The sequence below is a fragment of the Cupriavidus sp. 05L310 genome (assembly GCF_056398185.1).
The window spans coordinates 1-54,175 of record NZ_JBFTOX010000038.1; the positions used below are offsets into that span (position 1 = coordinate 1).

The 54,175-nt window shown below is 67.3% G+C and carries 60 protein-coding genes (1 of these 60 cut by a window edge); 40 read left to right on the plus strand and 20 right to left on the minus strand.

Annotated features, from left to right (window positions below; all coding sequences use genetic code 11):
• The 23 genes from AC1DS6_RS25640 to AC1DS6_RS25750 form a co-directional block, all read left to right on the plus strand.
• A partial coding sequence (locus AC1DS6_RS25640; protein ID WP_477103459.1) for an acyl-CoA dehydrogenase family protein occupies positions 1-177 on the plus strand: 177 nt, incomplete at its 5' end.
• A 132-nt stretch (positions 178-309) separates the two neighbouring features.
• Positions 310-2,148, plus strand: a complete 1,839-nt coding sequence (aceK, locus tag AC1DS6_RS25645) for a bifunctional isocitrate dehydrogenase kinase/phosphatase (RefSeq protein WP_441636625.1) — start codon at positions 310-312, stop codon at positions 2,146-2,148.
• Complete coding sequence (can, locus tag AC1DS6_RS25650; protein ID WP_441636627.1) at positions 2,145-2,816, plus strand: carbonate dehydratase; 672 nt, start codon at positions 2,145-2,147, stop codon at positions 2,814-2,816. The genes aceK and can overlap by 4 nt, the downstream gene beginning before the upstream one ends.
• Positions 2,817-2,921: 105 nt before the next feature.
• On the plus strand, positions 2,922-4,118 hold the full coding sequence (locus AC1DS6_RS25655) for an acetyl-CoA C-acetyltransferase (RefSeq protein WP_477103451.1): 1,197 nt from the start codon (positions 2,922-2,924) through the stop codon (positions 4,116-4,118).
• 84 nt (positions 4,119-4,202) lie between these two features.
• Complete coding sequence (locus tag AC1DS6_RS25660; protein ID WP_045236239.1) at positions 4,203-4,883, plus strand: SDR family oxidoreductase; 681 nt, start codon at positions 4,203-4,205, stop codon at positions 4,881-4,883.
• 60 nt (positions 4,884-4,943) lie between these two features.
• Entirely contained in the window at positions 4,944-6,074 is a 1,131-nt protein-coding gene (locus AC1DS6_RS25665; protein WP_441636631.1) for an acyl-CoA dehydrogenase family protein, read from the plus strand.
• An 87-nt stretch (positions 6,075-6,161) separates the two neighbouring features.
• Positions 6,162-6,845 carry a 2-hydroxychromene-2-carboxylate isomerase gene (locus tag AC1DS6_RS25670; protein WP_441636633.1) on the plus strand — a complete coding sequence of 228 codons (684 nt, stop codon included), beginning with the start codon at positions 6,162-6,164 and terminating at the stop codon, positions 6,843-6,845.
• Positions 6,842-7,531 carry an HAD family hydrolase gene (locus AC1DS6_RS25675; protein ID WP_441636635.1) on the plus strand — a complete coding sequence of 230 codons (690 nt, stop codon included), beginning with the start codon at positions 6,842-6,844 and terminating at the stop codon, positions 7,529-7,531. The genes AC1DS6_RS25670 and AC1DS6_RS25675 overlap by 4 nt, the downstream gene beginning before the upstream one ends.
• Positions 7,528-7,947 (plus strand): YchJ family metal-binding protein, encoded by a 420-nt coding sequence (locus AC1DS6_RS25680; RefSeq protein ID WP_441636637.1) that lies wholly within the window; start codon positions 7,528-7,530, stop codon positions 7,945-7,947. The genes AC1DS6_RS25675 and AC1DS6_RS25680 overlap by 4 nt, the downstream gene beginning before the upstream one ends.
• Positions 7,944-8,636 (plus strand): glutathione S-transferase family protein, encoded by a 693-nt coding sequence (locus AC1DS6_RS25685; RefSeq protein ID WP_441636639.1) that lies wholly within the window; start codon positions 7,944-7,946, stop codon positions 8,634-8,636. The genes AC1DS6_RS25680 and AC1DS6_RS25685 overlap by 4 nt, the downstream gene beginning before the upstream one ends.
• Before the next feature lie 44 nt (positions 8,637-8,680).
• Complete coding sequence (locus tag AC1DS6_RS25690; RefSeq protein ID WP_441636647.1) at positions 8,681-9,550, plus strand: dienelactone hydrolase family protein; 870 nt, start codon at positions 8,681-8,683, stop codon at positions 9,548-9,550.
• Positions 9,551-9,850: 300 nt separating this feature from the next.
• Positions 9,851-11,326 carry an adenosylmethionine--8-amino-7-oxononanoate transaminase gene (bioA, locus tag AC1DS6_RS25695; RefSeq protein ID WP_441636641.1) on the plus strand — a complete coding sequence of 492 codons (1,476 nt, stop codon included), beginning with the start codon at positions 9,851-9,853 and terminating at the stop codon, positions 11,324-11,326.
• Positions 11,316-12,533 carry an 8-amino-7-oxononanoate synthase gene (gene bioF / locus AC1DS6_RS25700; RefSeq protein ID WP_441636643.1) on the plus strand — a complete coding sequence of 406 codons (1,218 nt, stop codon included), beginning with the start codon at positions 11,316-11,318 and terminating at the stop codon, positions 12,531-12,533. The genes bioA and bioF overlap by 11 nt, the downstream gene beginning before the upstream one ends.
• Positions 12,530-13,267, plus strand: a complete 738-nt coding sequence (gene bioD, locus AC1DS6_RS25705; protein WP_477103452.1) for a dethiobiotin synthase — start codon at positions 12,530-12,532, stop codon at positions 13,265-13,267. The genes bioF and bioD overlap by 4 nt, the downstream gene beginning before the upstream one ends.
• A gap of 57 nt (positions 13,268-13,324) precedes the next feature.
• Positions 13,325-14,371, plus strand: a complete 1,047-nt coding sequence (gene bioB, locus AC1DS6_RS25710; protein WP_441635909.1) for a biotin synthase BioB — start codon at positions 13,325-13,327, stop codon at positions 14,369-14,371.
• 372 nt (positions 14,372-14,743) lie between these two features.
• The gene (locus tag AC1DS6_RS25715) at positions 14,744-15,685 is read left to right on the plus strand and encodes a 2-hydroxyacid dehydrogenase (RefSeq protein ID WP_441635911.1); all 942 of its coding nucleotides are present in this window, start codon (positions 14,744-14,746) and stop codon (positions 15,683-15,685) included.
• 85 nt (positions 15,686-15,770) lie between these two features.
• Entirely contained in the window at positions 15,771-16,706 is a 936-nt protein-coding gene (locus AC1DS6_RS25720; RefSeq protein WP_477103453.1) for a hydroxymethylglutaryl-CoA lyase, read from the plus strand.
• Positions 16,707-16,732: 26 nt separating this feature from the next.
• Positions 16,733-17,254, plus strand: coding sequence for a YbaK/EbsC family protein (locus AC1DS6_RS25725; RefSeq protein ID WP_035874416.1), 522 nt, complete (start codon positions 16,733-16,735; stop codon positions 17,252-17,254).
• 78 nt (positions 17,255-17,332) lie between these two features.
• Positions 17,333-17,581, plus strand: a complete 249-nt coding sequence (locus AC1DS6_RS25730) for a DUF1289 domain-containing protein (protein ID WP_441635915.1) — start codon at positions 17,333-17,335, stop codon at positions 17,579-17,581.
• A gap of 54 nt (positions 17,582-17,635) precedes the next feature.
• Positions 17,636-18,316: a 2-hydroxychromene-2-carboxylate isomerase gene (locus AC1DS6_RS25735; RefSeq protein ID WP_441635917.1), complete on the plus strand. Its 681-nt coding sequence runs from the start codon at positions 17,636-17,638 to the stop codon at positions 18,314-18,316.
• 27 nt (positions 18,317-18,343) lie between these two features.
• Positions 18,344-19,276, plus strand: coding sequence for an MBL fold metallo-hydrolase (locus AC1DS6_RS25740; protein WP_441635919.1), 933 nt, complete (start codon positions 18,344-18,346; stop codon positions 19,274-19,276).
• Positions 19,277-19,335: 59 nt separating this feature from the next.
• The gene (locus AC1DS6_RS25745) at positions 19,336-19,932 is read left to right on the plus strand and encodes a GatB/YqeY domain-containing protein (protein WP_441635921.1); all 597 of its coding nucleotides are present in this window, start codon (positions 19,336-19,338) and stop codon (positions 19,930-19,932) included.
• A gap of 97 nt (positions 19,933-20,029) precedes the next feature.
• Positions 20,030-20,602, plus strand: a complete 573-nt coding sequence (locus tag AC1DS6_RS25750; protein ID WP_441635923.1) for a GNAT family N-acetyltransferase — start codon at positions 20,030-20,032, stop codon at positions 20,600-20,602.
• Between the two features lie 67 nt (positions 20,603-20,669).
• Here the strand turns inward: AC1DS6_RS25750 and AC1DS6_RS25755 are convergent, their stop codons facing one another.
• Positions 20,670-22,253, minus strand: a complete 1,584-nt coding sequence (locus tag AC1DS6_RS25755; RefSeq protein WP_441635925.1) for an ABC transporter substrate-binding protein — start codon at positions 22,251-22,253, stop codon at positions 20,670-20,672.
• On the opposite strand from AC1DS6_RS25755, the gene AC1DS6_RS25760 reads away from it, so the two are divergent.
• Both AC1DS6_RS25760 and AC1DS6_RS25765 read left to right on the plus strand, forming a co-directional pair.
• Positions 22,243-22,485: a hypothetical protein gene (locus AC1DS6_RS25760; RefSeq protein WP_441635927.1), complete on the plus strand. Its 243-nt coding sequence runs from the start codon at positions 22,243-22,245 to the stop codon at positions 22,483-22,485. The genes AC1DS6_RS25755 and AC1DS6_RS25760 overlap by 11 nt on opposite strands.
• A gap of 55 nt (positions 22,486-22,540) precedes the next feature.
• The gene (locus tag AC1DS6_RS25765; protein ID WP_441635929.1) at positions 22,541-23,164 is read left to right on the plus strand and encodes a glutathione S-transferase family protein; all 624 of its coding nucleotides are present in this window, start codon (positions 22,541-22,543) and stop codon (positions 23,162-23,164) included.
• A 45-nt stretch (positions 23,165-23,209) separates the two neighbouring features.
• Here AC1DS6_RS25765 and AC1DS6_RS25770 read toward each other — a convergent pair whose 3' ends face one another.
• The 6 genes from AC1DS6_RS25770 to AC1DS6_RS25795 all read right to left on the minus strand — a co-directional run bounded on the left by AC1DS6_RS25770 (position 23,210) and on the right by AC1DS6_RS25795 (position 30,224).
• Positions 23,210-25,378, minus strand: coding sequence for a TonB-dependent receptor (locus AC1DS6_RS25770; protein ID WP_477103454.1), 2,169 nt, complete (start codon positions 25,376-25,378; stop codon positions 23,210-23,212).
• Between the two features lie 167 nt (positions 25,379-25,545).
• Positions 25,546-26,013, minus strand: coding sequence for a hypothetical protein (locus AC1DS6_RS25775; protein ID WP_441635933.1), 468 nt, complete (start codon positions 26,011-26,013; stop codon positions 25,546-25,548).
• Positions 26,003-27,316 carry a zinc metallochaperone GTPase ZigA gene (gene zigA / locus AC1DS6_RS25780; RefSeq protein ID WP_441635935.1) on the minus strand — a complete coding sequence of 438 codons (1,314 nt, stop codon included), beginning with the start codon at positions 27,314-27,316 and terminating at the stop codon, positions 26,003-26,005. The genes AC1DS6_RS25775 and zigA overlap by 11 nt, the downstream gene beginning before the upstream one ends.
• 252 nt (positions 27,317-27,568) lie before the next feature.
• Positions 27,569-27,988 carry an RNA polymerase-binding protein DksA gene (gene dksA, locus AC1DS6_RS25785; RefSeq protein WP_035874393.1) on the minus strand — a complete coding sequence of 140 codons (420 nt, stop codon included), beginning with the start codon at positions 27,986-27,988 and terminating at the stop codon, positions 27,569-27,571.
• A gap of 574 nt (positions 27,989-28,562) precedes the next feature.
• On the minus strand, positions 28,563-29,645 hold the full coding sequence (locus AC1DS6_RS25790; RefSeq protein ID WP_441635939.1) for a CobW family GTP-binding protein: 1,083 nt from the start codon (positions 29,643-29,645) through the stop codon (positions 28,563-28,565).
• Between the two features lie 102 nt (positions 29,646-29,747).
• The gene (locus AC1DS6_RS25795) at positions 29,748-30,224 is read right to left on the minus strand and encodes a Fur family transcriptional regulator (protein WP_276286661.1); all 477 of its coding nucleotides are present in this window, start codon (positions 30,222-30,224) and stop codon (positions 29,748-29,750) included.
• A 230-nt stretch (positions 30,225-30,454) separates the two neighbouring features.
• Between AC1DS6_RS25795 and AC1DS6_RS25800 the strand changes: the two genes are divergently transcribed.
• The 4 genes from AC1DS6_RS25800 (at position 30,455) to hslU (ending at position 34,832) form a co-directional block, all read left to right on the plus strand.
• On the plus strand, positions 30,455-31,354 hold the full coding sequence (locus tag AC1DS6_RS25800) for an alpha/beta fold hydrolase (protein ID WP_441635942.1): 900 nt from the start codon (positions 30,455-30,457) through the stop codon (positions 31,352-31,354).
• Between the two features lie 295 nt (positions 31,355-31,649).
• Positions 31,650-32,636, plus strand: a complete 987-nt coding sequence (locus AC1DS6_RS25805; RefSeq protein WP_276289090.1) for a tripartite tricarboxylate transporter substrate-binding protein — start codon at positions 31,650-31,652, stop codon at positions 32,634-32,636.
• 238 nt (positions 32,637-32,874) lie between these two features.
• Entirely contained in the window at positions 32,875-33,411 is a 537-nt protein-coding gene (gene hslV / locus AC1DS6_RS25810) for an ATP-dependent protease subunit HslV (RefSeq protein ID WP_006162714.1), read from the plus strand.
• Positions 33,412-33,500: 89 nt separating this feature from the next.
• Entirely contained in the window at positions 33,501-34,832 is a 1,332-nt protein-coding gene (gene hslU / locus AC1DS6_RS25815) for an ATP-dependent protease ATPase subunit HslU (RefSeq protein WP_441631445.1), read from the plus strand.
• A gap of 66 nt (positions 34,833-34,898) precedes the next feature.
• Here the strand turns inward: hslU and AC1DS6_RS25820 are convergent, their stop codons facing one another.
• Positions 34,899-35,450, minus strand: a complete 552-nt coding sequence (locus tag AC1DS6_RS25820; RefSeq protein WP_477103455.1) for a YcnI family copper-binding membrane protein — start codon at positions 35,448-35,450, stop codon at positions 34,899-34,901.
• Positions 35,451-35,705: 255 nt separating this feature from the next.
• Here AC1DS6_RS25820 and AC1DS6_RS25825 point away from each other — a divergent pair, with 255 nt between their 5' ends.
• From AC1DS6_RS25825 to AC1DS6_RS25835, 3 genes are all read left to right on the plus strand, one after another.
• Positions 35,706-36,287, plus strand: coding sequence for a hypothetical protein (locus AC1DS6_RS25825; RefSeq protein ID WP_441631449.1), 582 nt, complete (start codon positions 35,706-35,708; stop codon positions 36,285-36,287).
• A 75-nt stretch (positions 36,288-36,362) separates the two neighbouring features.
• Positions 36,363-36,566, plus strand: a complete 204-nt coding sequence (locus AC1DS6_RS25830) for a CsbD family protein (RefSeq protein ID WP_045236210.1) — start codon at positions 36,363-36,365, stop codon at positions 36,564-36,566.
• Positions 36,567-36,857: 291 nt separating this feature from the next.
• Positions 36,858-37,154 (plus strand): hypothetical protein, encoded by a 297-nt coding sequence (locus AC1DS6_RS25835; protein WP_441631451.1) that lies wholly within the window; start codon positions 36,858-36,860, stop codon positions 37,152-37,154.
• A gap of 19 nt (positions 37,155-37,173) precedes the next feature.
• Here AC1DS6_RS25835 and AC1DS6_RS25840 read toward each other — a convergent pair whose 3' ends face one another.
• Together AC1DS6_RS25840 and AC1DS6_RS25845 are read right to left on the minus strand one after the other, a co-directional pair.
• Entirely contained in the window at positions 37,174-37,773 is a 600-nt protein-coding gene (locus AC1DS6_RS25840; RefSeq protein WP_441631453.1) for a response regulator transcription factor, read from the minus strand.
• On the minus strand, positions 37,770-39,185 hold the full coding sequence (locus AC1DS6_RS25845; protein ID WP_441631455.1) for an ATP-binding protein: 1,416 nt from the start codon (positions 39,183-39,185) through the stop codon (positions 37,770-37,772). The genes AC1DS6_RS25840 and AC1DS6_RS25845 overlap by 4 nt, the downstream gene beginning before the upstream one ends.
• A gap of 179 nt (positions 39,186-39,364) precedes the next feature.
• Between AC1DS6_RS25845 and AC1DS6_RS25850 the strand changes: the two genes are divergently transcribed.
• Positions 39,365-39,844, plus strand: a complete 480-nt coding sequence (locus tag AC1DS6_RS25850; protein WP_045236206.1) for a copper chaperone PCu(A)C — start codon at positions 39,365-39,367, stop codon at positions 39,842-39,844.
• A gap of 34 nt (positions 39,845-39,878) precedes the next feature.
• On the opposite strand, the gene AC1DS6_RS25855 is transcribed toward AC1DS6_RS25850, so the two are convergent.
• A complete protein-coding gene (locus tag AC1DS6_RS25855) occupies positions 39,879-40,814 on the minus strand; it encodes a LysR family transcriptional regulator (protein ID WP_441631459.1) in 936 nt (311 codons plus the stop codon).
• A gap of 95 nt (positions 40,815-40,909) precedes the next feature.
• Between AC1DS6_RS25855 and AC1DS6_RS25860 the strand changes: the two genes are divergently transcribed.
• Positions 40,910-41,422, plus strand: a complete 513-nt coding sequence (locus AC1DS6_RS25860) for a DMT family transporter (RefSeq protein WP_441631461.1) — start codon at positions 40,910-40,912, stop codon at positions 41,420-41,422.
• Here AC1DS6_RS25860 and AC1DS6_RS25865 read toward each other — a convergent pair whose 3' ends face one another.
• Genes AC1DS6_RS25865 through AC1DS6_RS25875 form a run of 3 tightly spaced genes read right to left on the minus strand, consistent with a single transcriptional unit; the run spans position 41,423 to position 42,465 of the window.
• Positions 41,423-41,641: a cysteine-rich CWC family protein gene (locus AC1DS6_RS25865; protein ID WP_035874353.1), complete on the minus strand. Its 219-nt coding sequence runs from the start codon at positions 41,639-41,641 to the stop codon at positions 41,423-41,425.
• Entirely contained in the window at positions 41,638-41,865 is a 228-nt protein-coding gene (locus AC1DS6_RS25870) for a zf-HC2 domain-containing protein (RefSeq protein ID WP_441631463.1), read from the minus strand. Before AC1DS6_RS25870 ends, AC1DS6_RS25865 begins: the two co-directional genes overlap by 4 nt.
• A gap of 24 nt (positions 41,866-41,889) precedes the next feature.
• On the minus strand, positions 41,890-42,465 hold the full coding sequence (locus tag AC1DS6_RS25875) for a sigma-70 family RNA polymerase sigma factor (protein WP_035874347.1): 576 nt from the start codon (positions 42,463-42,465) through the stop codon (positions 41,890-41,892).
• 250 nt (positions 42,466-42,715) lie between these two features.
• Between AC1DS6_RS25875 and argB the strand changes: the two genes are divergently transcribed.
• Genes argB through slmA form a run of 3 tightly spaced genes read left to right on the plus strand, consistent with a single transcriptional unit; the run spans position 42,716 to position 45,342 of the window.
• Positions 42,716-43,645, plus strand: a complete 930-nt coding sequence (gene argB, locus AC1DS6_RS25880) for an acetylglutamate kinase (protein WP_017226062.1) — start codon at positions 42,716-42,718, stop codon at positions 43,643-43,645.
• Between the two features lie 60 nt (positions 43,646-43,705).
• Positions 43,706-44,686 (plus strand): pyrimidine 5'-nucleotidase, encoded by a 981-nt coding sequence (locus AC1DS6_RS25885; RefSeq protein ID WP_441631466.1) that lies wholly within the window; start codon positions 43,706-43,708, stop codon positions 44,684-44,686.
• The gene (gene slmA, locus AC1DS6_RS25890; protein ID WP_045236201.1) at positions 44,683-45,342 is read left to right on the plus strand and encodes a nucleoid occlusion factor SlmA; all 660 of its coding nucleotides are present in this window, start codon (positions 44,683-44,685) and stop codon (positions 45,340-45,342) included. Before AC1DS6_RS25885 ends, slmA begins: the two co-directional genes overlap by 4 nt.
• A 42-nt stretch (positions 45,343-45,384) precedes the next feature.
• Here the strand turns inward: slmA and AC1DS6_RS25895 are convergent, their stop codons facing one another.
• The 5 genes from AC1DS6_RS25895 to creB all read right to left on the minus strand — a co-directional run bounded on the left by AC1DS6_RS25895 (position 45,385) and on the right by creB (position 50,566).
• A complete protein-coding gene (locus tag AC1DS6_RS25895; protein WP_441631468.1) occupies positions 45,385-46,290 on the minus strand; it encodes a DUF817 domain-containing protein in 906 nt (301 codons plus the stop codon).
• A 7-nt stretch (positions 46,291-46,297) separates the two neighbouring features.
• A complete protein-coding gene (locus AC1DS6_RS25900) occupies positions 46,298-46,855 on the minus strand; it encodes a metal-dependent hydrolase (RefSeq protein ID WP_441631470.1) in 558 nt (185 codons plus the stop codon).
• A gap of 15 nt (positions 46,856-46,870) precedes the next feature.
• Positions 46,871-48,286 carry a cell envelope integrity protein CreD gene (creD, locus tag AC1DS6_RS25905; protein ID WP_441631472.1) on the minus strand — a complete coding sequence of 472 codons (1,416 nt, stop codon included), beginning with the start codon at positions 48,284-48,286 and terminating at the stop codon, positions 46,871-46,873.
• A 101-nt stretch (positions 48,287-48,387) separates the two neighbouring features.
• Entirely contained in the window at positions 48,388-49,830 is a 1,443-nt protein-coding gene (gene creC / locus AC1DS6_RS25910) for a two-component system sensor histidine kinase CreC (protein WP_441631474.1), read from the minus strand.
• A gap of 37 nt (positions 49,831-49,867) precedes the next feature.
• Positions 49,868-50,566 (minus strand): two-component system response regulator CreB, encoded by a 699-nt coding sequence (gene creB / locus AC1DS6_RS25915; RefSeq protein ID WP_441631476.1) that lies wholly within the window; start codon positions 50,564-50,566, stop codon positions 49,868-49,870.
• A gap of 354 nt (positions 50,567-50,920) precedes the next feature.
• On the opposite strand from creB, the gene metX reads away from it, so the two are divergent.
• Entirely contained in the window at positions 50,921-52,093 is a 1,173-nt protein-coding gene (gene metX, locus AC1DS6_RS25920) for a homoserine O-succinyltransferase MetX (protein WP_441631478.1), read from the plus strand.
• Positions 52,090-52,701 carry a methionine biosynthesis protein MetW gene (gene metW / locus AC1DS6_RS25925; protein WP_441631480.1) on the plus strand — a complete coding sequence of 204 codons (612 nt, stop codon included), beginning with the start codon at positions 52,090-52,092 and terminating at the stop codon, positions 52,699-52,701. The genes metX and metW overlap by 4 nt, the downstream gene beginning before the upstream one ends.
• Positions 52,702-52,733: 32 nt before the next feature.
• Here metW and AC1DS6_RS25930 read toward each other — a convergent pair whose 3' ends face one another.
• Complete coding sequence (locus AC1DS6_RS25930; protein ID WP_477103456.1) at positions 52,734-53,660, minus strand: LysR family transcriptional regulator; 927 nt, start codon at positions 53,658-53,660, stop codon at positions 52,734-52,736.
• Between the two features lie 120 nt (positions 53,661-53,780).
• Between AC1DS6_RS25930 and AC1DS6_RS25935 the strand changes: the two genes are divergently transcribed.
• Positions 53,781-54,175: the 5' end (the start) of a DMT family transporter gene (locus AC1DS6_RS25935; protein WP_441631484.1), read on the plus strand. The gene runs 550 nt beyond the window's last position; 395 of the gene's 945 nt are visible here — the first part of the coding sequence; its start codon is at positions 53,781-53,783; its stop codon lies off the right edge, out of view.

A 54,175-nucleotide genomic window follows, 5' to 3' on the forward strand; every position in this document is an offset into this window, starting at 1 on the left:
GAGAAGGCCACCTGGATGGCCGGCGAGTCGGTGCAGATCCTGGGCGGCAACGGCTATATCAACGAATACCCGGTCGGCCGGCTGTGGCGCGACGCCAAGCTGTACGAGATCGGCGCGGGCACGTCGGAAATCCGGCGCATGCTGATCGGAAGGGAGTTGTTCTCGCAAACCATGTGATGCCGGCGCTGCATGGCGATGGCGCCCGGTCTGGCGCCGCGCCGGCCATGCCGGATTGACCGAAAGAGCACTCGCCCTGCCGCCGAACCAATTTACAATCTCCGGAACCCCCAATCGTCATCGGCCTGCGTCATGTCCCACTTCCCAAAGCTGCTGTCCTCGCAGATTGCCTATGACGTGGCCCGCACCATGCTGGACGGGTTCGACAAGCATTACCGGCTGTTCCGCGAGGTCAGCCACCAGGCCAAGGTGAAGTTCGAGGCGGCCGACTGGCAAGGCCTGCAGCAACTGCAACGCGACCGCATCGCCTTCTACAACGAGCGGGTGCGCGAAACCAGCGTGATCCTGGAAGACGAGTACGACGCCGAGAACATCGAGGACGAAATCTGGCAGCAGATCAAGCTGCACTACATCGGGCTGCTGACCAACCATCACCAGCCGGAACTGGCCGAGACCTTCTTCAACTCGGTGTGCACGCGCATCCTGCACCGTTCGTACTTCAACAACGATTTCATCTTCGTGCGCCCGGCCATCTCGACCGAGTACATCGAGAACGAGGAGTCTCCCACCAGGCCGACCTTCCGTGCCTACTATCCGGGCAGCCGCGCGGGCATGGCGGCGTGCTTCGAGCGCATCGTCCACAACTACCAGATCGAGCGTCCATTTGCCGATCTCACGCGCGATATCGGCTACGTGGTGCGCGCCGTCACCGAGTATTTCGGCGACTTCCGCATTGCGCCGAATTTCCAGATCCATGTGCTGTCGTCGCTGTTCTTCCGCAACAAGTCGGCCTTCATCATCGGCCGCATCCTGAACGCCGACCGCACCTTCCCGCTGGCGATTCCCATCGTGCACACGCCCGACGGCAAGCTGTCGCTCGACACGGTGCTGCTGAAGAAGGTGCAGCTGCTGATCCTGTTCTCCTTCACGCATTCCTACTTCATGGTGGACATGGAGATCCCGTCGGCGTACGTGACCTTCCTGCGCGACGTCATGCCGCGCAAGCCGCGCGCGGAGATCTACACCTCGCTGGGTTTGCAGAAGCAGGGCAAGAACCTGTTCTACCGGGACTTCCTGCATCACCTGCAGCATTCGTCCGACAAGTTCATCAGCGCGCCGGGCATCAAGGGCCTGGTCATGCTGGTGTTCACGCTGCCATCGTATCCCTACGTGTTCAAGGTGATCAAGGACTACTATCCGGCGCCAAAGGAGACCACGCGCGAGCTGATCAAGTCGAAGTACCAGCTGGTCAAGCAGCACGACCGCGTGGGCCGCATGGCCGATACGCTGGAGTATTCCGACGTGGCATTTCCGCTGTCGCGCTTCGACGACGCGCTGGTGCGCGAGCTGGAACTGCACGCGCCGTCGATGATCGAGTACCAGCGCGGCAAGGACGGCGGCGAGGAAATCGTCGTGCGGCACGTCTACATCGAGCGCCGCATGACGCCGCTCAATATCTGGCTGCAGGAGGGCTCCGATGCGCAGGTCGAGCACGGCATCGTGGAGTACGGCAACGCCATCAAGGAACTGATCGCCGCCAATATCTTCCCCGGCGACATGCTCTACAAGAATTTCGGCGTCACGCGCCACGGCCGCGTGGTGTTCTACGACTATGACGAGATCGAGTACATGACGGACACCAATGTCCGCCACGTGCCGCAGCCGCGCAACGAAGAGGAGGAGATGTCGGGCGAGGTCTGGTACAGCGTGGGCCGGCACGATATCTTCCCCGAGACCTACCGCAGTTTCCTGCTGGGCGACCCGCGCGTGCGCGCCGCCTTCCTGCGCCACCACAAAGATTTCTTCGATCCTGCCATGTGGCAGGGGCACAAGGACCGGCTGCTGGCCGGACAAATTCACGATTTTTATGCCTATGACGTTTCAGAACGCTTTGTCAATCGCTATGCCGCCGCAGCCTCAACCCGGGCTAAATCCGGCGACCAGCCAGAACCGGCAAGGAGAGTCGCATGAGTGACGCCATCGCCCAGCTGTTCCGCAACAATCGGGAGTGGGTCGACCGCGTGAACGCGGAGGATCCGGGTTTCTTCATGAACCTGGCAAACCAGCAGGCACCCGAGTACTTGTGGATCGGCTGCTCCGATTCACGCGTTCCGGCCAACCAGATCCTGGGGCTCGCGCCGGGCGAAGTGTTTGTCCATCGCAATATCGCCAATGTCATCGCGCACAGCGATCTCAACGCGCTCTCCGTGATCCAGTTTGCCGTGGAGTTGCTCAAGGTGCGCCACATCACGGTGGTGGGCCACTATGGGTGCAGCGGCGTCAAGGTCGCGCTCAAGCGCCAGCGCGTCGGGCTGGCAGACAACTGGCTGCGCCACGTGCGCGACGTTGCCGACAAGCACGGCGCCTACCTCGGCACCATCACCCGCGAGGAAGACGCGCACACGCGGCTGTGCGAGCTCAATGTGATCGAGCAGGTCAACAACGTGTGCCAGACCACCGTGCTGCAGGATGCCTGGGACCGTGGCCAGCCAGTCACCGTGCACGGCTGGGTCTACGGCGTGTCCGACGGCCTGCTGCGCGACCTCGGCATGGCTGCCAGCAGCAATGAGGAACTGCACGAGCAGCTCGAAGCGGCCTACCGCCAGTTCGGCGATCCGCCGCAGGCGTCGATCCGCTAAGCGCCGGCCTCGCACGCATCGGCAAGCAAAGAGAGATTCAGGAAGAGCCAACAATCGCCGCCACGTATCGCGCCAACCCGCGCCCCTAATCATTGGAGACACCCCATGCATGATCCCGTTGTCATCGTATCCGCCGCCCGCACCCCGATGGCGGCCTTCCAGGGCGAGTTCTCCGCCCTGACCGCCCCGCAACTGGGCGCCGCCGCCATCCGCGCCGCGGTGGAGCGCGCCGGCCTCAAGCCGGAGCAGATCGAGGAAGTGGTGTTCGGCTGCGTGCTGCCCGCCGGGCAGGGCCAGGCGCCTGCGCGGCAGGCAGCGCTGGGGGCAGGTCTGCCGCTGGGCGTGGGTTGCACCACCGTCAACAAGATGTGCGGCTCCGGCATGCGTGCCGCCATGACCGTGCACGACGCACTGATCGCGGGCTCGTTCGAGATCGCCATCGCCGGCGGCATGGAAAGCATGACGAATGCGCCATACTTGGTGCCCAAGGGCCGCGGCGGCTACCGCATCGGCCACGGCATGATTTTCGACCACATGATGCTGGACGGCCTGGAAGACGCCTATATCAAGGACGAGAAAGGCGGCGGCCGCTCCATGGGCACCTTTGGCGAGGACTGCGCGTCCAAGTACAACTTCACCCGCGAGGCGCAGGATGCGTTCGCCATGGAGAGCGTGCGGCGCGCACAGCAGGCGACCGAGCGCGGCGATTTCCGCTGGGAGATCGCGCCGGTGACGGTGCCTGGCCGCGGTGGCGACACTGTCATCGATACGGATGAAGGCCCGCGTCGCATCAAGGTCGACAAGATCCCCTCGCTCAAGCCGGCCTTTGCGAAGGACGGCACCATCACCGCCGCATCGTCCTCGTCGATCAACGACGGTGCCGCCGCGCTGGTGATGATGCGCGAATCCACCGCCAAGCGCCTCGGCCTGGTGCCGCTGGCCCGCTTGCTGGGTCACACCACGCATGCGCAGGCACCCGGCTGGTTTACCACCGCGCCGGTGGAAGCCATCAACAAGCTCTACCGCAAGCTCGACTGGACCACGGACAGCGTCGACCTGTTCGAGATCAACGAAGCGTTCGCCGTGGTGCCGATGGCCGCCATGCACGACCTCAAGATCCCGCGCGACAAGGTCAACATCCACGGTGGCGCCTGCGCGCTTGGCCACCCGATCGGCGCCTCGGGCGCGCGCATCATGGCCACGCTGATCGGCGCGCTGCGCAAGACCGGCGGCAAGCGCGGCGTGGCCAGCCTGTGCATCGGCGGCGGCGAAGCCACCGCGGTGGGGCTGGAGATCGTCTGAACCCGCGGTACCGCCCGCAACAGAGTGGCTGCCGCCATCGCGCGGCAGCCACACCGCAAACAACATAGAGAAAGGAGTACTGCCTTGCCAACCGCTCTCATCCTTGGTGCCTCGCGTGGCATCGGTCTCGAATTCGTGCGCCAGTACCGAGCCGATGGCTGGCGGGTACTGGCCGTCGCGCGCAGCGACGACGGCATCAAGGCCATCGAAGCGCTTGGCGCGGAGGCGTTGCGCGCCGACCTGACCGACGCGGGCCAGGTCGCCGGGCTGGGCTGGAAGCTGGACGGCGAGTCCATCGACGTAGCGATCTACAACGCCGGCGTGATCGGCCCGCGTACCGAAGGCGCGCAGCCCGTGACCCGCGAGGATTTCGACAAGGTGATGCATGTCAACGTGCTGGGGCCGATGATGGCGCTGCCGTTGCTGCTGCCGCTGGTCGAGACCGGACGTTCGGGCAAGGGCGGCGTACTGGCGGTGCTGGCCTCGCGCATGGGCAGCATCGGCACCATGGACAGCAACCGCAGCTGGCTCTACCGGGTCAGCAAGGCCGCCGCCAACGCGGCGCTCAAGGCCGCCTCGCTCGATGCGCGCCATGCCACCTGCCTGGCCTTCCATCCTGGCTGGGTGCAGACCGAGATGGGCGGCAAGGAAGCCGACCTCACGCCGCAGCAGAGCGTCTCCGGCATGCGCGCGGTGATCGCCGGCGCGACCCGGCAGGACAACGGCGGCTTTCGCAACTACGATGGCAGCGTGATCCCATGGTGAGTGCCATGGCCGATGCATCCTTCGTCACGCCCGCAGCGGCGACAACCTTGGTGAGCTGACATGCTGCTAACGCCAGAACAGGAAATGATCCGCGACGCCGTGCGCCAGTTCGCGCAGCAGGAGATCGCGCCGCACGCCGCCGCGTGGGATCGCGACAAGACCTTCCCGCATGCGGTGCACCGCGAGCTGGCCGCGCTTGGCGCGTACGGCGTGGCGGTGCCCGAGCAATACGGCGGGGCGGGGCTCGACTATCTGTCGCTCGCGCTGATCCTGGAGGAAATCGCCGCCGGCGATGGCGGCACCTCCACCGTCATCAGCGTCAACAACTGCCCGGTGTGCAGCATGTTGATGGCCTTCGCCAGCGAGGCGCAGAAGCAGCAGTGGCTGGTGCCGCTGGCGCGCGGCGAGATGCTCGGCGCCTTCTGCCTGACCGAGCCGCACGTGGGCTCGGACGCCGCGGCGCTGCGTACCAGCGCGGTGAAGGATGGCGACGACTACGTGCTCAATGGCGTCAAGCAATTCATCACCAGCGGCAAGAATGCCGATGTGGCGATCGTGCTCGCCGTGACCGACAAGGCTGCCGGCAAGCGTGGCATCAGCGCCTTCCTGGTGCCGACAACCACGCCCGGCTACATCGTGGCGCGGCTGGAGGAAAAACTCGGCCAGCATTCGTCCGATACCGCGCAGATCCTCTTCGAGGATTGCCGCGTGCCGGCCGCCAATATGCTGGGCGAGGAGGGCGCCGGCTACAAGATGGCGCTGTCCGGGCTGGAAGGCGGCCGCATCGGCATCGCCTCGCAAAGCATCGGCATGGCGCGCGCCGCCTTCGAGGCGGCCCTGGCTTACGCGAAGGAACGCGAGAGCTTCGGCCAGCCGCTGTTCGCGCACCAGGCGGTGCAGTTCCGCCTGGCCGACATGGCGACCAGGATCGAGGTGGCGCGGCAGATGGTGTGGCACGCCGCGTCGCTCAAGGATGCGGGGCGGCCCTGCCTGAAGGAAGCCGCGATGGCCAAGCTGTACGCCAGCGAGATGGCGGAGGAAGTCTGCTCGGCCGCCATCCAGGTCTTCGGCGGCTATGGTTATGTCAGCGACTTCCCGGTCGAGCGCATCTACCGCGATGTGCGCGTCTGCCAGATCTACGAAGGCACCAGCGATATCCAGAAGATACTGATCGCGCGGGCGCTGGCCTGACGCCTCGCCTGCGGATCGCGGAACCATTTCACCAATGCAGCACCGAAGTATCGAACCCAACGGCCAGACGCCAGGAGCCCCCAGACAATGACTGCTGCCATCGATTTCTACTTCGATTTTTCTTCGCCGTACGGCTATTTCGCCAGCACGCGCATCGACGAGCTGGCGCAGAAGTACGGACGCATCGTCGCATGGCATCCGATCCTGCTCGGCGTGGTCTTCAAGACCACCGGCTGCTCGCCGCTGCCGCACGTGCCGCTCAAGGGCGACTACGCGTGGCGCGATTTCGAGCGCACCGCGCGCTTCCACGATATCGAGTACAAACGCCCGACGCACTTCCCGCTGCCCACCACGCAGGCCGCGCGTGCCATGCTGTGGCTGCAGAACCATCACGGCGACGATATCGCCACCGCGTTCGCCAAGGCGGTCTATCGCGCCTTGTTCGTGGATGACATCAACATCGCCGAGCCGGCCGAACTGGTGAAGCTGGCCGAGCCGCTGGGCATCGACGCGCATGCCATGGATGCTGGCGCCAGCAGTTTCCAGATCAAGGACCAGCTCAAGGCCGAGATCGACGTGGCCATGGCCAAGGGCGTGTTCGGCTCCCCGTTCGTGATCATCGACGGCGAGCCGTTCTGGGGCTTCGACCGCTTCGACCAGATCGAGGCGCACCTCAAGAGCAAGCGCCCGACGGCGCTGCGCGCGGTGGGCAGCACGGACAGCCATACACTCGGCAACACAGACAGCAGCAAGGAAAAGAAGCCCGCATGAACCCCAGCATCAAGCCGATCCGCCATCCCCGTTTCGACTGCGTGATTTTCGACTGCGACGGCGTGCTCGTCGACAGCGAGCCCATCGTCAACCGCGTGCTCAACGAGATGCTCAACGAACTCGGCATCCGCATCTCGATCGAGGAATCCACCAAATGGTTCCTCGGCCGCGCGGTGCGCGAGGAGCTTGAGAACATCGAGCGCCGGCGCGGCGCGCCGTTGCCCGAGAACTGGCTGTCGCAATGGTTCGCGCGGCGCAATGCCGTGCTGGAGGCGGAAGTGCAAGCCGTACCGTACGTTCGCGAGGCGGTTGCCGCGATCGCCGCCGCCGGCCTGCCCGTTTGCGTGGCGTCCGGCGCCGACCGCATCAAGGTCAAGCTGCAGCTGACCCGCACCGGCCTGGTCGAGCTGTTCCAGCAGGACGAGCGCGAGCACATTTTCTCGTCCACCGAGGTCGAGCGCAGCAAGCCCGCGCCTGACGTGTATCTGCTGGCGGCGCGCACCATGAACGTGGAGCCCGCGCGCTGCGTGGTGATCGAGGATAGCCCGACGGGCGTTACCGCCGGCGTAGCCGCGGGCATGACCGTGCTCGGCTATGCCGCGCGCAATGCCGCCGAATCGCTGCTGGCGGTCGGCGCTGGCAGCATTTTCACCGATATGCGCGAGCTGCGGGGGTTGATCGGATGAAGGCGCGGGCGTCCGGCGCCGGCGGCTGTCCCTGTGGCGGCGGCGACTATGCCACCTGCTGCGGACGCTTTCATCGTGGCGAGGCGCTGCCGGGCAACGCCGAGCAGCTGATGCGTTCGCGCTATAGCGCCTATGTGCTGGGCGACGTGGATTGGCTGCGCCATACCTGGCATCCGTCCACCTGCCCGGCGGATCTCGCGCCAGATACCGGTACGCGCTGGCTCGGGCTGGCCGTCAAGGCGCATGCGCAGCAGGACGAGACGCACGCCGAGGTGGAATTCGTGGCGCGCTACAAGGTGGGCGGGCGCGCCTGGCGGCTGCACGAGCGCAGCCGCTTCGTACGCGAGCCGCGCGACGCCAGCGAGGCGCCGCGCTGGCTTTATGTGGATGGTGAAATGCTGGGGGAGAAACCATGACGGAACCGAAGACTGCCGCTGGTGCGACACCGGATGCCGACTACGTGCTGTACGGCTTCGCGCAATCCGGCAACACCTACAAGGTGGCGCTGCTGCTGGAAACGGTCGGCGTGCAGCGTGGCCGCAAGCTGTGGGCGCCGCGCTTCGTAGATTACTTCAACGGCGAGACGCACACCCCGGAGTACCGCGCCATCAACGAGATGGGCGAGGCGCCGGTGCTCGAGTTCGACGGCCGTAGACTGTCGCAATCGGGCGCCATCCTCGACGTGCTGGCGCAGCGGCTTGGCATCTATGGCCCCGCCGATGACGCCGAGCGTACCGAAGTGCTGCGCTGGCTGCTGTTCGACAACCACAAGTTCAGCTCCTATACCGCGACCTACCGCTTCCTGCGCACCTTTGCCAAGGCGCCGGACCCGGCGGTGCTGCAGTTCCTCCGGCAGCGCTGCGAAGGCGCATGGAGCGTGCTCAACGCGCATTTGTCCGGGCGCGCCCATGTGCTCGGCGAGCGGCTCACGATTGCCGATTTTTCGCTGGCCGGCTATGTCTACTTCGACGACGAGATCGGCGTGCACTGGCGCAAGGAATATCCGCATATCCACGCCTGGACCGAGCGGCTGCGCGCGCTGCCGGGCTGGCAGCATCCCTATGCGCTCCTGCCCGGCCATCCGCTGCCGAAACGGGCCGGCTGAGCGGTGGGCGCGGGACAAGAGAGGCACAGGCAATCGTGAGATCGATAGCGGGGCTGGCCGTGGCGCTGGCGCTTGTGGTGGGCGGGCCTGCGCTCGCGCAGGACGCCGCGCCGGCGTCTTCACCCGTGGCGGCTGGCAAGATGGCGGAGCAAGTCGCAATGATCCCCAAGCCGGGGGTGCTGTTCTCGGTGGAGCTCGAAACCACCATCTTCAAGCCGCCCGGCGAAGGCCCTTTTCCATTGATCGTGCTCAATCACGGCAAGGCGTCGGGCAAGCCGGCATTCCAGCCGCGCGCACGCTATTCCGCCCAGAGCGCTGAATTCGTCAAGCGCGGCTATGTAGTGGCGCTGCCGATGCGCCAGGGCTTTTCCAGATCCGGCGGTGCCTATATCGGCGCGGGCTGCAATGTGGAAAGCAATGGCCTCGTGCAGGCCGAGGATGTGGTTGCCACGCTCGACTACATGGTCAAGCAGCCTTATGTCGACAAGTCGCGCATCGTTGTGATTGGCCAGTCGCACGGCGGGCTGACCACCATGGCATTCAGCACCCTTGCGTACCCCGGCGTGCTCGGCCTGGTCAATTTTGCCGGCGGGCTGCGCGATGAATCGTGCAGCCGCTGGGAGTTCAACCTGATCGATGCGTTTGGCGACTACGGCAAGCAGGCGCGCTATCCCTCGCTGTGGATGTATGGCGATAACGACAGCTACTGGCCGCAGCCGCTCCCAGAGAAGATGTTCGGCGCCTACAAGGCGCAGGCGCATGGCGCTGCCGCGAACACGCGCATGGTGGACTTCGGCACCTTCGCGGGCGATTCGCACGCCATGTTCGGCAGCCGGGCCGGCTTGCCTATCTGGCTGCCGGAAGTCGGGCGGTTTTTCAAGGAAATCGGGCTTCCTTTCGATCCCCTGCCATAAGCCGGAGCATCAGCGGGAGCATCAACAGGCTCCTGCCGGCGGAAGGTTTACCCCGACAAGCAATCCCGCTGGCGGCGCAGGGTGTGGAGATAAGGGCATGCTGGCATGGAGATGTGGCGACGATACGCCCTTCTCCCCGCTTTTTCGTTTAACGCGCTGCTAACGTGTAAATCCGGTCCTGTTTGCCAAGTGGCCGGGGAGCTCCCTACCATGACTCTCCCCAACCCGCACGCAAATGCCGCCACGCCAGGCTCTGCCCGGCCGGGCAGGCCACCGCGCGGTCAACAAAGGAGGGTTTCCTTGGAAGACCAGTCCAATTCCGCATCCCCCGCGCCCGCCACGCTCGGCGAGCGCAGCCTGCGCGCCGTCTGGCATCCGTGCACGCCGCTGCGGCCCGATGCCGGCAAGCCGCCGCTGGCCATCGCCCGCGGCGAAGGCCCGTGGCTGCACGACACCGGCGGCCAGCGCTATTTCGACGCCACCAGCTCCTGGTGGGTCAACCTGTTCGGCCATGCCAATCCCGAGATCAACGCCGCGCTGCGCGAGCAGCTCGACACGCTGGAGCACGTGATGCTGGCCGGCTGCACGCATGCGCCCGCGGTGGAGCTTGCGGAGCGGCTGTCGGCCCTGACCGGCGGCGCGCTCGGCCATGCGTTCTATGCCAGCGACGGTGCCTCGGCTGTCGAGATCGCGCTGAAGATGAGCTTCCACTACTGGCGCAACACGGGCCTGGGCGGCAAGCGCGAATTCATCTGCCTGCGCCATGGCTACCACGGCGAGACCGTGGGCGCGCTGGCGGTGACCGACGTGGCGATCTTCCGTGATGCCTACGATCCGATGCTGATGAGCTCGCACGTGGTGATGTCGCCCGACGCGCGCCAGGCCGCGCCGGGCGAGAGCGCCGCGCAGGTGGCGCAGCGCGCGCTGGACGAGCTGGAGGCGCTGCTCCACGCGCGCGGCGGACAGATCGCGGCCCTTATCATCGAGCCGCTGGTGCAATGCGCCGCCGGCATGGCGATGCACGATCCGCTGTACCTGGAGGGCGTGCGCGCGCTGTGCGACCGCTACCGCGTGCACCTGATCGCCGACGAGATCGCGGTCGGCTGCGGCCGTACCGGCACCTTCTTCGCCTGGGAGCAGGCGCGCGGCGCCGGCGATGCGCCGGGCGCGCCGTTGCCGGCGCACCTCTGGCCCGATTTCCTGTGCCTGTCCAAGGGCATCAGCGGCGGCTACCTGCCGCTCTCGCTGGTGCTCTCGCGCAGCGCGATCCAGCAGGCCTTCGTTGCGGACGCCGGGGACCCGGACCGCGCCCGCAGTTTCCTGCACTCGCATTCCTACACGGGCAACCCGCTCGCCTGCCGCGCGGCGCTGGCCACGCTGGACCTGTTCGCGCGGCAGGACGTGATCGCGCAAAACCGCCAGCGCGCCCGGTGGCTCACGCAAGCCATGGCGGGACTGGCAGCGGATGCGCGGCTGCAGCATGTGCGCCAGCGCGGGCTGATCTGGGCCGCCGACGTGCGCGAGGAATATGCCGCGAATGCTGGTGAATTCTCCGCGCGTTTCCATCATGCCGCGCGCGCGCACGGCGTATTGATCCGTCCGATCGGCCGCACGCTCTACGTGATGCCGCCGTATGTGTTCGACGCCGACATGGCGCACTGGCTGGCCGGCCGCCTGCAGGCCACGCTCGACGCGGTGCTGGCCGGCGGCCTCGACAAGAACGAAAGCGCCGGCAACGATGCCGGCGCCACCAGGGAGATTCGCCATGTTGCTTGAGCACCTGACCCTCGCCGCCGCCGAGCGTGACGCAAAGGCGCTGACGCGCCGCCGCCGCACTGCGTATTCCGCCTGCGCTCCGCACCAGGCCGTGAGCGACGCCTGCGGCGACGAAATGCACTCCTTGCTCACCTTTTGCAGCAACGACTACCTGGGCCTGGCCAACCATCCCGCGCTGATCGCGGCGATGGCGGACGGCGCGCGCCAGTTCGGCGCGGGCAGCGGGGCGTCCCATCTGGTGAGCGGCCACTCGCTGGCGCACCACCGGCTCGAGAGCGAACTGGCGGAGTGGTACGCGCCGCATATCCCGCACGCGCGCGCACTGTATTTCTGCACCGGCTACATGGCCAATATGGCGGTGCTGACCGCGCTGGGCAGCGCCGATGCCACGCTCTTCTGCGAGGAACTCAACCATGCTTCGCTGATCGACGGCGCCCGGCTCGCGCGTGCCGAAGTCCGCCGCTATGCCCATCGTGACGTGGCCGGGCTGGAGGGGTTGCTGACCGCCAGCAGCAGCCCGCTCAAGCTGATCGTTACCGACAGCGTGTTCAGCATGGACGGCGATCTCGCCCCGCTGACCGAGCTGCTGGCCCTGGCCGAGCGCCACGACGCCTGGATCATCGTCGACGATGCGCATGGCTTCGGCGTGCTGGGCGAACAAGGGCGCGGCGTGCTCGAGCACCTGGGCCTGACTTCGCCGCGGTTCATCTATATCGGCACGCTGGGCAAGGCCGCCGGCGTGGCGGGCGCCTTCGTGGCCGCGCACGAGACCATCATCGACCACCTGGTCAATACCGCGCGGCAGTACATCTACACCACGGCCGCGCCGCCGGCGGTGGCGCACGCCTTGTCCGCCAGCCTGGCGCTGATCGCCGGGGATGAAGGGCGGCAACGCCGCGTGCAGCTCGGTACGCTGATCCGCACGCTGCGGGGCGGGCTGGCCGAGCTGACCCGCGCCGCGGGCTGGCGCCTGGGTGAGAGCACCACGGCGATCCAGCCGGTGATCGTGGGCGACAACGTAGCCGCACTGGCGTTGTCCGCGGCGCTGGAGGCCGACGGTATCCGCGTGGGCGCGATCCGTCCGCCCACCGTGCCGGTGGGTACGGCCCGCTTGCGCATCACGCTATCGGCCTCGCACACCCTGGCCGATGTGGATCGCCTGCTGGCCAGCCTGCGCAGCGTGGTGCCGCACATGGAGGCGTCATGAGCGAGCGTGCCGCCATCGCCTGCTTTGTCACGGGCACCGACACGGGCGTCGGCAAGACGCACGCCAGCGCCACCTTGCTGCACGCGCTGCGCGCCGCCGGCTACCGCGCGGTTGGCATGAAGCCGGTAGCGAGCGGCAGCGAGTGGCGCGGCGACCATTGGCATAACGACGACGTGGCGCAGCTGCGTGCCGCCAGCGCGCTGGCCGTGCCGCAGGCGCTGACCTGTCCCTTCCTGTTGCGCACGCCGGCATCGCCGCACCTCGCCGCCGCCATCGAAGGCGCCCGCATCACGCGCGAGCCGATCCGTGCCGCCTTTGCCGCGCTGCGGGCGCAGGCCGATGCGGTGGTGGTGGAAGGCGTCGGCGGCTTTCGCGTGCCGCTCGACGGGGCGCCGCCGGAAGAGGGCGGCTGGGATACCGCCGACCTCGCCGTAATGCTCGGCCTGCCGGTGCTGCTGGTGGTGGGCATCCGCCTTGGCTGCATCAGCCATGCGCTGCTGACCGCCGAAGCCGTGCGCGCGCGCGGCCTGCACCTGGCCGGCTGGATCGCCAACCGTATCGACCCGGCCATGGATCTCGCCGACGAGAACATCGACACACTGCGTGCCGCGCTGGATGCCCCGCACCTGGGCACGCTGCCGTGGCAGGCCGCGCCCGCCGATGCCGCCGGGCAGCTCGCGCTGGCGCCGCTGCTGGCCGCCTGCCATGCGCGGTCCGCGGTCGCCGCCGCCTGAACGCGCGCCTTGCAGAAACCGAATACACCGAAAGCATTACTGGAACAGATAACAATCATGACCACCACTTCCCTCGCAACCGACACCGTAGCCACCATTTCCGCCGACACCCTGCGCCAGACAGCCCGCCGCTTCACCGAGACCGCGCCCGCGGCCAGGCCCGGAGACTGGACCGTGGCCGAAGTTGCCGCGCTGTACGCGCTGCCGTTCAACGACCTGCTGTTCCGCGCCCAGCAGGTGCACCGCGAGCATTTCGACGCCAATGCCGTGCAACTCTCCACGCTGCTGTCGATCAAGACCGGTGGCTGCGAAGAGGATTGCGGCTACTGCCCGCAGAGCGCGCACCACGATGCCGGCGTCACGGCCGGCAAGCTGATGGCACTGGACGATGTGCTGGAAGCCGCGCGCGCCGCCAAGGCCAGCGGCGCAGGCCGCTTCTGCATGGGCGCCGCCTGGCGCAGCCCCAAGGACCGTCACCTGGAGCCGGTGATCGAGATGGTGAAGGAGGTCAAGGCCATGGGCCTGGAGACCTGCGTCACGCTCGGCATGCTGGAGGCCGAGCAGGCCCAGCGCCTGAAGGACGCCGGGCTGGACTACTACAACCACAACCTCGATACCTCGCCCGAGTTCTACGGCGAGATCATCGGCACCCGCACCTACCAGGACCGCCTGGACACCATCGGCCATGTGCGCGAGGCTGGCATCAACGTATGCTGCGGCGGCATCGTCGGCATGGGCGAATCGCGCGAGGCGCGCGCCGGGCTGATCGCGCAGCTCGCCAACCTCGACCCGTACCCCGAGTCGGTGCCTATCAACAACCTGGTGGCTGTCAAGGGCACGCCGCTGGCCGACACGGCGCCGATCGACCCGTTCGAATTTGTCCGCACCATCTCGGTGGCGCGCATCACCATGCCGCGCGCCATGGTGCGCCTGTCCGCCGGCCGCGAGACCATGGACGATGCGCTGCAGGCGCTGTGTTTCATGGCCGGCGCCAATTCCATCTTCTACGGCGACCGGCTGCTGACCACCGCCAATCCCCAGGCCGACCGCGATCGCGCCCTGCTGTCCCGGCTGGATATCCGCACCGAGGGCTACGCCGGGTAAGCCGGCCGGCCCCGTGACCGCTTTGCCTGCGCCCGGTTGGTGACATCGCAGGCGTTCCGCACTGCGGATCCCGGCACCGCGCCTTTCGGGGGTGCGGTGCGCCGCCGGCGACATCCGTGTCGATCCCGGCAAGTGCCCTGCACTGCGGGCAGGGCCATGCGGAAGGTGATACCTTTCATGTGTTCAGCGGCCAGCGTCACGTGGCACCTGTCTGGACCGGCCCGCTGGCAGACGCCGGTTAAGGCGCGCGGTTGCTGTCCTTCCGGGCCGGAAACGGCCGGGCCGCCGCCTCCAGGGCGCGCCTGCCGCAAGAAAACCGCAGGCAACGCCCATCCTCTGCGAAAATAGAAACAAAACCAGAGTGGAGATGAGATGAAGTTGCAGTTGTATGTACCGGACGGCCGTTACCAGCCCTGGATCGACAGTTTTGCCGAAGCCCTGCCCGAGGCGCAATGCCTGACCTGGGAAGACAGCAAGAATGAGCAGGTGGACTACGCCGTGGTCTGGCGGCCGCCGCTGGAGATGCTGCGCGGGCGTACCGACCTGAAAGCGGTCTTCAATCTCGGCGCCGGCGTGGATGGCATCCTGAGCCTGCGCGACACCGACGCGAACGCACTGCCGGCCGGCGTGCCCATCGTGCGCCTGGACGATGCCGGCATGGCCGCCCAGATGATCGACTACGTGACGCACGCGGTACTGCGCTACTTCCGCCGCCTGGACGAATACGCGCTGGCCCAGCAGGCCGGTACCTGGCGTTTTCTCAAGCCGCACCGCCGCGCCGATTTCACCATCGGCGTGATGGGCGTAGGCACGCTGGGCGCGCAGATCGCCAAGTCGCTGGCCGGATTCGGTTTCCCGGTGCGTGGCTGGAGCCGCACGGCGCGCGAAGTCGAAGGCGTGCAGGGCTTTGCCGGCGAGGCTGGCCAGGCCGGCTTCCTGGACGGGCTGCGCGTGCTGGTCAATGTCTTGCCGCTGACGCCGGAAACCGAGAACATCCTGGATGCCGGACTGCTGGGCAAGCTCGCCAAGGGCGCCTACCTGGTCAACGTGGCGCGCGGGCCGCACCTGGTCGAGGAAGACCTGCTGGCCGCGGTGCAATCCGGCCAGGTTGCCGGTGCCATGCTCGACGTGTTCCGCACCGAGCCGCTGCCTGCCGACCATCCCTTCTGGTCCGAGCCGCGCATCACCATCACGCCGCATATTGCGGCGCTGACCTTGCGCGAAGACAGCATTGAACAGATCGCGGGCAAGATCCGCGCGCTGCGCGCGGGCCAGCCGATCGCCGGCGTGGTCGACCTGCAACGCGGCTATTGAACGAACCGGGCACCGGGGCGGAGCGCCCCGGTGCCATGCACCGGATACGCCGCGCCTGCGCGGCTATCCGAAACGAGGAGACATCGTGAACCTGCCCCACTATGTGAAAGTCGTCGAAGTCGGTCCGCGCGACGGCCTGCAGAACGAAAAAGCCATGGTGCCGACCGAGGTCAAGGTCGAGCTGATCAACCGCCTGAGCGATGCCGGCTTCGTCAATATCGAAGCCGCTTCCTTCGTCTCGCCCAAATGGGTGCCGCAGATGGCCGACGGCGCCGATGTGATGGCGCGCATCCAGCGCCGGCCCGGCACCTTGTACTCGGTGCTCACGCCCAATATGAAGGGATTCGAAGGCGCGGTGGCCGCGTCCGCCGATGAGGTCGTGATCTTCGGCGCCGCCAGCGAGGCCTTCTCGCAAAAGAACATCAATTGCTCGATCGCAGAATCCATCGCGCGCTTCGAGCCGGTGGCCGCCGCCGCCAAGGAGAAAGGCTTGCGACTGCGCGCCAGCGTCTCCTGCGCGCTGGGCTGCCCCTACCAGGGCGAAGTGCCGGTGCACGCGGTGGTGGATGTGGTGCGCCGCATGCGCGATCTCGGCTGCGACGAGATCGACATCGCCGACACCATTGGCGTGGGCACGCCGGGCCGGGTGCAGGAGGTGATGCACGCGGTGGCCGCCGAATTCCCCATCGACCGCCTCTCCGGCCATTTCCACGATACCTATGGCCAGGCGCTATCCAATATCCTGGCCAGCCTGCAGGTCGGCATCTCGATCTTCCACGCGTCGGTGGCCGGTCTCGGCGGCTGCCCTTATGCCAAGGGCGCCACCGGCAATGTCGCCACGGAAGACGTGCTGTACATGCTGCACGGCATGGGCATCCACACCGGCGTGGACCTGGAGCAGGTGGTGCGGGCGGGCGACTTCATCTCGCAGTCGATCGGCCGCGCCAACAGCTCGCGCGTCGGACGCGCGCTGCTGACGAAGTGGGGCGCCGGTGCCGACGCCGCGCCCGCCTGCGTGTAAGGCATTGCCATTCGCACCCTACCGACATGAACATTCGCACTCCTGACAACGCCGGGGACACGGCAGCGTTGCCCGAAGCCGCGCAGCGCGTCGCCGGCCTGCTGGCCGGCCTCGGCCACGACAAGCCGGTGGTCATGCTGCCCGCCACCGGCAAGACCTCGGCCGAGGCCGCGGCCGGGCTCGGCTGCTCGGTGGCCGAGATCGCCAAATCCATCATCTTTCGCCGCGTGGCGGACGACGCGCCGGTGCTGGTGATCGCCAGCGGCAGCAACCGCGTCGACGAAGCCAAGGTGGCCGCCGTGGTGGGCCAGCTCGGCAAGGCCGACGCCAGGTTCGTGCGCGAGAAGACCGGCTACGCCATCGGCGGCGTCTGCCCGATCGGCCACGCGGTGGCGCCGGTGATGCTGCTCGACAGCGACCTGTTCCGCTACGACAGCCTGTGGGCCGCCGCCGGCCATCCGCACGCGGTGTTCAACCTCACGCCGCAAGAGCTGCAGCGCATGACCGGGGCCGAAGTGGCCGATGTGGCGCAGCGCGATTCCGCATGAAGCCGCCACTCGCACCCGGCATCGCCCGCGCCGCGACCGCCGCCGCACAGGCGCCCATGGCTGGCAGGGACTGATCCGATGTCGCAAGCCACCCGCCTGGCCGCCGAACTCACGCGCGGCGCGCAAGCCGCGCAGCGCGCGCAGCCCGTACCGTCGCCTTGCCGCAATGTATGCCGCATGGATGCCGCCAGCGGCTACTGCGAAGGCTGCCTGCGCACCATCGGCGAGATTGCCGCATGGTCCGGCAGCGACGAGGCCGAGCGGCGCAGGATCTGGCTGCTGTTGCCGCCGCGCGCCGCGCAACTCGCCGCACGGGCGGCGCCTTGACTGCGCCGGCGGCTGCCATGCGTGTCCACCCCAACACCACGGAGTGATCCGGCCATGACAAACGCCATCGACTGGTATTTCGACCCGATCTCGCCGTTCGCCTACCTCGCGTTCGAGCGGCTGCCCCGGGCCTTGCCGGCCCATGCCACGGTACGCTACGTGCCGCTGCTGTTTGCCGGGCTGCTGCGCCATTGGGGCAATGTCGGCCCGGCCGAGATCGCGCCCAAGCGCCGCTTCACCTTCGAACATGTGGCATGGATCGCGCACCGCGACGGCATCCGGCTCGCCATGCCTGCGGTGCATCCTTTCAATCCGTTGCCCTTGTTGCGCCTGGCGGTAGCGCTGGAACTCGAGGGCCGGCTAACGCACGCCACCCTGGCGCCGGTCTTCCGCTTTGTCTGGCAGCAAGGCCATGTGCCGCAGCAGCAGGCGGAATTCGACGCGCTGTGCGCCCTGCTTGGCGTACCCGCCGCTGCGCTGGCGCGGGACGCGGTCAAGGCGCGCCTGCGCGAACACGGGGACGAAGCCGTGGCGCGCGGCGTGTTCGGCGTGCCCACCGCCGTGCTGCAGGGCGACGCCCAGGGCCAGTTGTTCTGGGGCCTCGATGCGCTCGACATGCTGGCTGCACGGCTGAACCATGACCCCTTCTTTGCCTCCGGCGCGTTCCGTGCCGCCGCCGACTTGCCGGTGGGAACGGGGCGCGCCGATGCGCCCACCCCGGCCGCCGGCCGCTGATATTAGCCCTGACTAACCGATAGCCCGATGCCAGCCACCTTCGCGCCTCCCACCCTGCCATCCACCATGCGCGTCTTCGAGCGCGGCTGGCTGTCGGCCAACAACATCCTCTTTGTGGACGGCGACGACACCGCGCTGGTCGATTCGGGCTATGTCACGCATGCGCCGCAGACGCTGGCGCTGGTCGAGGCCGGCCTGCGGGGGCGGCCGCTGCGGCGCCTCGTGAACACGCATCTGCACTCCGACCATTGCGGCGGCAATGCCGCGCTGCAGGTCCGCTGGCAACCGCGCACGCTGATCCCCGCCGCGGAGGCCGGGGCGGTGCGCGCGTGGGATGTGGACGCCCTCAGCTACAGCGCCACCGGCCAGCAGTGCGACCGCTTCGGCTTCGACGGCGTGGTGCAGGACGGCGATGTGTTGCGCCTGGGCGGGATGGACTGGCAGGTGGTGGCGGCGCCCGGCCACGATCCCCATGCGGTGATGTTGTTCGCGCCGCAGGAAGGCATCCTGATTTCGGGCGATGCGCTGTGGGAGAGCGGCTTCGGCGTGATCTTCCCGGAACTCGACGGCGAGAGCGGTTTCGCCGAGCAGGCGGCCGTGCTGGAGCGCATCGCCGGGCTGGATGTGCGCGTGGTGATTCCCGGCCACGGGCGGCCGTTCACGAACGTCGCCGCCGCGCTCGACGTTGCCGGCGGGCGCCTGGCCTACCTGAGCGGCGATGCCGGGCGCAACGCCGCGCACGCGGTCAAGGTGCTGGTGAAGTTCAAGCTGCTGGAGCAGCAGCGCATGCCGCGCGACACGCTGCTGGCGTGGATGGCGCAGGCGCCCCTGATGCAGCGCATTCACGCGCGCTTCATGGCCGGGCAGGACATGGCGCAGGTCCTGGACCGGGTGCTGGAATCCCTCGCCGCAGCGGGCGCGCTGGCGCTGGCAGACGGCGAGGTGTACAACCGGGACTGAGCGGCGGCGCCCCGCCCTGGCGCTTGCGCCTGCCCCGATCCCTTGCGAGGAAGTCGCCCATGCCTGCCTTTCCCGTCGCATTGCTCCAGCCGCTGGTCGCGCATCTCCTGCCCTCGGCCATCCACGCGCACGGCGCCGACCTGCAGATCGAACTGGCGCCCTTCGTGCTCGGCGGCGCGCCGGTGCGTACCGCGATCCGTCTCGATGGCGTGAGCCTGCCCTCGCAAAGCCTGGAAGGACTGGCAGGCCGGCGCCTGCTGTTCCCGCTCAACCCGGAGCCCGGCTATATCGACGGCTCGATCTACGTCGACGGCCGCCATCACGCGGTCGACGTCAGCGAGCTGCGCTTCGGCGAGCTCGACCCGCACGGCCTGCCCGTGACGCTTGAAGGCTGGATTCATTTCGACGACGGCGCCCGCTTCGACGACACCGCGCTAAGCCTGGCCGCCCACATTGCCCATCCGCTGTCGGAGCCGGAGCTCGATGCATTGATCGACAACACCGCTGCCGAAGCCGGCATCGCTACCGCGCATCAGTCCGGCAAGGTGATGGCCGCACTCAGCCGCAACCCCCGACTGCGCCATGCCGACATGGCACTGCTGCATGCGCGCGTGCAGGCCCGGTTGCTGATCGCCGAAGCCAGGAAGGCGCGATGAGCGGCGGGTTGCTACACTGACTGGCAGGGAGCGCCCGATGCACCGCCGGGAGTGGGTGCCGGCAACTCCTCCGCTGACCTAGTCGCAAGGACGCATCATGCAATCCCTCCACGGCCAAGGCTTTCTGCTTCGTCCCTTTCGCTATACCGACGTGCCGCAGTTCGTGGCGGCCGTGCACGAATCGCTCGACACGGTGGGCAAGTGGCTGCCGTGGTGCCACGCGGGCTACACCGTGCGCGATGCGGAGAACTGGGTCGACATGTGCACCGAGAACATGGGCATCGGCGAGGCCTACGATGTCGGCGTGTTCGCGCCGGACGGCAGGGAGTTGTACGGGGGCGTCTCCATCAACCAGATCAACCGGGACTACAACTTCGCCAACCTGGGCTACTGGATCCGCCAGAGCCGGCAGCGGCAGGGACTGGGCGCGCGCGCGGCGGAACTGATGGCCTGCTATGGATTCCACCGGCTCGGGCTGACGCGGCTGGAGGTGGTCGCCGCGGAGCACAACGTGGCCAGCCGCGCCGTGGCCGGGAGGATCGGCGCGCAGTTCGAATGCATCGCGCGCAACCGGCTGGTGCTGCACGGCGTGCCGTGCGCGGCGGCGATGTATTCGCTGGTGCCGCCGTGGTACCGCAATGCCGGCCCGGCCGCGGGCAAGGAGACATGAAACGAAGGGAAGCTGTCTGTGCCAGGCCATCGAATACGAGATCGGCCAGCTCGACAGCTTGCGCCCGTCAACCCTTGGTGATGGCAAACGCGTAGGTGCGCTCATCCTGCCGCGGCGTTACCTTGTATCCCTTCTTCGCCGCCCAGACATTGATCTGGAAATAGAGCGGAATCACGCCATAGTCCTTGATCCCGATTTCCGTGGCCTCCTGCAGCAGCTTCTCGCGGGCACGATCGTCGATAGTGGTCAGCGCGGTGGTCAGCTTGGCGTCCAGCGCCGGGTTGCTGTAGCGCCCGCGGTTGGATGCGCCCCAGCCCTTGGCCGGGTCATAGGTTGCCAGCAGCGACTTCAGCGACGATCCCGCTTCACCGGTATCCGCACCCCATCCGGCCAGCAAGAAGGAAAACTCCAGCTTGTTGGCGCGCGTGAAGAAGGTGGCGGACGGCATGGCCTCCACCTTTGCCTGGATGCCGATGCGCGACAGCATGGAGGCGATGGCCTGCGCGACCTGTTCGTCGTTGACGTAGCGGTTGTTGGGCGCATGCAGCGTGAGCTGGAAGCCGTCCGGGTAGCCGGCTTCGGCCAGCAGCTTCCTGGCGCCAGCCGCATCGAAGGTATCGGGCCTGAGGCCCGGCACATAGCCGAAGAGCGTGGCGTTGACCAGCTGGCCAGTGGGTTCGGCGGCGCCTTCCATCACGCGGTCGACGATGGCCTGGCGGGAGATGGCGTGCGAGATCGCGGCGCGTACGCGCGGGTCTTTCAGCGGGTTCTTCGCCAGCGGCTTGCCGGCCTTGTCGGTGACGAAGGGGGTGACATCGCGATTGGTGTCGAGGTGCAGGTACATCATGCGGAAGGTGGACACCTTGAACACGCTCACGCCGGGATCGGCCGAGAGCTTGCGGATATCCGACGTGGGCACGTTCTCGATGACCTGCACGTCGCCGGCAAGCAATGCTGCGACGCGCGGCGCATCGTTGGTGAGGATGCGCAGCGAGACCGTGTCCCACTCCGGCTTGTTGCCCCAGTAGGCTTCGTTGCGGGTCAGTTCCACGCGGTCGCCCTTGCGGAAGCTGGCGAACTTGTAGGGGCCGGTGCCCACCATCGCGCGGCCGCTGTTGAAGTCTTCGCTGGTGGCGTTCTCGGCGACCTTCTTCGACACCATGTAGATGGTGGACAGGTCATTGGGCACCAGCGGGTAGGGGCCGTGGGTGGTGATGCGCACGGTCAGCTTGTCGACCGCGACGATGTCCTTGAAGCCCTTGGTGTAGATGGTGTATGGCGAGGGGCTGTTCTTGACCGTGGCGGGGCGGTTCAGCGAGTAGACCACATCGGCCGAGGTGAACTCGCTGCCGTCGTGGAACTTCACGCCGGGGCGCAGCTTGATCTCCCAGGTGGTGTCGTCGACCGGCTTCCACGATAGCGCCAGCGCCGGCTTGAAGCGCATCTTCTCGTCCTTGGCAATCAGGGCTTCGAACATATGCTCGGCCACGTTCGCGTTGGGCGTGACGTTGTGATAATGCGGATCCAGCGAGGTGATGTCCCCGGACAGGCCGATGGTGAGGCCCGCGGCAAAAACGGTCGGGGAGAGGGCGGCGCAGGCAAGGCTCGTGGCAAGCGCTGCGGCGCCGAGGGCGCGGCGGATGATGGTCATCGATGAGTCCCTGGTCGGCGTGATGCGCAAGATGCGCAAGATGCTGTGCAGGGATTGTCGGGAGTCGCAGACATCCATGTCAAGGCGGGCAGACCCGCAGCGCCGGATGCACCGGCACGATGCGGCCATGCACAGCCGGCGTGCCGTTTTGCCGCGTGTTTTCCCTGCTGTGTGGCACGAACGGGCGGAGTGGCTCGCCGTGAAACAGCGCAACTGTTCCTGTGCGGCCTGACAGTCGCGCCGTATAGTGGACGCCGCATCCACTCCGCCAGCGGCGCCGCCCATCCATGCTGAAAATTCTCGGAAAAGCCTCCTCCATCAATGTCCGCAAAGTGCTCTGGTGCTGCGACGAACTCGGCTTGCCGTTCGTGCGCGAGGACTGGGGTTCAGGCTATCGCGCGACGGATAGCGCGGAATTCCTCGTGCTGAATCCGAACGCCATGGTGCCGGTGATCGACGACGATGGCTTCGTGCTGTGGGAGTCGAACTCCATCATCCGCTACCTGGCGTCGCGCTACGGCGATGGCACCCTTTACCCAGGCACCGCGCGGGAGCGCGCCCGGGTGGATCAATGGATGGACTGGCAGGCGACGGAGCTGAACAATGCGTGGCGCTACGCTTTCATGGCGCTGGTTCGGCAATCGCCGTTGCACCGGGACGAGCGGGAGATCGCCGTCTCCGTCGCCAGTTGGTCAAGGCATATCGGCATCCTGGAGCGGCAGCTTGCAGACACCGGCGCCTATGTCGCCGGCGAGCGCTTCACGCTCGCGGACATCCCGATCGGCTTGTCGGTGAACCGCTGGTATGCCACGCCGCTGGCGCACCCCGCCTTCCCCGCGGTGGCGGCCTACTTCGAGCGGCTCGGCGCGCGCGAAGGATTCGCGCGGCACGGCCGCAACGGGATTGCCTGAGGCCCGGAGCGGGGGCTGCACCCCCGTTCGCGCCCCGGGCCGTGCTCAGAACGTCGTGCGCACGCCCAGCTTGACGCTACGCCCCGGCAGCGGCGCAATGTCGCGCAGGATCGAGGTGGCCATGCGCGCATCCTGGTTGGTCAGGTTATCGCCGCGCAGGTAGACCAGGGTCTGGGAGCCCGCCACCTTGAACTTGTAGGTGATGGACACGCCGAGCAGGGTGTAGGCATCGGTGGGCGTGTCATTGGCCGGCACACGGGTTTGCCGGGCCGCGTAGGTCACGTCGGCGCGCGCGCCCCAGGGGCCGGCGCCATAGACCAGGGAGCCGCCCAGGCGCAGCGGCGCCAGCCGCGGCAGCGGCTGGCCGGTGCTGCGGTTCTCGCCGCGCACGTAATCGGCGCGGGTTTCCAGGTCGAGGGTGTCGCTGCCGGTCAGCAGCTTCTGCGCCACGCGCGCCTTGCCTTCGGCCTCGAAGCCATACATCGTGGCCGGCACGCCCATGTACTGCATCACAGGCAGCGCGCCGGCGCTGCCTGGGGTCACGAAATCGCCTTCCGCGTCGCGTGCCGTGCCGGTGTTGGTGAGTGCCAGGTAGTTCGAGAACCGGCTGTAGTAGCCGGAGATGCCGGCGCTGTGCGGACCGGACTTGAAGCGCACGCCCAGGTCCAGCGAGGTGGCGCGCTCCTTGGCGGCGTTGGGGTCGCCTTGCTCCCATGAGCCGGTGGCCAGGTGGGGGCCATTGGCGTACAGCTCGTAGAAGGTGGGAGCGCGCTCCGTGTAGGCCAGATTGCTGGTCAGCGACCAGGCCGGCGCCAGCTTGTAGAGCAGGCCGGCCGAGGCGCTGCCGGCGTTGAAGCTGCGGCTGGCGTCGGCGAAGCGGTCGTTGCCGTTGGCGTAAGACTTCAGGCTGGTGTGGTCCATGCGGCCGCCCAGGTTGAGCTTGAGGTCGCCGTCGGCGGTCAGCGGCATTTCCTCGAAGACGAACAGCGCGGCATTGTCGGTATCGGTGGTCGGCACGAAGGCCTCCTCGCCGAGCGCCGAGAAGCGGGTCGAACCGAACTGGGTGCCGATCACGCCCGTCATGTTGCCGATACGCGCGTGCTTGGCCTCGAAGCGCGCATCCCAGCCATTGTTCTTGAAGATGGTGCCGGTCTGGCCCCCCTCGATTTCCTTGTGCTCGTAGTCGGTATAGCTGAACTTGCCCTTGACCGATTCGATAAAGCCGCCGGTATTGGCCGTCAGGTTGCGAGCCTCGCCCTCCAGCGCGAAACGTTGCTGGTGCATCTGGAGGCGTACGTCGCTCTCGGCCGGCGTGCCGTATGCGTTGTGGTACTCGCTGTAGTTGGCGCCGACGAAGCCGTCGGCCCAGGTGTAGGAGCCGCCCAGCGAGCCGCCTTGCTGCTGCGAACTGGTGTTGGGCAGGCGGCCGTAGGCTTCGCTTTCGCCGTCCGGAAGCGGCTGGCTGTTGCGCAGGGCGGCGCTGCGGGCGTAGCCGGGAATGTGCAGGTCGCTGGTCTTGCGCACGAAGGCATCGGCGTGGATGGCGATCTGGCCGTTGCCGGCCTCGATCAGGCCACTGGAGTTGCGCGCGACGTCGCCGCCGGCGGTGGCGCTGGCTTCGACCGCGCCGCCGATGCCCTCGATCGGCTCCTTGGGAATGCGGTTGTCGATGACGTTGACCACGCCGCCGATGGCGTTGCCGCCGTACATCAGCGCGGCCGGGCCGCGCACCACCTCGATGCGCTCGGCCACCAGCGGGTCGAGCGCCACGGCGTGGTCGTTGGACAGCGTGGAAGCGTCGATGGTGCTGCCGCCGTTCTGCAGCACCTTGATGCGGTCGCCGTCCAGGCCACGAATGATCGGGCGGCTGGCATTGGGGCCGAAGTAGCTGGAGGACACGCCCGGCAGCTTGTCCAGGGTGTCGCCCAGCGTGCTGCCCTGGCGCACGGTGAGGGCATCGCCGCCGAGGGAGGAGACCGGCGCCACCAGGTCGGTGAGCTCGCTGCCCAGCGGGTTGGCGGTGACGACCACCTCGCGCAGGGTGGCCGAGGGCGCCGGCGTTGCCTCGCTGGCGGGGGCGGCGGCAGGTGCCGGAGCGGCGGGAGCGCCTTGCGCGAAGGCGCCGGTGGAAACGGAGGCGGAGGCGATCAGGGCCGCAATGGCGGCGAGCGGCGTGCGCCGCACGCGGTGTTCTTGTTGGAGGCGGAAAGACATGGCTCGCGGTGTTCTTGGATGCTATCGAACGCTGGGCGCTGGCATGCGAGCGCCGGCCATGCACCGCCCGGCGCGAAATGCGCTGGGCGGCGGCGGGCAGGGCGGTTCGGAAGCGTGGCGCGTTGCGTCAGGCGGCGAGCAGCGGCAGGGTGGCCGCCGCCCGGGGTTCAGGCTTGAGCGTGAACGGCCGGAGGTGCGCGCGAGCGGAAAGGCTGGGGATGCCGCAGGTCAGGCCGGCGCCAGCCGACGCTGAACGGAACCGGCGATTGCAGGTGCGTGAGCGCCGGCATGACCGGCGTGCCGCAATGGCTGGCGGCCACTGTGGCGCCATCGAACAAGACGCAGAAGTGCCCCGCCAGCTTCAGCGAGAAGGGCTGGCCGGGGTCGGCGGCCTGGATCGCGTCGGTGCCGGAGGCCGTGACGGCGGCTCCGTCGTGGCCAGCGTCAAACTCGCCGTTACTGGTGTTCGCCTGCTGTGGCGGGCTGAGCAGCCCGCCGTGATGGATGCGGTGCGTCAGGCCGGCATGCTGGGCCAGCAAGAGGCACAGCGCCAGCCATAGCGCCGGCCACAGGCCGAGGCCGCGGGCGCGGCGGCGCTGCAGGCGTTGCCAGAGCGGCGGGGGGTTAGTGTCCATGCCCGCCGTGAACGTGCATGTGGTGATGACCGTGGTCATCGCAACCGCAGTCCTCACCATGCTCGTGATCGTCGCCCTCGCCCTCCAGGCCGTCATCCCAGCTCGGGAACGGGTCGGCATACTGCGCCCAGGCGTCGGGGCCGTCCGCCATTTCGGCATCGGTCAGCAGGCAGGCATCGAGCAGGGCCTCGAGCGCGGGGCGGTCCAGATCCTGGCCGATCAGCACCAGTTCCTGCCGGCGATCGCCATAAGGGCCGGGTTTGCCGTCCACCGTCATGTCGGCTAGCAGTTCGGCGCGGCCTGCTTCGTCCTCCGGCCATTCGGCCGGGTCCAGCGCGGCCCACCAGGCGCCGGCGCCGCCGTGGCGGCATACGCCGCCGGCCTGGCCCCAGGTGCCGGCCGCGTGCATGCGCGTGGCCAGCCAGAAGAAGCCCTTGGAGCGCAGCACTGTGCCATGCTCGCGCAGCCACTCGGTATGGATCAGGTCGGCAAAGCGCTGCGGATGGAAGGGGCGGCGGCGGCGGTAGACAAAGCTGCCGATGCCGTAGGCTTCGCTCTCCGGCACGTGCTCGCCGCGCAGTTCGGCCAGCCAGCCCGGTGCCGCGGCGGCGGCATCGAAGTCGAAGCGGCCAGTGTCGAGAATGCTGTCCAGCGGCACTTCGCCGAAGCTCGCCGGTACGATGCTGGCGCGCGGGTTGAGCGAATGCAGGATGCCGGCGAGGCGCTCGCGCTCGGTCTCGCTGACGAGGTCGAGCTTGTTGAGCACGATCACGTCGCAGAACTCGACCTGCTCGATCAGCAGGTCGACCACCGTGCGGTCGTCGTCCTCGTCGCGGGCCTGGCCACGGTCCTGGAGAAAATCGGCTTCGTTGAAATCCTGCAGGAAGTGGGCGGCATCGACCACCGTCACCATGGTGTCGAGGCGGGCGATGCTGTCCAGCGCCACGCCGTGCTCGTCCTCGAAGGTGAAGGTTTCGGCGATGGGCAGCGGCTCGGCCACGCCCGTCGACTCCACCAGCAGGTAATCGAAGCGGCCCTCGCGCGCCAGGTTGCCGATCTCGGTCAGCAAGTCCTCGCGCAGCGTGCAGCAGATGCAGCCGTTGGTCAGTTCGATCAGGCGCTCGCCGGCCTGCGCCAGCATGCCGTCGCCAAGCAGCCGGGCATCGATGTTGACATCGGCCAGGTCGTTGACGATCACGGCCACCCGCTTGCCTTCGCGGTTGGCCAGTACATGATTGAGCAGGGTAGTCTTGCCGGCACCGAGGAATCCGGACAGCACGGTGACGGGCAGGCGATCGGCCATGGCATCTAGGCGCGCCGGGGCAGGGCGGCACGCGTTATTGCAACAAAGTTGCGACTGTATCAGAAAGCGGTCGGGAAAGCAGGCAATTCAAGGCGCGTTGGCCGCAAGAATCCCGCCGTTCCTAATGATAGGCCCGTGACTGTGACACCACAAAGGCGAAAGACGAAAGGGCGCCGTGCCCGGCCAGTGGCATGTGCCCAAGCAAAACGGCCCGGAGAACCGGGCCGTCGGGCAGCGCGGGCAGGCCGCGGATCAGTCGCCGAACAGCTTCTGGCGCAGTTCGCGGCGCTGCTGGGCTTCCAGCGAGAGCGTGGCGGTGGGGCGCGCCAGCAGGCGTGGCACGCCGATCGGCTCGCCGGTTTCCTCGCACCAGCCGTAGTCGCCGGATTCGATGCGGGCCAGCGATTGCTCCACCTTCTTGAGCAACTTGCGCTCGCGGTCGCGCGTGCGCAGTTCCAGCGCATGCTCTTCCTCGATGGTGGCGCGGTCGGCCGGATCCGGCACGATGACCGTTTCGCGCAGATGCTCGGTGGTCTGATCGGCGTTCTTCAGGATATCGTCGCGCAGCTGCTCAAGGCGATGTTTGAAGAAGGCGAGTTGCGCCTCGTTCATGTAATCCTTGTCGCCCATCTTCAGGATTTCAGCTTCAGTCAGAAGTTTATTGCTGCTCATGGTTGCTGCTGATTCTCTTGTTGGTGCGACCGGCGGCGTCTTGGTCCGCTCGGGTGCAGTGTCCGGCCGCTTGCGCGGTGCGGACGTTTCGCTCTGGCTGGCTGCAGTCTTGCTGCTTTGCGTGCCTCCCTTGGCCTCGCCCGCACCGGCGTGCGCCGTACTGCCGCGGGGAGCAGGCGCAGCCTCCATGGACTGCGCCTTCAGCGTCTCGGCCGCAGCGCTGCTGCTTTTGCTGCGGCTTTCTTTCGTTTTCGTTGCGGCTACCATGGGACACCTCTCTCTCGCGTCGATCGATGACGGCGCGTGACGGGTGCCCCAAGCGGAGGGCGGTCTCCGCATCAAGCACTGCGACCGCACCTGCCGGCAGCCCGCCTCATGCTGACGACGACCGCCGCCCTGCATTGCGGGCGCCATGACCAAAAGACAAAAGGCTACGTTACCCGCACTAAATCCAGCCTATTGTACTTGAACAAAAAATTTGGAGATATGGGAGAAAAGCGGGGAGTTTTCCCTGATATCCCCGCCTCCCTCCGGTGGAGGGGGGCGCCAGGGCGGGCTGCGGGGTCCGGCGGGCTCAGGCCAGGCAGGTGGCCAGGCCCTTCAGGATGGCGTCCTTGGGCAGGTCCACGCCAATGAAGACCATTTTGGTGCCGGGGGTTTCATCGCCCCATTTGGCGCCGATATCGCTGCCCATCAACTGGTGCACGCCCTGGAAGACCACTTTCCGGTCCACCGCGTCCATATAGAGCACGCCCTTGTAGCGCAGCAGTTTTTCCCCGTAGACCGACAGGATGCCGGACAGGAATTCCTCCAGCTTGCCGTAGTTGAAGGGTTTTTCGCTACGGAAGACGAAAGAGCCGATGCGATCGGTGTGATGGTGATGGTGGTGGTGGTCGTGCTTGTGGCCGTGATCGTGGTGGTCATGGCCGCAGTTGTCGCCGCAATGCTCGCCGTGGGCGTGCTCGTGCCCATGGTCGTGATCGTGCTCTTCGGCCTCGGCGCGCAGGAAATCCGGGTCGATTTCCAGTTTTTCGTTCAGGTTGAAGCCGCGCAGGTCGAAAATGGTGTCGATCGGCGCTTCGCCGAAATGCGCCGTGCGCACGGGCGCGCGCGGGTTCATGTGCAGCAGGCGGTGGCGCAGGTCGCCGATGTCGTCTTCCGCCACCAGGTCCGCCTTGGTGATGAAGATGGCGTCGGCAAAGCCGACCTGGCGCTGCGCCTCTTCCTGTTTGTCGAGTTGCTGGTTGGCGTGCTTGGCGTCCACCAGGGTGATCACGGCGTCGAGCAGGTAGCGCTGGGCGATCTCGTCGTCCATGAAGAACGTCTGGGCCACCGGGCCGGGGTTGGCCACGCCGGTGGTTTCGATCACTACCCGGTCGAAATCGATCTCGCCCGCATCGCGCCGGGTCATCAGTTGCGACAGCGCCGCCACCAGGTCGCCGCGGATGGTGCAGCAGATGCAGCCGTTGCTCATCTGCACGATCTGCTCGCGGCCATCCTGCACCAGGATCTCATTGTCGATGTTTTCTTCGCCGAACTCGTTTTCGATCACGGCGATCTTCATGCCGTGCTGCTCATTCAGGATGCGCTTGAGCAGGGTGGTCTTGCCGCTGCCGAGGAAGCCGGTCAGGATGGTGACCGGGGTCAGTTTGGACATTGTTTTCTCCGGGAAGGGATGCCGCTTGGCCTGTCGTGTGCGCGGGCAAGTGTGGCCAGGATAACTTCGTTCTTGTGTGGGGCGGGCAAGCAGCCCCCTCGCTCAGCCTTGCCGGCCATGGGTGCGTGCGCCGCATTCGGCGCAAACGCCGTTGACGGTGAGTTCCACGTGCTCCACGGCAAAGCCGCTGGGCACCTTGGGCGCGGCCTGTGCCGGCGCGCTGACGCCGTCCAGGCAGAAGGTGCGGTCGCAGCGGTTGCAGTGGAAATGGCTGTGCTGCCGGTGCACTTGCGCGCGGGCTGCCTCGTGCTCGACCAGGCTGAAGCGGAATACGCGGTCGTGGCCGGCCCGCTTCTGGGCCAGTCCCTGCTCGACCAGCCAGTCGAGCACGCGGTAGACGGTAACGCGGTCGATCGCTTCGCCGTCGGCCGGCATGCGATCGATCACGGCCTGGTGGGTCAGCGGCTCATGGCTTTCCATCAGGCAGGCCAGGATGCCAAGGCGCGGCTGGGTCACACGGGCGCCCAGCTCGCGCAGGCGCTCGTGGGCGGCGTCCAGGGTGCCCGGCGCGGGTGTCATGGCGGAGGAAGGCATGTCCTGGGTAGGGGAGGGGCTGCTGCTCATGGACCGATTTAACCATAGCGTCCCAGGTGATGCAATTCAGTTGCGTCAACTCGGTGCTGCTTGATGCCTTTGCCGCCGCCCGCCTGCTTTGCGTCTATCATCGCCAGCAGGCGGCACGCGAGGCGCAAGGGCAAGCATGGGCGCCGCAGACCGGCCGCAGTTCCGGAGAATCCGAGGAGACCCGAATGCAGAACGATGCCAGCGCCCTGCTGTTTCCCAATTTCGAGCCTTTCCGCATGCAGCTCGGCGAGGTCGCCATCGCCGGCGTGCGGGGCGGCTCGGGCCCACCCCTGCTGCTGCTGCACGGGCATCCGCAGAGCCACCTGATCTGGCACAAGGTGGCGCCGGCGCTGGCCGACCGTTTCACCGTCATTGCCACCGACCTGCGCGGCTATGGCAACAGCAGTGCGCCGCCGGGCAACACCGGCCACGAGAACTACAGCAAGCGCGCGATGGCACAGGACCAGGTGGAGGTGATGGCGCGCCTGGGCTTTAACGCCTTCGCGCTATGCGCCCATGACCGCGGCGCCCGCGTGGCGCACCGCTTGTGCGTGGACCACCCCGGCCGGATTTCGCGCGCCATGCTGCTCGACATCGCCCCTACGCTGGCCATGTACGAACGCACCAGCATGGCGTTTGCCGCCGCCTATTGGCACTGGTTCTTCCTGATCCAGCCGGCGCCGTTCCCGGAGACGCTGATCAATGCCGAGCCGGAGTTCTACCTTAACAAGCTGATGGGCCTGCGCCACGCCGGCCTGAGTCCCTTCGTGCCTGACGCGATGGCCGCCTACACAGCCGCCATGCGCGATCCGGCCCATGTGCACGCCATGTGCGAGGACTACCGTGCGGCCGCCACCATCGACCAGGATCACGACCGCGCCGACCGCGCGGATGGCCGCCAGATCGATTGCCCGCTGCGCGTGCTGTGGGGCGAGCACGGCGTGGTGGCGCGCTGCTTCGAGCCGCTGTCGCTGTGGCAGGAGGTGGCGAGCGATGTCAGCGGCCGCGCGGTCCCGTGCGGGCACTACATTCCCGAGGAAGCGCCCGGGGTGCTGCAGGAGGAAATGCTCGCCTTCTTCTGTTGAGCCTCTGTTGAGCCAGCTCAAGACTTGTCTGTAGCGCATTGAATACATTTGGTGTGTCGCGGCGAAGAAATGTCTTAGCGGGTATTTCCGGATATTTGCCATTTTTCGACATTGATAGCATTGCGCTCCGGTCGCGCGGCCCAAGCCGCGCCGGCCGTATGCGCTGCGCCCGCGTCATGGTCGGCGCCGCCGCCCCGATCGGGCCGGCGGCGCAGGGGCGGCCGCGCCCGACAGGGCGCGCCACTCCGGCCGGGGCAGTGCCGGTACGGGAACAGAAGGGTATCCAGGAGAAAGCATGAAACGAGTTGCACAGTTTGTGGCTGCCGCGCTGACGGTCGGCGTGATGGGGATGCATGCGGGCGCGCAGGCACAGGAGTTCCCGGGCGGCAAGCCGGTCTCGGTGGTGGTGCCGTTCGCCGCGGGCGGCCCGACCGACAAGGTGTCGCGCGAGCTGGTCATGATCATGTCCAAGCACCTGGGTACCACGATGGTGATCGAGAACCTGGGCGGCGCGGGTGGCACCATCGGCGCCAAGAAGGTTGCGCAGGCCAAGGGTGATGGCTACACCATCCTGATCCACCATATCGGCATGTCCACCGCGCCGGCGCTGTACCGCAACCTCGGCTTCGATCCGCTCAAGGACTTCGAAACCGTGGGCGAGATCGCCGACGTGCCGATGGTGATGATCGGCAACAAGAACCTGCCGCCCGCCAGCTTCAAGGAACTGCTGCCCTATATCAAGGCCAATGCCAGCAAGCTGTCGATGGCCAACGCCGGCATCGGCTCTGCCTCGCACCTGTGCGGCCTGCTCTTCCTGAGCGCGATCCAGACCGACCTGACCACGGTGCCCTACAAAGGCACGGCGCCGGCGCTGACCGATATCCTGGGCGGCCAGGTCAACCTGATGTGCGACCAGACCACCAATATCGCCGGCCAGCTCAAGGCGGGCGCGCTCAAGCCGTACGCCGCCATGCAGAGCCGCCGCGTGGAAGCCTTCAAGGACATCCCGACGGCCGCCGAGCAGGGCCTGCCTGGTGTCGAAGTGAAGATCTGGCACGCCATGTACGCGCCCAAGGGCACGCCCAAGCCGGTGGTGGACAAGCTCTCCGCCGCACTGCAGAAGGCCGTGACGGACCCGACCTTCCGGGCCAAGATGGCCGAGCTGGGTGCGGAGGCAGTGCCCGCCCAGCGCGCCACGCCGGATTCGCTGAAGGCCTTCCTGTCGGCGGAAATCGGCAAGTGGAGCCCGGTGATCAAGAAGGCCGGCGTCTACGCGGACTGATCGCCGCCACCCGCGGGGCGCGAGCCCGGATGCAGAAAAGGCCACGCGCGATGCGTGGCCTTTTTGTTTTTCATCCCACGGCCCGCCGCGCCCCCGCGCTTGCTGTGGCCTCCTCGTCTATATTGATCTGGTTGCTTTCGGTCCGGCGGGGGGCGCCAGGGATGGCCGGCGCGGTGGCCCTTGAATTCGCCCGCACCCGTCGCCACCTACGTCCAAGACATATTCTCGCGAAGCCACCATGGAACAGTATCACGGCACTACCATCGTCAGCGTCCGGCGCGGCAACCAGGTTGCAGTCGGCGGTGACGGCCAGGTCACTCTTGGCAATATTGTGATGAAGGGCACCGCACGCAAGGTGCGGCGCATCTATAACGGCAAGGTACTGGTCGGCTTTGCCGGCAGCACCGCGGATGCCTTCTCGCTGCTCGATCGCTTCGAGGCCAAGCTGGAGAAGTACCAGGGCAACCTGACCCGCGCCGCCGTTGACCTCGCCAAGGACTGGCGCTCGGACCGCGCGCTGCGCCGGCTCGAAGCCATGCTGATCACGGCCGACCGCGACACCACCCTGGTGATCACCGGTAACGGAGACGTGCTCGACCCCGAGGGTGGCGTGGCCGCGATCGGCTCGGGCGGCGCCTACGCGCAGTCGGCGGCCAAGGCGCTGGTGGAGAACACCGAGCTTTCGCCCAAGGACATTGTGGAAAAGTCGCTGGGCATCGCCGGCGAACTCTGCATCTACACCAACACCAATTTCGTCATCGAGACGCTGGAATGAGCGTCGGACGGCCGCGTAGTCCCTCGACGCGCGGCCGCCTGGGACCGGGGGCCGCCGCGCTCCGGCCCGTCTTCCACTGAACGGATACCATGTCGCATACCATGACCCCGTCGGAAATCGTTTCCGAACTCGATAAGCACATCATCGGCCAGAACAAGGCCAAGAAGGCGGTAGCGGTCGCGCTGCGCAACCGCTGGCGCCGGCAGCAGGTGGAAGAGCCCCTGCGTCAGGAAATCACGCCCAAGAACATCCTGATGATCGGACCGACCGGCGTCGGCAAGACCGAGATCGCGCGCCGCCTGGCCAAGCTGGCCGATGCGCCGTTCATCAAGATCGAGGCCACCAAGTTTACCGAGGTGGGCTACGTGGGCCGCGACGTCGACACCATCGTGCGCGACCTCGCCGAGATGGCGGTCAAGCAGGCCCGCGAATCCGAAATGAAAAAGGTGCGCACCAAGGCCGAGGAAGCCGCCGAGGACCGCCTGCTCGACATACTGCTGCCGCCGCCGCGCGATATCGGCTTCAACCAGCCCGAGGAAAAGGATTCCAACACCCGCCAGGTGTTCCGCAAGAAATTGCGCGAAGGCCAGCTCGACGACAAGGAGATCGAGCTCGAGGTTTCCGCCGGCTCGCCCAATATGGATATCATGGGCCCTCCGGGCATGGAAGACATGACCGAGCAGATTCGCACCATGTTCGCGGGCCTGGGCCAGGGCAAGAAGGCGCGCCGCAAGATGAAGGTGCACGAGGCCTTCAAGCTGCTGATCGACGAGGAAGCCGCCAAGCTGCTCAATGACGAAGAGGTCAAGCACAAGGCGGTTGCCAATGTGGAGCAGAACGGCATCGTGTTCCTGGACGAGATCGACAAGATCGCCAGCCGCAGCGAAGTGGGCGGCGGCGAGGTGTCGCGCCAGGGCGTGCAGCGCGATCTGCTGCCGCTGGTCGAGGGCACGACGGTCAACACCAAGTACGGCATGATCAAGACCGACCACATCCTGTTCATTGCCTCGGGTGCTTTCCACCTGTCCAAGCCCAGCGACCTGATCCCCGAGTTGCAGGGCCGCTTCCCGATCCGGGTCGAGCTGGAATCGCTGTCGGTTGCCGACTTCGAAGCCATCCTGACCCAGACCGACGCCAGCCTGACCAAGCAATATCAGGCGCTGCTGAACACCGAGCAGGTCCAGCTGGTGTTCGCGCCGGACGGCATCCGCCGCCTGGCCGAGATTGCTTTCTCGGTCAACGAGAAGGTCGAGAACATCGGCGCGCGCCGCTTGTACACGGTCATGGAGCGGCTGCTGGAGGACCTGTCCTTCCACGCCACCAGGTCCTCGGGCGAGACGGTCACCATCGATGCGGCCTATGTGGACGAACGCCTGGGCGATCTCGCCGGCAACGAAGACCTGTCGCGCTACGTGCTGTAGTCGATAGCAGTCAGGATCAAAAAGGGCGCATCACGGTGCGCCCTTTTTGTCGTTTGCTGCGCCCGTTCAATGCGCGTGCACATGCCCCGCCGGCGTCGGCGCGGTCAGTTCCAGTTCCGCCGCAGGCGTTTTCAGCTCACGCAGGCTCTGGCCGTCGGCGGGGATCTGTGTCCACTCGGTGCGGCCGTCCTCGCACTCCTGCACCACCGGAAAATACAGCTTGCCAGCCTGCTCCGGCAGCTTCATCAACATCACGAATTCATCGAAATGCGCGTCGGCCAGCGAGCCGGCGAACCACCGCAGCGTGCGCACGTCCTCGCTCACGGTCTTGCCGTGCGAGGTATAGGGCTTGGCCAGCGGCGCGCGCTTCACTTCCAGTTGCCAGCCTGCCTTGGGTTGCGGATGGGCGCCTTGCACGCCTTCCGGGATAGTCACGGTAATGGCGCGCGTGGCGCTGCCGTTGCAGCCGTGGCCCACCATCAGCGCACCCTTGAAGTAGCTGCCGGCGGTGGCGGTCTTCTGCCCGAACACGATGTGCGCGAGCGCTGCGGGGGCCCAGCTTGCGCCGAGCGAGGCCAGCGCGATGGTTACTGCGGGCAGCAGGCGGGATGCGGTCATGTGGATTCTCCTGGGAAGCGCGCCAGTCTAGCGCCGATGGCGCTCCTCGGCGCTGCGGCGGAGCGCCGCAGGGCTGCGTGCCCCGGGAATCATGTCGGATTTGTCTTACGCGGCTTTCGGAGCGTGACGCCTGATTGCGGGAAGGGCCTGTACGTACTCTGTATCTACGGTGTGGGCAAACGCGGATCGCACCAGGCAGGTGCCTGGCGACGAGGCCGCTCTCCACAATATTCCGCCACTGAAAAGGAGCACGACATGATGAAGAAATGGCTGAGCGCAGCAGTGTGTTCGATGATGTTTGCCGGCCCTGCCGCCTTCACGCTGGCGCATGCCGCACCAGCAGGTTCCAAAGCGGACTACGACGCGGCCGTGAAAACCGCTAACGCCAACTACAAGGCTGCACGCGCCCAGTGCGACAGCCTCAAGGACAACGCCAAGGACGTTTGCGTGAAGGAAGCCAAGCGCGACGAAGACGTGGCCAAGGCCAACGCGGAGGCCGCCCGCGATGGCACGGAAAAGGCGCGCGCCAAGGCGGACAAGGTCAAGGCGGATGGCGACTACAGCGTGGCCAAGGAAAAGTGCGACGACCGCAAGGGCAATGACAAGGACGTATGCGTGAAGGAAGCCAAGGTGGCCCACGAGCAAGCCCTCGGTGTGGCCAAGGTCGAGAAGGCTGCCGCCACCGGCACCAGCACCGACGTCGCCGAAGCGCGCGCCGATGCCAGGAAGGACACCGTGGAAGCTGCCTACAAGGCTGACAAGGAAAAGTGCGATGCCATGTCCGGCGATGCCAAGGACAAGTGCCAGGCCAACGTGAAGGCCAAGTACGCCAAGTAAGTCATAGCCACGCACGAAATACCCAATCAGCCCGTCTGCGGGCTGATCGCAGCAAACACGAACCAGGAGTCGACCATGAATTGGGATCAGATCGCAGGAAAGTGGGATCAGGCCAAGGGTAAGGTGAAGGAAAAGTGGGGCCAGCTCACCGACGACGACCTTACTCAGATCCAGGGCAAGCGGGATCAGCTTGCCGGCCGGATTCAGGAGCGCTACGGCTATACGAAGGAGCGCGTGGAAGATGAGCTGAAGGCGTGGGAGCGTGACACACGCTGGTAAAGCTTAAAAAAGTAAAGATAAAAAGACAAAAGTAAAGCAGGTAAGCATTCGTAAGCGCACTGGTGCGCACAGCGATGCAATGCCAAAGTGGCGGCCGGCTCGGTCCAATGATCGCAGCCGGCCGGTTACCACCCGCCGCGATGCATGTCCGGCGGGTTTTTAGCGGCGCGGCGCCGGTTCCGCGAGTCACGGAATCCCGACCGCTCCCAAGCGGATTCGAGAATTCGCCGCCACCGCCGCTCACCGGCTCGCATCCACCCACTCACAAACCAACCAGGCAGGAGAACCGAAATGAAACGCGAGCTACTGTCTTCGTTCGGGGTGCTGTGCGGCCTCGCCGCTGCAACCGTGTTCCTGTGCGCGCGCCCGGAGGCGGCGCCCGCGCTGCGCCAGTCGGGCGCGTCCGTGGCGCTCAAGCGTGCCGTGCACACTCGCGCCGCCCCGCAAGCCGCGGTGGAACTGGCGGTGCAGGCCGGCGACCTGGGCTCGCGTGCCGATCGCCATGCCAGCGACGCCCTGCGCCTGGCCGAGCAAGCCGCCGGCCGGGAGGACGATCTGGACTGGGACTACGTGCAGTTGCGCCTCTGAGCGCGGGCGCTAGCGGACGTTAGCGCGACACTGGCCGCTTGCCCAGTTTGCGCTGCAGTGTGCGCCGGTGCATATTGAGCGCGCGCGCGGTGGCGGAAATATTGCCGTCGTGCTCGGCCAGCACCCGCTGGATATGCTCCCACTCCAGCCGTGCCACCGATAGCGGCACCGGCTCCTCCATGGCGGCTTCGGCCGCGTCTTCCGATACCCCGGCCATCAGCGCCGTCAGGATCGAATCCACATTGGCCGGCTTGGCCAGGTATTCGTCAGCCCCATGCTTGACCGCCGCCACCGCCGTGGCGATGCTGGCGTAGCCGGTCAGCACCAGGATGCGCGCATCGGGCAAGGCGGCCCGCAGCGGGGCGACCAGTTGCAGGCCGGACTCCGCCGGCGCGGTGCTGCCGGCTTCCGGCGGCGCGCTCAGGTGCAGGTCCAGGGTGATATAGGCAAACGGCGTTTGCGCGGCGAGTGCCAGCGCCTGCTGGCGGTTGTGCGCGATCTGCACCGCATAACCGCGGCGCGTCAGCGCGCGCGCCAGCGCGCCGGCGAAGACGGCATCGTCGTCGACGACCAGGAAGGGCGCGCCGTCGGCGGCGGGATTATTGAGGGCGTCGGTCATCGCGGATTCGTTGTCAGGGGTGAGGCGAACGGAGCGGCATCCGGGAAGGACGCCGCAGAGGGGGTGGGCAGGCGCAGTTCGGCCACGGTGCCGCCTTCGTGATGGTCGTGCCAGGCCAGCCGCCCTCCCATTTGCTGGGCGGCACTTTGCGCCAGGTACACGCCGATGCCCTGGCCGCCGTGCATGCTGGCCACCGGGGCTTCGCCAAGCCGGGCGCGTTGCGACGGTGGGATGCCGAGGCCGCGGTCGGTCACGCGGAACGTCAGCGTAGGCAGCGCGCCGTGGTTCTCCAGGGAGATGGCCAGGCGCAGCGGAATCTGCTCGTGCCCCGCGGCCAGCTGGCTGCGCGCGGCGTTGTCCAGGAGGATGGTCAGAATCTGCCCGACGCGCGCGGCCTCGACCGACAGCGCGGCTGTCTCGCCGATGGCATTGGCTTCGAGGCGGGCATGCGGGTGGCGCAACTGCCAGCGCTCGACGTAACCGTCCAGCCACGCATCGATGCGCTGCGGCGCCGCGGTCTCGTGGTCGTCGCGCAGGCGCGCCAGGATCGATTTGCACAGCTCCAGCTGCTGTTCCATGGTCTGCAGGTCCGGCAGGTAGGCGGACACTCGCGTGCCGCCCAGGCGCGGGTCCGCGGCATCGGCGCGCAACTCGCCGGCGATGACCGCCAGCGTGGCCAGCGGCGTGCCAATCTCGTGGGCGACCGCGGCGGCCTGGTCGTTCAGCGCTTCGACGCGCGCATCGCGCAGCAACTGCTCGCGCGCCAGGTTGAGTTCGGCATCGCGCTGGCGCAGCACGCCGGACAACCGTGCCACGAACACCGCGATCATGGTCGCGCTGGCGACGAAGTTGAGCCACATGCCCGCCAGGTGGTAGTTGACGGCATTGTCCGGGTTGCGCAGGTTCAGCGGCACATACTCGATCAGCATCAGGCTGTAGCAGGCCATCGCGTAGACCGCGAGCGCGATCACGTTGCGCCACGGCAGGATGGCGGCCGCGATCGCCAGGCCCGGCAGGTAGAACGACACAAAGGGATTGGTAGCACCGCCGGTGAAAAACAGGTTGGCCGACAGCGCCGTCAGGTCGACCATCAGCTGGCCCATCAGCTCTGCGTCGCTGGGCATGGTGCCGCGGCCGCCATGCATGCGCATGCGCAGGCCCGTCAGCAGGTTGAACACCGCTTGCAGGGAGAGGATCGCCAGCAGCGGGCTGTATGGCAGGATCACGCCGGCCACCGCCTCGCAAGACACCAGCAGCACCGACTGCCCGCCCATCAGCGCCCAGCGCAGCCAGAACAGGCGGCGCAGGCTCATGAGGTTGTGGCGCACCGGGGCAAAGCCCGCAGTGTGGCTCGTGGCGGGACCGGCGTGGGAGGTGGCCGTATCTGGCGGCACGGCTGCGGTGGTATCCATGCCGCGAGTTTAACAACGACAAGGGCCGGGCCCGCCCTGTGCGACACCGTGCCGCATTGGTCGGCGGCGCAGGCGCTGCCAGACTGGCCGGTTAGCTGCGGGGCTTGCCGCCTGGCTCGCGCCGCCATGGACGACATGGTCTAATGATTCCTTTGTGAAGTTCAGTGGAGATGATCCCAATGCAAGCCAGATTCCTCGCCGCGGTGCCCGCCGCCCTGCTCGCCGCGCTGTGCTCGAACGCCGCTTTCGCCCAGGTCGACGTCAGCAACGCCTGGGCGCGCGGCACCGTGCCGGCGCAGACCGCCACCGGCGTCTTCATGACCCTGCATGCCCACGAGCCCGCCAAGCTGGTCGGCGTGAGCACGCCGGCGGCCGCCACGGCCGAGGTCCATGAGATGAAGATGGATGGCAACGTGATGCGCATGCGCGCCATCGGCGCGCTTGACCTGCCGCGCATGCAGGATGTCGAACTCAAGCCGGGCGGCTATCACGTGATGCTGATGGGTCTCAAGGCGCCGCTGAAGAAGGGCGATACCGTGCCGCTTACGCTCAAGATCGAACAAGGCGGCAAGGTGATCGAGCAGAAGGTCGACGCCGAAGTGCGCGACCTTGCTGCCGCAGCGCCGGCCGCCGGCTCGCACGGCGATCACAAGCACTGAAGCGCTACGGGCAGCCAGGCAGCCCGGCTGCTGCCTAGCTGCGCAGGCTGATCGCGTCGTCGGGTTCGTCCCCTGCGGCCACCGCCATGACGCGCTCGCGCAACCAGCTATGGCCGGGATCGGCGTCGGTGCGGTCGTGCCAGATCAGGCTGAAGACAAAGCCCGGCAAAGGGAAGGGCGGATCGAACACCGCGAAGCGCGGGTCTTCCTCGAACGCGGCCAGGCTGCGGCGCGCCGTGGTCAGGACCAGGTTGGTGCCGGCAATCAACGCTGGTGCCACGCTCCAGTGGGGCAACACGCAGGCGATCTTGCGCCGCCCGCCGACCTTGGCCACGGCGGCATCGATGGCATCCACCCGCTCGCTGTGGGCTGCCACCAGCACATGCGAGCGGGCCAGGTAGGCGACCTGATCCAGCTTGCCCAGGCCGCGCACCGTGGCCGCGTCCACCATGCAGCCATAGGTTTCTTCGAACAGTTCGGTACTGCGCACGCCTTCCGGCGTCTGCGCGAACACGCCCAGCGCCAGGTCGATCTCTGCGTCGGCCACCTTGGCCGTCATGGCCTCGCGGCTGGCCTGGCTGACCACCAGGTCGATCCCCGGCGCGATCTTGCGCACCGCGCGCAGCAGGCCGGGCAGCAGCGCCATGGCGCCGTAGTCGGACATGGCCAGGCGGAAGCTGCGGCGCGCCGTGGCGGGCTGGAAGCCGGACGGCCCGAGCAGGATGCGCACCTGCGCCAGCGCCTCGGCCAGCGGCCCCGCCAGTTCGTGGGCGCGCGCGCTGGGCACCAGGCCACCCTGGCCGCGCACCAGCAGCGGGTCGTCCAGCAACTGGCGCAGGCGGCCCAGCGCATGGCTGACGGCGGGCTGGCTCAGGTGCAGCCGCAGCGCCGCGCGCGAAATATGTCGTTCGGCCAGCAGGGCTTCCAGCACCACCAGCAGGTTCAGGTCGATACCGCGTAGATCATTCATGCGGCGCATATTAACGCTATGAAACGAGAATTGGAAATTCGCGGCGCAATATTTCACACTGGGGGCATCATATTTGTCCGTATGGAGATGCCCCGATGCCAGGAATCAGTAACTTTTCGCCGGCGCTGACCGGCCTTATCCCCGTACTGGTGGCCATCGCATCCGGGGCGGTGATCCCCTTCCAGGCGGGCGCCAATGCCGTGCTCGGGCGTAGCCTGGGCCACCCGCTGTGGGCGGCCGTGGCCTCGCTGCTGGTCAGCCTGATGGTGGTGCTGCCGCTGCTGTTGCTGCTCAAGGCGCCCATGCCGGCGCTGGCGCTGGCGGCGCGCGGGCCAGCCTGGACGTGGGCAGGCGGCGTGGCGGGCGTGTTCTATATCTCGGCGGCGCTGCTGCTGGCCCCGCGCCTGGGCGCCGGCGGCTTTATCGCGGCGGTGGTGGCGGGCCAAATGGCGGGGGCCTTGCTGCTGGACCAGTTCGGCCTGGCCGGCTTCGCGGTGCGCGCGGTGACGCCGGGACGTCTGGCCGGCGCCTTGCTGGTGGTGCTGGGCGTGGTGGTGGTGCAGTTCGCCGGGACCGGCGCGGCCAGCCCGGCGCCAGCAGCCAGCTAATCAGGCCGGCCCACCGGCCTCCTCGCGGCGGCGGCCCAGGCACGCCGGGCACAGGCAGTGCTGGCCCGGCACGATGCGCCGGGCGGGCAAGAGCGGCTGGCTGGCGCACCAGCATTCCGGCAGGCCGGCGGCGTAGCCGCACACAAAGCCGGCGCCGCAAGCGCTGCAATGCTCGACCGGGCGCAATTGTCCCGTCAGCACCGTGGCCGGATCGCTCACGGATTGTCCTTGGGCGGCTCGTCGTCCAGGCCCAGCCGGCTCATGGCGGCGCGCATCAGCCGCATCTGGGCCGAAAAATTGGTGCAGGCGTCGCAAATGGCCAAGTGGCCGCGCATGCGCACGCGTTCGATCCAGCTGAGCGGGCGGTCCATGCCTTCCATGGTCAGGCGGTGGATCTCGCGGCAGTTCGGCAGCAGGGAGTCTCGTGGTGGCGTATCAGACATGGCTTCCTTTGGTCGGACAGGCGGTCACGCCTTTTGCCCGAACCAGTTCAGTTCCAGGCACTCGCGCAGGCGCATGCGGGCGCGGTACAGCATGACCCATGCATTGGTCGTCGTGATCTCCAGTTCCTGACAGATTTCTTCGGTTTCCAGTTCCAGCCATTCCCGCATCATGAAAATCCGGCCAATCTTGGCTGGCAGCTTGTCCACGCAAAGCTGCAGGATCTCGAAGAACTCGCGACGCTCCAGCGTCCGGTCGGGGTTGCCCCAGTCGGAAGGCGGCGTATGGTAGTGCCCGTTCTTGGCGAACAGGGCGTCGAACGCGTCGATATCCGACTGGGCTTCGCCGTCCTCGTCGCCGCCGAGCGCCAGGCGCACTTCGCGCCGGCCGCTGCGCAGCGTATCGATGATCTTGTGCTTGAGGATGCCGATCAGGTAGGTCTTCAGCGCGGACTGGCCGCTGAAGCGCTCCGGGTGCTCCAGCGCGGCCACCAGGGTGTCGGAGACGGTATCCTCGGCCAGCGCCTGGTCACGCAGTTGCAGCCGCGCGAAGCGCAGCAGATGGGGGCGCAGGGCGTTAAGATCGTCGGGGTGCAGGCTCATTTTTCTTGCCGCTGTCCGGTGGTGGGAAACTGTCAGCCGACTGTTGCGTGGATAGGACGCCATGGTGCGCCGCAGTACGCATGCACCGGTTTTGAGCCACTGCCGCACCAGCGTCTGCACGCGTGCGGCGCGGTTTCTTGTAAAATCGGCGCCTGCCGCGGCCGGATGTGGTCAATGCGGGGTCTGGAATGCCTGGAACCCGTTGTCCACCGCCGGTCAGAATTGCCATGATACCTGTTGAATCTCACGGATGTCCCTTGCCATGAACGCCGACACCCCTGGGCCTGCCGCTACCGCGGTGGCCGCAATTGCCCCAGCCCTCAAGGCCGAAATCCTCGCCGAGGCGCTGCCCTATATCCGCAAGTTTCACGGCAAGACCATCGTCGTCAAGTACGGCGGCAACGCGATGACCGAGGAAAAGCTCAAGCACGGCTTCGCGCGCGACGTGATCCTGCTCAAGCTGGTCGGCATGAATCCGGTCGTGGTCCACGGTGGTGGCCCGCAGATCGACGAAGCCCTGAAGAAAGTCGGCAAGGTCGGCACCTTCATCCAGGGCATGCGCGTCACCGATGAAGAGACCATGGAAGTGGTCGAATGGGTGCTGGGCGGCGAAGTGCAGCAGGACATCGTCATGCTGATCAACCAGTACGGCGGCCAGGCCGTGGGCCTGACCGGCAAGGACGGCGGCCTGATCCGCGCCAAGCGCCTGAAGATGCCGGACCGCGAGAATCCCGGCGCCTTCATCGATATCGGCTACGTGGGCGACATCGAAGCGATCAACCCGGCCGTGGTCAAGGCGCTGCAGGACGATGCCTTCATCCCGGTGATCTCGCCGATCGGTTTCTCCGACGACGGCCAGGCCTACAACATCAACGCCGATGTGGTGGCCGGCAAGATGGCCGAGATCCTCAAGGCCGAGAAGCTGGTGATGATGACCAACATCCCGGGCGTGATGGACAAGGCCGGCAACCTGCTGACCGACCTCTCGGCGCGCGAGATCGAGGAACTGTTCGCCGACGGCACCATCTCCGGCGGCATGCTGCCGAAGATCTCGTCGGCGCTGGACGCGGCCAAGAGCGGCGTCAATTCGGTGCACATCATCGATGGCCGCATCGAACACTCGCTGTTGCTCGAAATCCTGACCGAACAAGCGTTCGGTACCATGATCCGTTCGCACTAGAACGCATCTCCCGGCAGCGCGCGCCGCGCGCTGCCGCCTCACCCCCTCTTTCCTTCCCGCGTGCCATCTACTTCCCCGCCCTTGCGCCGCAGCCTGCGCGGTGCGCGCCGACGCCGCCCCGCGGGCGACAATTCCGGCCGCACGGTCTGGCTGTTCGACCTCGACAACACGCTGCACGACGCGTCGCACGCGATCTTTCCCGCCATCAACCAGTTGATGACGGCGTATGTCGCCCGCGTGCTGGGCAGCGACGAGGCCACCGCCAGCGAGGTAAGGGTGAAGTACTGGCAGCGCTATGGCGCGACCCTGCTCGGCATGATCCGCCACCACGGCGTGGATCCGGCCGACTTCCTGCGCGCCGCGCATGATTTCCCCGAACTGGCGGAAATGGTGCGCGTGCAGCGGGGCCTGGCCGGCCACCTGCGCCGCTTGCCGGGGCGCAAGATCTTGGTGACCAACGCACCGGCGCAATATGCGCGCGCCGTCATGCAGGTGGCCGGTATCCAGCATTGTTTCGAGCGCGTCGTCGCCATTGAGGACATGTGGGTGCATGGACACCTGCGGCCCAAGCCGGACCGCCGCATGTTGCGCCGCCTGCTGGCCCAGCAAGGCGTGGCGCCGCACCGGGCGGTGCTGGTGGAAGACACGCTGTCCCACCTCAAGCGTTATGCCGGCACGGGCATTCGCACCGCCTGGGTGACGGGCTACCTGCGCACGCTGGCGCCATCGCGCCCGCACGATGTGCCGATGCCAGCCAGCGTGGCGGCGGACGGCGTCAGCGGCGACGCCGTGCTGCGCAGCACGCTGGACGCCGAGGACAGGCAGCATGCCGGGCACGCCGCGCAAGAGCATTCGGTGACGCTGGTGGCGGCCGAGACGCAGGACCCGCCGTCGCGGCCGCAAGGCAAGACGGCGCCGCAAGCGCTGCCGGCATCGGCGCCGCGCGTGCGGGCGCGCATCGTAAATCGCCCCGGTTATGTGAACGTAAAAGTACAATCCATGCATCAACTCCAACGACGAATTCGGAGAATAGGGTCATGATGCACAGTAACGGGCGCCCATCGGGTGCGGCTCCGGCCGCGGCCGGGCAGGGCGCAGGCGCGGACGGGGCGCCGGCACGCAAACGCCCGCGTCCGGGCGAGCGGCGGGTGCAGATCCTGCAGACGCTGGCCGGAATGCTGGAAGTGCCGCGCGGGGAAAAAGTCACCACCGCGGCGCTGGCCGCCAAGCTCAGTGTTTCCGAGGCGGCGCTGTACCGCCATTTCGCCAGCAAGGCGCAGATGTTCGAGGGCCTGATCGGCTTTATCGAGCAGACCGTCTTCGGCCTGATCAACCAGATCACCACCCAGGAAGAACATGGGCTGCGCCAGGCGCATGCCGTGGTGCGCATGCTGCTGTCCTTCGCCGAGAAGAATCCAGGCATGACCCGCGTGCTGACCGGCGAAGCGCTGGTGGGTGAGCACGATCGCCTGCAGGAGCGCATCAACCAGGTGGTGGACCGCATCGAGGCCTCGCTGCGGCAGTGCCTCAAGGTTGCCATCACCCAGGGCGCGTTCCCGCCCGACGCCGACGTGCCGGTGCGCGCGGCGCTGATCATGGCGACCGTGCAGGGCCACTGGCATCGCTACGCCAAGAGCGGCTTCCGCAAGCTCCCGAGCGAGAATGCGGACGCGCAACTGCGCGTGCTGCTGGGCTAGGCGCCGCGGGCGGCCCCGCCCGGGGCCTCCTCTGCCTCTGCTTCAGGCCGCGGGCACATGAATGCTGGCCTTGATGTGCTTCAGGTTGGCCACGATGGTGAACGTCATCACGATCAGCAGCGACCACGAACTCCATTTGCCCACATGCACCGCCGACCACGCGCCTAGCTGGTTGGGGTAGCGCCACACCGCGAAGAACGTGCTGATGTTTTCCGCGATCCAGACGAACAGGCCGATCAGCACGAACGCCAGCAGCAGCGGCATCTCGCGCTCCCGGTCCAGCGGGCGGAAGCGCACCGTGCTGCGCGCATACAGCCCGGCAATGCCGCAGGCCAGGTACCAGCGGTAGTCGCCGATATAGTGGTGCGTGAAGAAGTTCGCGTACACCAGCGCCGCCATCAGGCCGGCCATCCAGTACGGCGGATGGTGCCGCACGCGCACGTCCAGGATGCGCCAGGCCTGGATGATGTAGCTTCCCACTGCCGCGTACATGAAGCCTGAAAACAGCGGCACGCCCAGCACCTTGGTGTAGGCGAAGTCAGGATAGCTCCACGACTGGATGCCGCCCGATGTCTTGAAAACTTCCAGCGCAAAGCCCACCACGTGGAACAGGCTGATGGCCCTGAGTTCGTCCATCGTCTCCAGCCGTGCCCACACCATCGCCGCCTGGATCGCGACTGCCGCCGCCAGCAGCAGGTCGTAGCGCGGGATGCCCATCCAGCCGCCGCGCGGCACGGCGAAGACCGCCAGGAAGAACAGTCCCGCGAACAGGCACGATCGCGCTTCCTTGACGCCGAAAGCGAGAAACTCGCAAAGTCCGCGGCGCGCGCCGGCCAGCGCCAGTCCGGGGCGGGGCGCGGTGAGCAGGCGGTCGAGCCGGTTGGATGCGGCGTTCCGGCCGCTGTGCAGGCGGAACGGATCGGGCATGCGTTTCGTAGCGGTGATCATGTCGGCCTCAATCCGCACAGGCGCGCGCGGGCGCACGATGCCGGGTCGGCTTGTCGCGCTCGATCCACTGGCGCAGCGCAACACCGGTCGCCGCCAGCGTCATCAGCGGCAAGCCGATCCACAGGCATTCCAGCCAGAAGCGCGTTGCGCCGAACAGCCCGGCGCCGGTCAGCGGCAGCGGCCGCCACGGCAGCGTCACGCGCTGGTCCGCCAGCGGATAGAACAGCGCCGTGCCGATGCCGCGGTCGGTCAGCAGGTCCAGCAGGGGGTGCGACACGGTGCTCAAGGCCACGAACAGGAAGGCGATGCCGCGCCGCCAGCCGCAGCGCCTTGCCGCCAGCGCCGCCACGAGGCCGAGCGCCAGCGCGAAGCCGATCGAGTGCGTCAGGCCCCGATGGCCCAGCACGCTGCTGTAGCGCACCCCGGCATACCAGACGCTGAGCATGTCGACGTCGGGCAGCACGCTGGCCGCGACGCCGGCCAGCATCAGGCTTGCCGGCACCCTGCGCCGGCCCAGCGCGGCGGCCAGGGCGAGCGGCGGGGCGCAATGGAGGTAGGTGGGCATGGCGTTCTCCCCCGCTCAGGCTTGCACGGCGGTTTCGGCGGCCACGGCCGCGGCGGGCTTGTCGCGCTGCGGCTGCCAGGCGGCGCCCGCCGCATACCAGTCGATGCGCCGGGTCATCACCATGATGGCGGCGAGGATCACGAACAGCAGCAGCGAGCCCAGCATCAGCGCGTTGTCCTCCGACAGCAGCAGGCCATAGAGCGCGCCGTACAGCACGGTCAGCAGCGTGGCGAAGGCCAGCCCGCGCTGCCAGCTCTGCAGCACGAACGAGAGGTAGAAGCCCAGCAGCCCGATGCACGCGGCACTGGCCGCCAGGTAGGCCAGCGCGAAGGCGATATGCTCGGACAGGCTCAGCAGCAGCAGGAAGAACACCGCCAGCGCCAGGCCCACCAGCAGGTACTGGATGGGATGGATGCGCAGGCGCCTGACCAGCTCGAACATAAAGAAGCCGGCGAAGGTCAGCAGCACGAACATGGCGCCGTACTTCACCGCGCGTTCAGCCTGCAGGTAGATGTTGACCGGATCGATCAGCGTCACGGAAACCGATTCGAGCGTGCCGTCGCCCGGACCGGCGAGCTGGTTGCGGACCTTGGTGTTGTAGGAGGTCACGCTCCAGTTGCTGTGGAAGCCTTGCGCGTTCACGCTGCGGGTGCGCGGCAGGAAATCGCCATCGAAACTCGGATGCGGCCAGGCGGAGTCGATCGAGATGTCGTTCTGGTCGGCCACCGGCGTAAAGGCCAGCGACTGCGCGCCCAGCAGCGGCAAGGTCAGCGAGAACGGCACCACGCGCTGCGCCTGCGCGGACCTGCCGTCGAGGCCCGGTTTCGCGGCTTTGGCCGACGGCAGGTCGATCTCCGCATGCAGGCCTTGCGTCAGGCTCTTCAGCCGCACGCCTTGCTCCAGTTTCAGCGCCTTGCCGTCGAGTTCGAACGTGGGCGCCGCCATCAGGCCGCGCGTGTCGCTGATGCCGATCGCGATGTAGGGCTGCCCCACCTCGAAGCCCACATGGCCGACCGAGCGCGGCAGCTCGCCCGGGTCGGGCAGCGCGATGGTGCCCTGCCAGCGGCTCTGCATCTCGTACACCAGTACCTTGTGGATGCCGCGATAGCGCTCGCTTGGCGTCACCTCGCCCTTGACCCGCAGCGTGGCGGGGAACACCAGCACCTGCCCGACCTCGGCCTGCAGCATGGTGGCATTGGGCCGCTTGGGGTCGCTGTTGTCCGCCACGCGCAGGATTTCCTTGTACGGCAGCACCAGTACCGGGCCGGTCAGGGTCTGCGGGCCGGCGTAGCTTTGCCAGACACTGCGTACTGCCTCTTCGCGGTAATGCTTGCGATCTTGCACCGCGTTGCCGACGAGATGCAGCGGGATCAGGATCAGCAGGATCAGCAGCGCGGTGATGGAGGATTTGAAAAACAGGATTCGGTTCATGGCGGCAGGCGCGCGGGAGTGACGATGCCGCGAGCTTAGGACTCCCGTGTGAGCCGCCAAGGAAGCCTGCGTGAAGCGATTGTGTGGCGAGTGTGAAGCCGCTACGCGGCCGGCAAGGTCAGCGTGGCGCAGGCCCCGCCTTCCGCGCGATTGGCCAGCACGATCTCGCCACGATGCAGCGTGGCGATCTCGCGCACGAAGCACAGGCCGAGCCCGGTGCTCTTGTCCTGGCCGCCAGGGCGCGGCAGCGAATAGAAGCGCTCGAACAGGCGCGGCAATGCATAGTCGGGAATGCCCGGGCCGTGATCGGTGACGCGCACGGCGATCGTATTGGGCGGGCCGTCGCGGCGCTCCACGGCGATTTCCACCACGCTCGCCGGCGGGGCGAAATCGAGCGCGTTTTCCAGCAGGTTGGCCAGCGCCTGGTGCAGCAGGAACCGGTCGCCTTTCACCGCCGGCGCGGGATGGGCCGGCGGCAGCAGGCGCAGGGCCAGCCCGCGCTGGCGCGCGCGCGGCTCCAGCTCGTGCAGCAACTGCTCGATCAACGCCAGCAGCGCAACCGGCTCGTGCGTCTCCAGGCTCTGCCGCTGCTCCAGCGCCGCCAGCGCCAGCAGCTTGCGGATCATTTCCTCCAGCCGCTGCGCCTGGCGCCGGATGTTGGCGACGAAGCGGCTGCGGTCGGCGGCGGGCATGTCCTCCTGCAGCAGTTCGGCCGCGCCGCTGATGGCCGCCAGCGGGCTCTTCATTTCATGCGTGAGCGTGTGGATGTAGTGCTCGACGTATTGCTTGTTCTCCAGCCGCAGGCGCATGCTTTCCACCGAGCGCCCCAGCTCGGCCAGCTCGCTGGCGCCGCGCAGCGGCATCTCGGCGCGCTCGCCGGCAGCCACCGCGCGCGCGTAGCGCTGCAGGCGGCGCAGGCCGTGCACCAGCCACAGCGTGCAGCCCAGGCCGATCACGAACGCGCCGCCCATCAGCAACAGGCCGTTGAGCAGGATCTTGCGCTGGCTGCGCTCGATGAAAGGCGCCATGGTCACGTTGGGCTTGGCCACGGTCAGCACGCCGATGGTCTTGTTGCCGTCGCGGATCGGCGCGGCCACGTGCATCACCGTGCTGGCGTCGTCGTCCGGATTGGCGCGCGTGCTGCGCGCGCCGTACTCGCCCCGCAGCGTGCGGTAGACATCGTTCCAGCGCGAGTAGTCGGCGCCCACGGCCGCCTCGCCGGAATCGAAGCGCACGATGCCGCGTTCGTCGGTGATGTAGATGCGGTAGCCCACCGCATCCTTGTGCATGCCCCACACACTGGCATCGACTTTGTCCTCGCGCAGCCGCGCCAGCCGGCGGGCGAAGGCGCCGTTGGCGATGCGGCCGTTCTTCATGTCGTCGGCGGCCAGCACCGCCAGGACATGCGCGGTATCGACCAGCGTGTCCTCCATGGCTTGCCGCACCCCCGGCTTGACCTCCTGCACGAACACCCGCAGCGTGAGGAATGCCGCCAGCCCGACGATCAGGAAGAAGCCGAAGAAGATGCGAAGCCCGATATGCATGCGTGGCCGTAGGTGAGAGGGGGAGGGAAGGCGCCGTTCAGCGTGCGAGCGAATAGCCCATGCCGCGATGGGTCCGGATCGGGTCGCACTCCGCGTCGAGCGCGCGCAGCTTGGCACGCACGGTCTTGATATGGGTGTCGACGGTGCGGTCGATGGTGTCGACCGCGTCATGCCAGACCAGGTCCATCAGCTGCGCGCGCGAATAGATGCGCCCGGGATGCTGCAGCAGCAAGGCGAGCAGCCGGTATTCGTAGCGTGTGAGGTCGAGCCACTGCCCGCGCCAGGCCAGGCGCGCGCCGTCGGCGTCGAGCGTGAAGCCATCGGGCGGAGCGGCTTCCTGCGCGGGGGGGGCCTGCGCGGCGCGCATGCCGGTGCGCCGCAGGATCACCCGCACCCGCGCCGCCAGTTCGCGCGGCGAGAACGGCTTCACGACGTAATCGTCGGCGCCGATCTCCAGCCCGACGATGCGGTCGATTTCCTCGTTGCGCGCGGTGAGGAAGATCACCGGCACATCGGAGAAGGTGCGCAAGGTGCGGCAGACTTCGAAGCCGTTGATGTCGGGCAGGCCCACGTCCAGGATCACCAGGTCCGGCGCCTGCGCGCGCAGGCGTTCCAGCGCCGCGCCGCCGAGCGCGCAATGCTCCACCGCCATGCCGTCTGTCGCGAGCGCATAGAGGATGGTGTCCGCGATCGCGGATTCGTCTTCAATGACCAGGATGCTGGGTGATTTCGTCAAGGCTGGGCTCGGTTCGGGCTCGGTTCTGGGTTGGTTGCGGTGGCGCGCCGCCGCCGCGTTGGTTTGCTCTATAATAAGCGGGTCGCGCCGATTTGATGACTGGCTTGCGGGCGCGCGGCGGCATGGTAACTCCTGAAGTCACTGATTCGGGGGAAACCGGCAGCCAATATAAATGCGGCTAAAGAGGTGGGTCGGTACCCTGCCACGCAAGGCACCGGCACGCGGGACGCAAGACCCGTGCAAAACCCGATTTGGCTGCGCCATCGTTGATGCCATGTTTGATGTCATGTGCACGCAACGTCCACGCAATGCCGGTCGGGTTTTTTTACGCCCGTTTGCCAACGGGCCTATTCCATGACAGACGTAGCTCCGCCTCTTGCCGCGCTGGCCCTGCCGTCCGACTCGGTCGGCATTGTCGAGCCGCAGTGCATGCATTTTCCCGAGCCGTTGAAGCTGCGCAACGGCACCTCGATCGCCGACTACGACCTGATGGTCGAGACCTACGGCACGCTCAACGCCGCGCGTTCCAACGCCGTGCTGGTGTGCCATGCGCTCAATGCCTCGCACCACGTGGCCGGCGTGTACGCGCACGACCTGCGCGACGTGGGCTGGTGGGACAACATGGTCGGGCCCGGCAAGCCGCTCGACACCAACCGCTTCTTCGTCATCGGCGTCAACAACCTCGGCTCGTGCTTCGGCTCGACCGGGCCGATGAGCCCCAATCCCGCCACCGGCCAGCCCTACGGCGCCACCTTCCCGGTGGTCACGGTGGAAGACTGGGTCAACGCCCAGGCGCGCGTGGCGGACAGGTTCGGCATCAGCCAGTTTGCCGCGGTGATGGGTGGCAGCCTCGGCGGCATGCAGGCGGTGGCCTGGAGCCTGATGTATCCGGAGCGGCTGCGCCATTGCATCGTGGTGGCTTCCACGCCCAAGCTGTCGGCGCAGAACATCGCCTTCAACGAGGTGGCGCGCAGCGCCATCCTGTCGGACCCCGACTTCCACGGCGGCAATTACTACGCGCACGGCGTCAAGCCAAAACGCGGCCTGCGCGTGGCACGCATGATCGGCCATATCACGTATTTGTCCGACGAGGACATGGCGGAGAAATTCGGCCGCGAGCTGAAGACCGACGATATCCGCTTCTCCTTCGATGTCGAGTTCCAGGTGGAGAGCTACCTGCGCTACCAGGGCGACAAGTTCGCCGAGTACTTCGATGCCAACACCTACCTGCTGATCACGCGCGCGCTCGATTACTTCGATCCGGCGCTGGCCTTCGGCGGCGATCTCACGCGCGCGGTGTCGCACACGCAGGCCAGCTTCCTGGTGGCCAGTTTCACCACCGACTGGCGCTTCGCGCCGAATCGCAGCCGCGAGCTGGTCAAGGCCTTGCTCGACAACAAGCGTCCGGTCAGCTACGCGGAGATCGACGCACCGCACGGCCACGACGCCTTCCTGCTCGACGACCCGCGCTATCACAACCTGATGCGCGCCTACTACGAACGCATCGCCGAGGAGATAGGCGCATGAATGCCGCGGCCAACCCCAATATCCTGGCGCTGCGCCCAGACTTCCGCGCCATCGCGCGCTGGATCGAACCCAACTCCACCGTGCTCGACCTGGGCTGCGGCGACGGCAGCCTGCTGCGCGTGCTGCAGGATGAGCTCGACGTGCAGGCCTACGGCATCGAGATCCAGGACGACGGCGTGCTGGCGTGCGCGCAGAAGGGCGTGCACGTGATTCAGCAGAACCTGGAAGGCGGCCTGGCGCTGTTCGAGGACAAGAGCTTCGATACGGTGATCCTGTCGCAGACGCTGCAGACCATCCACAACACCGCGCAGGTCTTGCGCGAGACGCTGCGGGTGGGGCGCGAATGCATCGTGTCCTTCCCCAACTTCGGCTACTGGCCGCACCGGCTGTCTGTGTTCCGCGGGCGCATGCCGGTGTCGGAGGCGCTGCCTTACCAGTGGTACAACACGCCCAACGTGCGGGTCCTGACCATCAGCGACTTCGAGTCGCTGGCGTCCAAGGTGGGGCTGCGCATCCTTGACCGCGTGGTGATGCACGAGGGTGTGACCGTCAACTGGGGGACGAACTGGCGCGGCAGTCTGGCGGTGTACCGCGTCTGTTCCACCTGAGCGTGAGCGGACAGGGCGCGGCGAAGCTTCGTCTAGGCGCACGCCGCGCCCTGCTCCAGGGCGGCCTGCATCACAAGGTGATCGATGAAGGCGCGGACCTTGGGGGCAAGGTGGCGCGTCGGCGTATAGACCGCAAAAGCGGTGCCCACGTAAGGCTCCAGGATTTCCCAGTCGTCCAGCACCGGCACCAGGCTGCCTGACGCCAGCGCGGCCACGGGGGAGAAGTCGGGCACCAGTCCGATGCCGCCGCCGGCCTGTGCCATGGCGACAATCGCCGCGCTGTTGTTGAGCGTGACCCGCGGCGGGATGCGCAGCGTCACTGTCTGTCCGTCCTGCTTGTGCCGCAGGCTCCAGCGTTCGCCAAAGGCGCCATAGCCCAGGTAGAGGCAGCGATGCCCGGCCAGCGCCGCCGGCTCGGTGGGCGTGCCATGCCGGGCCAGCCAGTCCGGGGCGGCCACCAGCCGGTAGCGCACCGCGCGGATCGGCCGCGCCGCCAGCCCCGGCGCCAGTTCGCGCGCAATGCGGATGGCCACGTCGACGCCTTCTTCCACCAGGTCCACCATGCGGTCGGCCAGCGTCAGTTGCAGATCCAGCCCGGGATAGCTGTCCAGCAGGGCCGGCAGCCGCGGCGCCAGCCAGGCCTGCCCGAACACCACCGGCGCGCTGATCCGCAGCAGGCCGTGCGGCGTGCCGGCGTGGTCGCCTGCCAGCGTGTTCACCTCCTGCGCGGCCGCCACCATGCGCGCGCAGGCGGCGTGCACCGCTTGTCCCAGTTCGGTCAGGGCGAAGGCGCGCGTGGTCCGCTGCAACAGGCTGCCGCCGATGGCCGCCTCCAGCCGTGTCACATGGCGGCTGACGGCCGAAGGCGTCATGCCTAGCTCGCGGGCGGCGGCGGAGAAGCTGCCGCATTCCACCACCCTGGCGAATACCGCCATGGCGTTCAGCTGTGCGATTGGCATGGCCTGTCTCCTGAATTTGTGACTACAGGTCAAATGGTAATTGCTTATCGGGCGGATTGTTGACCTGCCTGCATGGTGGAACAATAGCGGCCATTGGCACGAAGTACGCAGGAGACTCCCATGAACATCGATCAATCCGGCACCGCCGCCGCTTCGCCGGCCGGCGCATCGGCGTCACCGGCCACGGAACCGGTCCGGCGCGGCGGCGCGTGGCGCATGGTGGCCGCCATGACGCTGTCGGGCACCATCGGCTGGTTCGTCGTGACCAGCGGACAGTCACCGCTGGACGTTGTGTTTTTCCGCTGCATCTTCGGCGGCGCCGCCCTGCTGGGCACGCTGGCCCTGCGCCGCGGCTGGCAGCCCATGCGCAGCCGGGACTGGGGCTGGCTGGCGCTCGGCGGTGTCACGCTGATCCTCAACTGGCTGGCCCTGTTCTCCGCCTATTCGTATAGCGGCATATCGGTGTCCACGGTTGTCTATCACACCCAGCCATTTTTCCTGCTGCTGCTTGCGGC

Bases quoted from the DNA above. Each gene is read 5' to 3' on its own strand.
- aceK (WP_441636625.1), top strand. From the start codon at position 310: ATGTCCCACTTCCCAAAGCTGCTGTCCTCGCAGATTGCCTATGACGTG.
- can (WP_441636627.1), top strand. From the start codon at position 2,145: ATGAGTGACGCCATCGCCCAGCTGTTCCGCAACAATCGGGAGTGGGTC.
- AC1DS6_RS25655 (WP_477103451.1), top strand. From the start codon at position 2,922: ATGCATGATCCCGTTGTCATCGTATCCGCCGCCCGCACCCCGATGGCG.
- AC1DS6_RS25665 (WP_441636631.1), top strand. From the start codon at position 4,944: ATGCTGCTAACGCCAGAACAGGAAATGATCCGCGACGCCGTGCGCCAG.
- AC1DS6_RS25670 (WP_441636633.1), top strand. From the start codon at position 6,162: ATGACTGCTGCCATCGATTTCTACTTCGATTTTTCTTCGCCGTACGGC.
- AC1DS6_RS25675 (WP_441636635.1), top strand. From the start codon at position 6,842: ATGAACCCCAGCATCAAGCCGATCCGCCATCCCCGTTTCGACTGCGTG.
- AC1DS6_RS25680 (WP_441636637.1), top strand. From the start codon at position 7,528: ATGAAGGCGCGGGCGTCCGGCGCCGGCGGCTGTCCCTGTGGCGGCGGC.
- AC1DS6_RS25685 (WP_441636639.1), top strand. From the start codon at position 7,944: ATGACGGAACCGAAGACTGCCGCTGGTGCGACACCGGATGCCGACTAC.
- bioF (WP_441636643.1), top strand. From the start codon at position 11,316: ATGTTGCTTGAGCACCTGACCCTCGCCGCCGCCGAGCGTGACGCAAAG.
- bioD (WP_477103452.1), top strand. From the start codon at position 12,530: ATGAGCGAGCGTGCCGCCATCGCCTGCTTTGTCACGGGCACCGACACG.
- bioB (WP_441635909.1), top strand. From the start codon at position 13,325: ATGACCACCACTTCCCTCGCAACCGACACCGTAGCCACCATTTCCGCC.
- AC1DS6_RS25715 (WP_441635911.1), top strand. From the start codon at position 14,744: ATGAAGTTGCAGTTGTATGTACCGGACGGCCGTTACCAGCCCTGGATC.
- AC1DS6_RS25725 (WP_035874416.1), top strand. From the start codon at position 16,733: ATGAACATTCGCACTCCTGACAACGCCGGGGACACGGCAGCGTTGCCC.
- AC1DS6_RS25730 (WP_441635915.1), top strand. From the start codon at position 17,333: ATGTCGCAAGCCACCCGCCTGGCCGCCGAACTCACGCGCGGCGCGCAA.
- AC1DS6_RS25735 (WP_441635917.1), top strand. From the start codon at position 17,636: ATGACAAACGCCATCGACTGGTATTTCGACCCGATCTCGCCGTTCGCC.
- AC1DS6_RS25740 (WP_441635919.1), top strand. From the start codon at position 18,344: ATGCCAGCCACCTTCGCGCCTCCCACCCTGCCATCCACCATGCGCGTC.
- AC1DS6_RS25745 (WP_441635921.1), top strand. From the start codon at position 19,336: ATGCCTGCCTTTCCCGTCGCATTGCTCCAGCCGCTGGTCGCGCATCTC.
- AC1DS6_RS25750 (WP_441635923.1), top strand. From the start codon at position 20,030: ATGCAATCCCTCCACGGCCAAGGCTTTCTGCTTCGTCCCTTTCGCTAT.
- AC1DS6_RS25760 (WP_441635927.1), top strand. From the start codon at position 22,243: ATGATGGTCATCGATGAGTCCCTGGTCGGCGTGATGCGCAAGATGCGC.
- AC1DS6_RS25755 (WP_441635925.1), bottom strand. From the start codon at position 22,253: ATGACCATCATCCGCCGCGCCCTCGGCGCCGCAGCGCTTGCCACGAGC.
- AC1DS6_RS25765 (WP_441635929.1), top strand. From the start codon at position 22,541: ATGCTGAAAATTCTCGGAAAAGCCTCCTCCATCAATGTCCGCAAAGTG.
- AC1DS6_RS25770 (WP_477103454.1), bottom strand. From the start codon at position 25,378: ATGTCTTTCCGCCTCCAACAAGAACACCGCGTGCGGCGCACGCCGCTC.
- AC1DS6_RS25775 (WP_441635933.1), bottom strand. From the start codon at position 26,013: ATGGACACTAACCCCCCGCCGCTCTGGCAACGCCTGCAGCGCCGCCGC.
- zigA (WP_441635935.1), bottom strand. From the start codon at position 27,316: ATGGCCGATCGCCTGCCCGTCACCGTGCTGTCCGGATTCCTCGGTGCC.
- dksA (WP_035874393.1), bottom strand. From the start codon at position 27,988: ATGAGCAGCAATAAACTTCTGACTGAAGCTGAAATCCTGAAGATGGGC.
- AC1DS6_RS25790 (WP_441635939.1), bottom strand. From the start codon at position 29,645: ATGTCCAAACTGACCCCGGTCACCATCCTGACCGGCTTCCTCGGCAGC.
- AC1DS6_RS25795 (WP_276286661.1), bottom strand. From the start codon at position 30,224: ATGACACCCGCGCCGGGCACCCTGGACGCCGCCCACGAGCGCCTGCGC.
- AC1DS6_RS25800 (WP_441635942.1), top strand. From the start codon at position 30,455: ATGCAGAACGATGCCAGCGCCCTGCTGTTTCCCAATTTCGAGCCTTTC.
- AC1DS6_RS25805 (WP_276289090.1), top strand. From the start codon at position 31,650: ATGAAACGAGTTGCACAGTTTGTGGCTGCCGCGCTGACGGTCGGCGTG.
- hslV (WP_006162714.1), top strand. From the start codon at position 32,875: ATGGAACAGTATCACGGCACTACCATCGTCAGCGTCCGGCGCGGCAAC.
- hslU (WP_441631445.1), top strand. From the start codon at position 33,501: ATGTCGCATACCATGACCCCGTCGGAAATCGTTTCCGAACTCGATAAG.
- AC1DS6_RS25820 (WP_477103455.1), bottom strand. From the start codon at position 35,450: ATGACCGCATCCCGCCTGCTGCCCGCAGTAACCATCGCGCTGGCCTCG.
- AC1DS6_RS25825 (WP_441631449.1), top strand. From the start codon at position 35,706: ATGATGAAGAAATGGCTGAGCGCAGCAGTGTGTTCGATGATGTTTGCC.
- AC1DS6_RS25830 (WP_045236210.1), top strand. From the start codon at position 36,363: ATGAATTGGGATCAGATCGCAGGAAAGTGGGATCAGGCCAAGGGTAAG.
- AC1DS6_RS25835 (WP_441631451.1), top strand. From the start codon at position 36,858: ATGAAACGCGAGCTACTGTCTTCGTTCGGGGTGCTGTGCGGCCTCGCC.
- AC1DS6_RS25840 (WP_441631453.1), bottom strand. From the start codon at position 37,773: ATGACCGACGCCCTCAATAATCCCGCCGCCGACGGCGCGCCCTTCCTG.
- AC1DS6_RS25845 (WP_441631455.1), bottom strand. From the start codon at position 39,185: ATGGATACCACCGCAGCCGTGCCGCCAGATACGGCCACCTCCCACGCC.
- AC1DS6_RS25850 (WP_045236206.1), top strand. From the start codon at position 39,365: ATGCAAGCCAGATTCCTCGCCGCGGTGCCCGCCGCCCTGCTCGCCGCG.
- AC1DS6_RS25855 (WP_441631459.1), bottom strand. From the start codon at position 40,814: ATGAATGATCTACGCGGTATCGACCTGAACCTGCTGGTGGTGCTGGAA.
- AC1DS6_RS25860 (WP_441631461.1), top strand. From the start codon at position 40,910: ATGCCAGGAATCAGTAACTTTTCGCCGGCGCTGACCGGCCTTATCCCC.
- AC1DS6_RS25870 (WP_441631463.1), bottom strand. From the start codon at position 41,865: ATGTCTGATACGCCACCACGAGACTCCCTGCTGCCGAACTGCCGCGAG.
- AC1DS6_RS25875 (WP_035874347.1), bottom strand. From the start codon at position 42,465: ATGAGCCTGCACCCCGACGATCTTAACGCCCTGCGCCCCCATCTGCTG.
- argB (WP_017226062.1), top strand. From the start codon at position 42,716: ATGTCCCTTGCCATGAACGCCGACACCCCTGGGCCTGCCGCTACCGCG.
- slmA (WP_045236201.1), top strand. From the start codon at position 44,683: ATGATGCACAGTAACGGGCGCCCATCGGGTGCGGCTCCGGCCGCGGCC.
- AC1DS6_RS25895 (WP_441631468.1), bottom strand. From the start codon at position 46,290: ATGATCACCGCTACGAAACGCATGCCCGATCCGTTCCGCCTGCACAGC.
- AC1DS6_RS25900 (WP_441631470.1), bottom strand. From the start codon at position 46,855: ATGCCCACCTACCTCCATTGCGCCCCGCCGCTCGCCCTGGCCGCCGCG.
- creD (WP_441631472.1), bottom strand. From the start codon at position 48,286: ATGAACCGAATCCTGTTTTTCAAATCCTCCATCACCGCGCTGCTGATC.
- creC (WP_441631474.1), bottom strand. From the start codon at position 49,830: ATGCATATCGGGCTTCGCATCTTCTTCGGCTTCTTCCTGATCGTCGGG.
- metX (WP_441631478.1), top strand. From the start codon at position 50,921: ATGACAGACGTAGCTCCGCCTCTTGCCGCGCTGGCCCTGCCGTCCGAC.
- metW (WP_441631480.1), top strand. From the start codon at position 52,090: ATGAATGCCGCGGCCAACCCCAATATCCTGGCGCTGCGCCCAGACTTC.
- AC1DS6_RS25930 (WP_477103456.1), bottom strand. From the start codon at position 53,660: ATGCCAATCGCACAGCTGAACGCCATGGCGGTATTCGCCAGGGTGGTG.